Source organism: Mesorhizobium hawassense, assembly GCF_003289945.1.
GTDB lineage: Bacteria > Pseudomonadota > Alphaproteobacteria > Rhizobiales > Rhizobiaceae > Mesorhizobium > Mesorhizobium hawassense.
The window spans coordinates 110885-166009 of record NZ_QMBP01000006.1 but is presented as its reverse complement, the minus strand read 5'-3'; the positions used below and the strand labels follow the sequence as shown (position 1 = coordinate 166009).

General features: G+C 64.3%; 55 protein-coding genes and 1 pseudogene (1 of these 56 running past the window's edge). 33 read left to right on the top strand and 23 right to left on the bottom strand.

Annotated features, from left to right (window positions below; genetic code table 11):
* Nucleotides 1-1659 carry the 5' portion of an RNA-directed DNA polymerase gene (locus DPM33_RS14960; protein ID WP_146770252.1) on the bottom strand. 12 nt of this gene lie to the left of the window's left edge, so only the first 1659 of its 1671 coding nucleotides appear in the window; the start codon lies at nt 1657-1659; its stop codon lies beyond the left edge, outside the window.
* Nucleotides 1660-2156: 497 nt separating this feature from the next.
* On the bottom strand, nt 2157-3962 hold the full coding sequence (lepA, locus tag DPM33_RS14955; protein ID WP_112098205.1) for a translation elongation factor 4: 1806 nt from the start codon (nt 3960-3962) through the stop codon (nt 2157-2159).
* 355 nt (nt 3963-4317) lie between these two features.
* Between lepA and DPM33_RS14950 the strand changes: the two genes are divergently transcribed.
* The 7 genes from DPM33_RS14950 (at nt 4318) to DPM33_RS14915 (ending at nt 11898) form a co-directional block, all read left to right on the top strand.
* Nucleotides 4318-5421, top strand: a complete 1104-nt coding sequence (locus tag DPM33_RS14950) for a TadE/TadG family type IV pilus assembly protein (RefSeq protein WP_245442153.1) — start codon at nt 4318-4320, stop codon at nt 5419-5421.
* A 311-nt stretch (nt 5422-5732) separates the two neighbouring features.
* Nucleotides 5733-6434, top strand: a complete 702-nt coding sequence (locus DPM33_RS14945) for a DUF1223 domain-containing protein (protein WP_112098204.1) — start codon at nt 5733-5735, stop codon at nt 6432-6434.
* A gap of 87 nt (nt 6435-6521) precedes the next feature.
* Nucleotides 6522-6812, top strand: a complete 291-nt coding sequence (locus DPM33_RS14940) for a hypothetical protein (RefSeq protein ID WP_112098203.1) — start codon at nt 6522-6524, stop codon at nt 6810-6812.
* A gap of 304 nt (nt 6813-7116) precedes the next feature.
* Complete coding sequence (gene msrA / locus DPM33_RS14930; protein WP_112098201.1) at nt 7117-7854, top strand: peptide-methionine (S)-S-oxide reductase MsrA; 738 nt, start codon at nt 7117-7119, stop codon at nt 7852-7854.
* 294 nt (nt 7855-8148) lie between these two features.
* Nucleotides 8149-9852, top strand: a complete 1704-nt coding sequence (locus tag DPM33_RS14925) for a phospholipase D-like domain-containing protein (protein ID WP_167449073.1) — start codon at nt 8149-8151, stop codon at nt 9850-9852.
* A 343-nt stretch (nt 9853-10195) separates the two neighbouring features.
* Nucleotides 10196-11122: an ABC transporter ATP-binding protein gene (locus tag DPM33_RS14920; protein ID WP_112098364.1), complete on the top strand. Its 927-nt coding sequence runs from the start codon at nt 10196-10198 to the stop codon at nt 11120-11122.
* Nucleotides 11119-11898 carry an ABC transporter permease gene (locus DPM33_RS14915; protein ID WP_112098199.1) on the top strand — a complete coding sequence of 260 codons (780 nt, stop codon included), beginning with the start codon at nt 11119-11121 and terminating at the stop codon, nt 11896-11898. The genes DPM33_RS14920 and DPM33_RS14915 overlap by 4 nt, the downstream gene beginning before the upstream one ends.
* 361 nt (nt 11899-12259) lie before the next feature.
* On the opposite strand, the gene DPM33_RS14910 is transcribed toward DPM33_RS14915, so the two are convergent.
* The gene (locus DPM33_RS14910; protein ID WP_112098198.1) at nt 12260-13297 is read right to left on the bottom strand and encodes a phosphatidylglycerol lysyltransferase domain-containing protein; all 1038 of its coding nucleotides are present in this window, start codon (nt 13295-13297) and stop codon (nt 12260-12262) included.
* Nucleotides 13298-13476: 179 nt separating this feature from the next.
* On the opposite strand from DPM33_RS14910, the pseudogene DPM33_RS14905 reads away from it, so the two are divergent.
* Nucleotides 13477-13611: pseudogene (locus tag DPM33_RS14905) on the top strand (GNAT family N-acetyltransferase); the annotation flags it as partial.
* 60 nt (nt 13612-13671) lie between these two features.
* On the opposite strand, the gene DPM33_RS14900 reads toward DPM33_RS14905, so the two are convergent.
* A complete protein-coding gene (locus DPM33_RS14900; protein ID WP_112098196.1) occupies nt 13672-15669 on the bottom strand; it encodes a PhoX family protein in 1998 nt (665 codons plus the stop codon).
* Nucleotides 15670-15920: 251 nt separating this feature from the next.
* Between DPM33_RS14900 and DPM33_RS14895 the strand changes: the two genes are divergently transcribed.
* From DPM33_RS14895 to DPM33_RS14885, 3 genes are all read left to right on the top strand, one after another.
* Nucleotides 15921-16259 (top strand): hypothetical protein, encoded by a 339-nt coding sequence (locus DPM33_RS14895; RefSeq protein WP_112098363.1) that lies wholly within the window; start codon nt 15921-15923, stop codon nt 16257-16259.
* 14 nt (nt 16260-16273) lie between these two features.
* A complete protein-coding gene (locus DPM33_RS14890) occupies nt 16274-16975 on the top strand; it encodes a phosphatase PAP2 family protein (RefSeq protein WP_112098195.1) in 702 nt (233 codons plus the stop codon).
* 89 nt (nt 16976-17064) lie between these two features.
* Entirely contained in the window at nt 17065-17334 is a 270-nt protein-coding gene (locus DPM33_RS14885) for a helix-turn-helix domain-containing protein (RefSeq protein ID WP_112098194.1), read from the top strand.
* 24 nt (nt 17335-17358) lie between these two features.
* Here the strand turns inward: DPM33_RS14885 and DPM33_RS14880 are convergent, their stop codons facing one another.
* The gene (locus tag DPM33_RS14880; protein WP_112098193.1) at nt 17359-18285 is read right to left on the bottom strand and encodes a DMT family transporter; all 927 of its coding nucleotides are present in this window, start codon (nt 18283-18285) and stop codon (nt 17359-17361) included.
* Between the two features lie 152 nt (nt 18286-18437).
* Between DPM33_RS14880 and DPM33_RS14875 the strand changes: the two genes are divergently transcribed.
* Together DPM33_RS14875 and sigJ are read left to right on the top strand one after the other, a co-directional pair.
* A complete protein-coding gene (locus DPM33_RS14875) occupies nt 18438-19385 on the top strand; it encodes a hypothetical protein (protein ID WP_112098192.1) in 948 nt (315 codons plus the stop codon).
* On the top strand, nt 19378-20274 hold the full coding sequence (gene sigJ / locus DPM33_RS14870) for an RNA polymerase sigma factor SigJ (protein WP_208648408.1): 897 nt from the start codon (nt 19378-19380) through the stop codon (nt 20272-20274). Before DPM33_RS14875 ends, sigJ begins: the two co-directional genes overlap by 8 nt.
* 148 nt (nt 20275-20422) lie before the next feature.
* On the opposite strand, the gene DPM33_RS14865 is transcribed toward sigJ, so the two are convergent.
* Nucleotides 20423-21277, bottom strand: coding sequence for an SMP-30/gluconolactonase/LRE family protein (locus DPM33_RS14865; protein WP_112098191.1), 855 nt, complete (start codon nt 21275-21277; stop codon nt 20423-20425).
* A gap of 113 nt (nt 21278-21390) precedes the next feature.
* Here DPM33_RS14865 and DPM33_RS14860 point away from each other — a divergent pair, with 113 nt between their 5' ends.
* On the top strand, nt 21391-22191 hold the full coding sequence (locus DPM33_RS14860; RefSeq protein ID WP_112098361.1) for a helix-turn-helix domain-containing protein: 801 nt from the start codon (nt 21391-21393) through the stop codon (nt 22189-22191).
* Nucleotides 22192-22354: 163 nt separating this feature from the next.
* Complete coding sequence (locus DPM33_RS14855) at nt 22355-23731, top strand: adenylate/guanylate cyclase domain-containing protein (protein WP_112098190.1); 1377 nt, start codon at nt 22355-22357, stop codon at nt 23729-23731.
* A gap of 93 nt (nt 23732-23824) precedes the next feature.
* On the opposite strand, the gene DPM33_RS14850 is transcribed toward DPM33_RS14855, so the two are convergent.
* Genes DPM33_RS14850 through DPM33_RS14840 form a run of 3 tightly spaced genes read right to left on the bottom strand, consistent with a single transcriptional unit; the run spans nt 23825 to nt 26093 of the window.
* Complete coding sequence (locus DPM33_RS14850; RefSeq protein WP_112098189.1) at nt 23825-24652, bottom strand: C40 family peptidase; 828 nt, start codon at nt 24650-24652, stop codon at nt 23825-23827.
* Between the two features lie 41 nt (nt 24653-24693).
* Nucleotides 24694-25623, bottom strand: a complete 930-nt coding sequence (locus DPM33_RS14845; RefSeq protein WP_112098188.1) for a CHAD domain-containing protein — start codon at nt 25621-25623, stop codon at nt 24694-24696.
* A complete protein-coding gene (locus tag DPM33_RS14840) occupies nt 25620-26093 on the bottom strand; it encodes a CYTH domain-containing protein (protein ID WP_112098187.1) in 474 nt (157 codons plus the stop codon). Before DPM33_RS14840 ends, DPM33_RS14845 begins: the two co-directional genes overlap by 4 nt.
* Before the next feature lie 91 nt (nt 26094-26184).
* Here DPM33_RS14840 and DPM33_RS14835 point away from each other — a divergent pair, with 91 nt between their 5' ends.
* From DPM33_RS14835 to DPM33_RS14820, 4 genes are read left to right on the top strand one after another with little or no spacing between them, the layout of a single operon-like run.
* The gene (locus tag DPM33_RS14835; protein WP_112098186.1) at nt 26185-26889 is read left to right on the top strand and encodes a DUF1956 domain-containing protein; all 705 of its coding nucleotides are present in this window, start codon (nt 26185-26187) and stop codon (nt 26887-26889) included.
* Nucleotides 26886-27839 (top strand): HlyD family secretion protein, encoded by a 954-nt coding sequence (locus DPM33_RS14830; protein ID WP_112098185.1) that lies wholly within the window; start codon nt 26886-26888, stop codon nt 27837-27839. Before DPM33_RS14835 ends, DPM33_RS14830 begins: the two co-directional genes overlap by 4 nt.
* On the top strand, nt 27836-28756 hold the full coding sequence (locus tag DPM33_RS14825; protein ID WP_112098184.1) for an ABC transporter ATP-binding protein: 921 nt from the start codon (nt 27836-27838) through the stop codon (nt 28754-28756). Before DPM33_RS14830 ends, DPM33_RS14825 begins: the two co-directional genes overlap by 4 nt.
* On the top strand, nt 28753-29889 hold the full coding sequence (locus DPM33_RS14820) for an ABC transporter permease (RefSeq protein ID WP_112098183.1): 1137 nt from the start codon (nt 28753-28755) through the stop codon (nt 29887-29889). The genes DPM33_RS14825 and DPM33_RS14820 overlap by 4 nt, the downstream gene beginning before the upstream one ends.
* 93 nt (nt 29890-29982) lie before the next feature.
* Here the strand turns inward: DPM33_RS14820 and DPM33_RS14815 are convergent, their stop codons facing one another.
* Together DPM33_RS14815 and DPM33_RS14810 are read right to left on the bottom strand one after the other, a co-directional pair.
* Nucleotides 29983-30960 carry a threonine/serine dehydratase family protein gene (locus tag DPM33_RS14815; RefSeq protein WP_112098182.1) on the bottom strand — a complete coding sequence of 326 codons (978 nt, stop codon included), beginning with the start codon at nt 30958-30960 and terminating at the stop codon, nt 29983-29985.
* Between the two features lie 115 nt (nt 30961-31075).
* The gene (locus tag DPM33_RS14810) at nt 31076-31399 is read right to left on the bottom strand and encodes a hypothetical protein (RefSeq protein WP_112098360.1); all 324 of its coding nucleotides are present in this window, start codon (nt 31397-31399) and stop codon (nt 31076-31078) included.
* Nucleotides 31400-31579: 180 nt separating this feature from the next.
* Here DPM33_RS14810 and mbfA point away from each other — a divergent pair, with 180 nt between their 5' ends.
* On the top strand, nt 31580-32563 hold the full coding sequence (gene mbfA, locus DPM33_RS14805) for an iron exporter MbfA (RefSeq protein WP_112098181.1): 984 nt from the start codon (nt 31580-31582) through the stop codon (nt 32561-32563).
* Between the two features lie 9 nt (nt 32564-32572).
* Here mbfA and DPM33_RS14800 read toward each other — a convergent pair whose 3' ends face one another.
* Both DPM33_RS14800 and DPM33_RS14795 read right to left on the bottom strand, forming a co-directional pair.
* The gene (locus tag DPM33_RS14800) at nt 32573-32917 is read right to left on the bottom strand and encodes an antibiotic biosynthesis monooxygenase family protein (RefSeq protein ID WP_112098180.1); all 345 of its coding nucleotides are present in this window, start codon (nt 32915-32917) and stop codon (nt 32573-32575) included.
* Between the two features lie 84 nt (nt 32918-33001).
* Complete coding sequence (locus DPM33_RS14795; protein ID WP_112098179.1) at nt 33002-33340, bottom strand: NIPSNAP family protein; 339 nt, start codon at nt 33338-33340, stop codon at nt 33002-33004.
* Between the two features lie 170 nt (nt 33341-33510).
* Here DPM33_RS14795 and DPM33_RS14790 point away from each other — a divergent pair, with 170 nt between their 5' ends.
* Nucleotides 33511-34185 carry an ArsR/SmtB family transcription factor gene (locus tag DPM33_RS14790; RefSeq protein WP_112098178.1) on the top strand — a complete coding sequence of 225 codons (675 nt, stop codon included), beginning with the start codon at nt 33511-33513 and terminating at the stop codon, nt 34183-34185.
* Nucleotides 34186-34202: 17 nt separating this feature from the next.
* Here DPM33_RS14790 and ligD read toward each other — a convergent pair whose 3' ends face one another.
* Nucleotides 34203-36704, bottom strand: a complete 2502-nt coding sequence (gene ligD / locus DPM33_RS14785) for a DNA ligase D (RefSeq protein WP_112098177.1) — start codon at nt 36702-36704, stop codon at nt 34203-34205.
* Nucleotides 36705-36716: 12 nt separating this feature from the next.
* Nucleotides 36717-37580, bottom strand: coding sequence for a non-homologous end joining protein Ku (gene ku / locus DPM33_RS14780; RefSeq protein WP_112098176.1), 864 nt, complete (start codon nt 37578-37580; stop codon nt 36717-36719).
* A gap of 366 nt (nt 37581-37946) precedes the next feature.
* Here ku and DPM33_RS14775 point away from each other — a divergent pair, with 366 nt between their 5' ends.
* The 5 genes from DPM33_RS14775 (at nt 37947) to DPM33_RS14755 (ending at nt 42212) form a co-directional block, all read left to right on the top strand.
* Nucleotides 37947-38093 carry a hypothetical protein gene (locus tag DPM33_RS14775; RefSeq protein WP_112098175.1) on the top strand — a complete coding sequence of 49 codons (147 nt, stop codon included), beginning with the start codon at nt 37947-37949 and terminating at the stop codon, nt 38091-38093.
* A 178-nt stretch (nt 38094-38271) separates the two neighbouring features.
* Entirely contained in the window at nt 38272-38724 is a 453-nt protein-coding gene (locus DPM33_RS14770) for a thiol-disulfide oxidoreductase DCC family protein (protein WP_112098174.1), read from the top strand.
* Between the two features lie 14 nt (nt 38725-38738).
* A complete protein-coding gene (locus DPM33_RS14765; protein WP_112098173.1) occupies nt 38739-40445 on the top strand; it encodes a saccharopine dehydrogenase family protein in 1707 nt (568 codons plus the stop codon).
* A 139-nt stretch (nt 40446-40584) separates the two neighbouring features.
* Nucleotides 40585-40953: a YciI family protein gene (locus DPM33_RS14760; RefSeq protein ID WP_112098172.1), complete on the top strand. Its 369-nt coding sequence runs from the start codon at nt 40585-40587 to the stop codon at nt 40951-40953.
* Between the two features lie 11 nt (nt 40954-40964).
* Nucleotides 40965-42212 (top strand): RNA polymerase sigma factor, encoded by a 1248-nt coding sequence (locus DPM33_RS14755; protein ID WP_112098359.1) that lies wholly within the window; start codon nt 40965-40967, stop codon nt 42210-42212.
* Between the two features lie 14 nt (nt 42213-42226).
* On the opposite strand, the gene DPM33_RS14750 is transcribed toward DPM33_RS14755, so the two are convergent.
* The 6 genes from DPM33_RS14750 to hrcA form a co-directional block, all read right to left on the bottom strand.
* Nucleotides 42227-42850 carry a glutathione S-transferase family protein gene (locus DPM33_RS14750; protein ID WP_112098171.1) on the bottom strand — a complete coding sequence of 208 codons (624 nt, stop codon included), beginning with the start codon at nt 42848-42850 and terminating at the stop codon, nt 42227-42229.
* A 348-nt stretch (nt 42851-43198) separates the two neighbouring features.
* Nucleotides 43199-44179: a cysteine synthase A gene (cysK, locus tag DPM33_RS14745; RefSeq protein WP_112098170.1), complete on the bottom strand. Its 981-nt coding sequence runs from the start codon at nt 44177-44179 to the stop codon at nt 43199-43201.
* Between the two features lie 188 nt (nt 44180-44367).
* Nucleotides 44368-44985, bottom strand: a complete 618-nt coding sequence (locus DPM33_RS14740; protein WP_112098169.1) for a LysE family translocator — start codon at nt 44983-44985, stop codon at nt 44368-44370.
* Nucleotides 44986-45481: 496 nt separating this feature from the next.
* Nucleotides 45482-46822 (bottom strand): PQQ-dependent sugar dehydrogenase, encoded by a 1341-nt coding sequence (locus DPM33_RS14735; protein WP_112098168.1) that lies wholly within the window; start codon nt 46820-46822, stop codon nt 45482-45484.
* Between the two features lie 119 nt (nt 46823-46941).
* Nucleotides 46942-47142, bottom strand: coding sequence for a hypothetical protein (locus tag DPM33_RS14730; RefSeq protein WP_112098167.1), 201 nt, complete (start codon nt 47140-47142; stop codon nt 46942-46944).
* An 80-nt stretch (nt 47143-47222) separates the two neighbouring features.
* On the bottom strand, nt 47223-48305 hold the full coding sequence (gene hrcA, locus DPM33_RS14725) for a heat-inducible transcriptional repressor HrcA (RefSeq protein WP_112098166.1): 1083 nt from the start codon (nt 48303-48305) through the stop codon (nt 47223-47225).
* A gap of 197 nt (nt 48306-48502) precedes the next feature.
* On the opposite strand from hrcA, the gene rph reads away from it, so the two are divergent.
* The 5 genes from rph to DPM33_RS14695 all read left to right on the top strand — a co-directional run bounded on the left by rph (nt 48503) and on the right by DPM33_RS14695 (nt 52043).
* On the top strand, nt 48503-49219 hold the full coding sequence (gene rph / locus DPM33_RS14720) for a ribonuclease PH (RefSeq protein WP_112098165.1): 717 nt from the start codon (nt 48503-48505) through the stop codon (nt 49217-49219).
* A gap of 226 nt (nt 49220-49445) precedes the next feature.
* Nucleotides 49446-49856, top strand: coding sequence for a VOC family protein (locus DPM33_RS14710; protein ID WP_112098163.1), 411 nt, complete (start codon nt 49446-49448; stop codon nt 49854-49856).
* Nucleotides 49856-50548, top strand: a complete 693-nt coding sequence (gene rdgB, locus DPM33_RS14705) for an RdgB/HAM1 family non-canonical purine NTP pyrophosphatase (RefSeq protein WP_112098162.1) — start codon at nt 49856-49858, stop codon at nt 50546-50548. Before DPM33_RS14710 ends, rdgB begins: the two co-directional genes overlap by 1 nt.
* Nucleotides 50545-51717, top strand: coding sequence for a radical SAM family heme chaperone HemW (gene hemW, locus DPM33_RS14700; RefSeq protein WP_167449072.1), 1173 nt, complete (start codon nt 50545-50547; stop codon nt 51715-51717). The genes rdgB and hemW overlap by 4 nt, the downstream gene beginning before the upstream one ends.
* Nucleotides 51718-51722: 5 nt before the next feature.
* Nucleotides 51723-52043: a low molecular weight protein tyrosine phosphatase family protein gene (locus tag DPM33_RS14695; protein WP_112098161.1), complete on the top strand. Its 321-nt coding sequence runs from the start codon at nt 51723-51725 to the stop codon at nt 52041-52043.
* A gap of 212 nt (nt 52044-52255) precedes the next feature.
* On the opposite strand, the gene DPM33_RS14690 is transcribed toward DPM33_RS14695, so the two are convergent.
* A complete protein-coding gene (locus tag DPM33_RS14690; RefSeq protein WP_112098160.1) occupies nt 52256-52444 on the bottom strand; it encodes a hypothetical protein in 189 nt (62 codons plus the stop codon).
* Nucleotides 52445-52600: 156 nt separating this feature from the next.
* On the opposite strand from DPM33_RS14690, the gene rsmI reads away from it, so the two are divergent.
* Together rsmI and DPM33_RS14680 are read left to right on the top strand one after the other, a co-directional pair.
* A complete protein-coding gene (gene rsmI / locus DPM33_RS14685; protein ID WP_112098159.1) occupies nt 52601-53491 on the top strand; it encodes a 16S rRNA (cytidine(1402)-2'-O)-methyltransferase in 891 nt (296 codons plus the stop codon).
* A gap of 51 nt (nt 53492-53542) precedes the next feature.
* The gene (locus DPM33_RS14680) at nt 53543-53920 is read left to right on the top strand and encodes a YraN family protein (RefSeq protein ID WP_112098158.1); all 378 of its coding nucleotides are present in this window, start codon (nt 53543-53545) and stop codon (nt 53918-53920) included.
* 226 nt (nt 53921-54146) lie between these two features.
* On the opposite strand, the gene DPM33_RS14675 is transcribed toward DPM33_RS14680, so the two are convergent.
* Nucleotides 54147-54953 (bottom strand): undecaprenyl-diphosphate phosphatase, encoded by an 807-nt coding sequence (locus DPM33_RS14675; protein ID WP_112098157.1) that lies wholly within the window; start codon nt 54951-54953, stop codon nt 54147-54149.
* Between the last annotated feature and the right edge of the window lie 172 nt (nt 54954-55125).

Genomic DNA, 55125 nt, shown 5'->3' with positions numbered 1-55125 from the left:
AACCGTGAAGTGAGGTTGATCTTTCAACCCCTTAAAAACCGATTTTATCTTTGCCTTCTTAGACTCCGGCAATCCCTCGTTCTGGAGAATGCTGTGCAGAACAAGCCACTTACCGAGCCGAATTCCGCAGGGAAAACTCTTATCCAACGACGAGACTTTCCCAATTATTGGAGACAAAAAGCTAACGTCCGTTCTAACTCGATAGTGAAAATCTTGAACCGACTTGGCTCCCCTGTTCATCGATTTCAACACGACATTGCTAAATTCGGTGTATTCCCCGTCGCGCCTTGCGATAGGAGCGAACCCACCCACGACGCGTCCGAGATGGTCGTCGTGGCGCCAAGAGTCTTCATGCTTCTTCAAAAATTGAATTATTTCTTTCGCTTTAGCAAAGCGGTATAGGATAATCAACGCAGCATATAGGCCATAAAATCCTTCCGTTTCAAATAACTCGATCGTCTTTAACATCATCTTGGTAAATTCGTTTCCTACCATTACCTTCCCCACGCAAATTGCCTTGGCATACTCCATTACAAAGCTGTCGTCACAAACGTGTCCACTCTTGATAATGTCATTTATGCGAACCAAATCCTTGACGCTGAAGCCCTCATGAGACAGGTATCGAAATGCGGACGTTCTAATGTTTGGCCTCAAACGAATTGCGTCGTAAATAAATTCTCGGTCAAGATTCGCACCACTCTTTATCGCGAACGTAATGACTCGCTTTAAAATCTTTTCTCCGTTTCCGTCGTCGAACGCCCTCCGCTTATGCCACTTCAGTACAAGGCTGGGCAAACGCTGTGCCGCAAGTTGTAAATCCTTCTCTATATACTTCTTCTGAAAGAGATCCAAAATGGCGTTCTCCAACACCTTAAAATGCTTCCAGGCTTCGCGGTATGTCAGAATGCGCGTTTTTCCAGCATTGAGCCGTAATTGACGGGTCTGAAGCGTTAGATCTATGGATTTAATAATCTTTTTCGCCTCAGCAATGTTGTCAACGCCGGCATCTATGTCATCCATGAAGCGCGCATAATTGGCGAACTGCATGTCCTCAACTACCGCGTCCAGCTCGAATAGGAAACAGTGTGCGAGCAACCGTGGGGCATCGATATCGATCTGAGGCATGCCCACATCACGCGTCGGCATATAGTCCGGCTTCCAACACATGCCCGAAAGCATGTACATGAGAAAATCTATTACCGGTTCTCGAATTGTTACAGTTGAAACAATCACATTTCGGAGATGTGAAAAGTCTATGAAGTCATAGTAATTTGCTATGTCCGCGATGACGATGAAATCATTCTTTTTCGAAAACCCTATAATCTTCTTCTGAAAATCTAGCCACGCTTTTATTGATCCGTACTCAGGTATATCATCAAGAGTCTTGGAAAATGTGTGGTCCTTGGGTTCAAAAAAGGCGTTCTTGGATGGACTTTTGGATTTGATCTCATTCCAAAATGCGTCGGCGAGGCACTGAAGCGTCAACGCGTCCTCGATAGATGGAAGTGTCATCTGCCTGCAAAGGCCTTTGGATTTCTCCACAAGATACCTTTTCGTTCCAGAGACCGAGTACTCGCCTGACTTAATCTTGCTGACAATTCTCTTGCAGATGTCATCAATCTGGATATTGACGTCCAGGTGATCGATGGGGTCCGGCAAGAAGAAGTTTCGGAAGTCCGTGTGAGTTTTTTTCTTCCAGGTTTTTCTAAGGCTTTCGTAGTTGACGATCTGCGCGATAACCTTTTCACGCAGAAAAAATTTCGGCGATTTTTGACTCACAGCAAAAGGCTCATCGGCTAGATTGGAATGATTCGTACTCCAATCGTATTCGACAGACTTAGGTTCAGCTACGGAAGAGGTGCGCCGTAGGCTTGGGGTTCCGAGTAAACACCCATACCGATTTGCCTCGAGCGCACCAAAGCGGCGCCTATCTTAAAAGTATCGCAGATAGTGCCGATCTGAAAGTTCCTCGCGCTCGGCGTAGAATGTCGCCATCGATTTAGTGGATCGATTGCTTGGCTCGCTGCGCGCGCCAATAGGGTCACCGCACTGCCGCCCCCCCCGGGGCGGGACCCGCTGCCTGCGGCAGCTCCCACCCGGACTTGCGCTCGCATCGACCCACCGGGTCGATGCGCCCGGCCAAAAGGCCGGACCGCTTAGTCCCCCATCTTCAGCGCCTGGATAAACGCCTCCTGCGGAATATCCACCTTGCCGAACTGGCGCATCCGCTTCTTGCCCTCTTTCTGCTTGTCGAGCAGCTTGCGCTTGCGGGTCACGTCGCCGCCGTAACATTTGGCGGTGACGTCTTTCCGCAGCGCCGAGATGGTTTCGCGGGCGATGACCTTGCCGCCGATGGCGGCCTGGATCGGGATCTTGAACAGGTGGTGCGGGATCAGCTCCTTCAGCTTCTCGCACATGGCGCGGCCGCGCTTTTCGGCGGCGGTGCGGTGCACCAGCATGGACAAAGCGTCGACCGGCTCCTCATTGACCAGGATCGACATCTTGACCAGGTCGCCCTCGCGGTAGTCGGTCAAATGATAGTCGAAGGAGGCGTAGCCCTTGGAGATCGACTTCAGCCGGTCGTAGAAATCGAACACGACCTCGTTGAGCGGCAGGTCGTAGGTGAGCATGGCGCGCTTGCCGACATAGGAGAGATCGGCCTGGATGCCGCGCCTGTCCTGGCAGAGTTTTAGAATACCGCCGAGATAGTCGTCGGGTGTCAGGATGGTGGCGCGGATCCACGGCTCCTCGATGGCGGAGATCTTGACCACGTCGGGCATGTCGGCCGGGTTGTGCAGCTCCTTCACCGTGCCGTCATTCAACAGCAGCCGGTAGACGACGGAGGGCGCCGTGGCGATGAGGTCGAGGTTGAACTCGCGCTCCAGCCGCTCCTGGATGATCTCCAAATGAAGCAAGCCGAGGAAGCCGCAGCGATAGCCGAAGCCGAGCGCGGCGGAGGTTTCCATTTCATAGGAGAAGGACGCGTCGTTGAGGCGCAGCTTGCCGACGGCGGCGCGCAGATCCTCGAAATCGGCGGCGTCGACCGGGAACAGGCCGCAGAACACCACCGGCTGCGCCGGCTTGAAGCCGGGCAGCGCCTTGGCCGTCTGGCGGCGGTCCTCGGTGATGGTGTCGCCGACGCGGGTGTCGGCCACTTCCTTGATCGAGCCGGTGAAGAAGCCGAACTCGCCGGGGCCGAGCTCGTCGACATTGACGCGGGCTGGCTTGAACACGCCGGTGCGCTCGACGAGATATTTCGCGCCGGTGCCCATCATGCGGATGGTCTGGCCCTTCTTCAGCACGCCGTCGATGATGCGCACCAGCACGATGACGCCGAGATAGGCGTCGTACCAGCTGTCGACCAGCATGGCCTTCAGCGGAGCAGTAATGTCGCCCTCGCGCGGCGGCGGCAGCTGGTGGACGATCGCCTCCAGCACGTCCGGCACGCCCTGCCCGGTCTTGGCCGAGATCATCACCGCGTTGGAGGCGTCGAGGCCGATCACCTCCTCGACCTGCTCGCGGATGCGCTCGGGCTCGGCCGCCGGCAGGTCGACCTTGTTCAGCACCACGACGATCTCGTGGTTGTTGTCGATGGCCTGGTAGACATTGGCCAGCGTCTGCGCCTCGACGCCCTGGGAGGCGTCGACCACCAGCAGCGAGCCTTCGCAGGCGGCCAGCGAGCGCGACACTTCATAGGCGAAGTCGACATGGCCGGGGGTGTCGATGAGGTTCAGCACATAATCCTCGCCGTTTCTGGCGCGGTAGTTCAGCCTCACGGTCTGGGCCTTGATGGTGATGCCGCGCTCGCGCTCGATATCCATCGAGTCCAGCACCTGCTCCTTCATGTCGCGCTCCTCCAGCGCGCCGGTGAGCTGGATCAGCCGGTCGGCAAGCGTGGATTTGCCATGGTCGATATGGGCGACGATGGAGAAATTGCGGATGTGGTCGAGGGGCGTCGTCATGCGGCGCGCTTTAGCAGGGGCAAGGGGTGCGGGCAAGCCGGGCGCCTTTTTCCTTCGCCCCGTTCACGGGGAGAAGGTGCCCGAAGGGCGGATGAGGGGCGACGCCGACGCGGATAGGTAGATGGCTGCCCGCCTCGATGGATGATCGTTGTCGAGCTGACTTACCCCTCATCCGTCTCGGCGCTGTCGCGCCGATCCACCTTCTCCCCGTGAACGGGGAGAAGGCAAAAGACCCCCATCACGCGTCCCTCACGAAATATTCAAATGCGCTTAAACATTAATGCACCGCTTTAGCGGATGCTTCGCCTCCGGATGGTAGACCGGCTCAGTGCCCGAGACGACGAAGGCCCCGAAAATGTCCAGTTTCGCCCGAAAATTCAGCCCGGCCGCTTTGGCCGGCGCGGCCAGGCAATTCCTCGCGCGCCGCGACGGTTCGATGATGCCGATGATGGTGCTGCTGACGCTCCCGATCGTGGCGGCAATCGGCTTTTCTATCGACTACACTTCGGCGGTGACGACGCGCAGCGACATGCAGAACGCGCTAGACGCCGCAATCATCTCGGTCACCACGATGCCGACCACGACAGCGCTGTCCGACCGCCAGACGGCGCTGCAGCAGGCCTATGCGGCCAATAGCGGCCAGGGCACGGCGACGCTGACCGGCGTCACCGTCGCCGCCGACGGCACGGCGACCTTCACCGCCACGGCAAGCTACCCGATGCCGACCAGCTTCATGCAGGTCGCCCGCATCGACAACGTGCAGGTCGGCGTCGGCTCCTCGGTGCGCAAGACCCCGGCGCTGGTGCAGTCCACCTTCAGAGTGACGAAGGTGTCCGGCTACTGGAACAAAACCATGACGCTCTACGGCACCAAGTTCGGCGACACGGTGGCAAAGCCGCTGATGACGATCAGCTATGCCTATAACGGCTACGGCGATCCGAAGGGCTACGGCACGACCACGGTGAGCACCATCAACGGCTCTACCAGCACGGTGGTCCAGCAACAGGACTGCACGACCAAGACGGTGAAGAACTTCAACAGCCTGCCCACCGGGGCGATCACCCAAACCGACAGCAACGGCAAGAGATATGTGACGACCTGCGCCGACACCTTCTACCCCGCCAATGGCGCCGGCGCGGTGATCGACGTCAGCCAGATGGACAAGCTCTATCTGGAGATGAAGGTGCCTTCGGGCAGTCCGACGACGCTGCGGTCGGACGATCCCGCCACCTCGAACCGGCTCTATATCGGCGCCAGCGCCGGCAACATGCCGGAGGTGGCGACCGGCCAGACCGTCAACATCTTCACCGCGGTGCCCTGCGGCCAGGCCGGCTACCAGGCCTGGGAAGACGGCGGCAACCCGGTGCCCGCCGATGTCAGCAACGCCGACTTCTTCTATACCACCACCGGCAAATGCGATTACAACCAGCGCCCGTCGACGACGGTGCTGACGCAGTGACAGCCGATCTCCCCCCTCGTGGGGGAGATGGCCGGCAGGCCAGAGGGGGGCGCTGTCCCGCCGACTTGGCCAGGTAGCGGACCACAGAAAGACGGCAGGCCATCCGCGTACTGATTGCACCGTGGCCTCTCCAAAGGCTGGCGCTCCACGGCACCCCCCCTCTGTCCTGCCGGACATCTCCCCCACAAGGGGGGAGATTGGACGTCGCCTCGGCCTTCGCCAATCTCCGCAATCACAAACCGGTGAGCTTGTAACGAAGCCCTTCGCCCCAGCGAAATGGGAGCATGACCCCGCTACGGAGACTGCTTCCCATGACTGGATTGATGAAAAGCCTGCTGGCCGGCGCGATGCTTGCCGCAATGATGGGCGCTGCGACGGCACAGCCGCTCACCGTGGTCGAGCTGTTCACCAGCCAGGGCTGCTCCTCCTGCCCGCCGGCCAATGCCAACCTGATCAAGGTCAAGGACCAGCCGGGCGTGCTGGCGCTGTCGTTCAACGTCACCTACTGGGACTATCTCGGCTGGAAGGACACTTTTGGGCGCAAGGAGTTCACCGACCGCCAGGTGACCTACGAGCCGCCGCTCGGCCATGACGGGCCGTTCACGCCGCAGGTGGTGGTGAACGGCCGCGCGGATACCGTCGGTGCCAGGCCAGGCGAGATCCAGGGCCTGATCGCCCAGAGTCAGATCGCCAAGGGTGGCGTGACGCAAGGCCCGGAGCTTTCGCTCGGCAACGGCAAGCTCAGCATCGGCGCCGGCAAGGCGCCGGGCGGCGGCGCCGATATCTGGCTGGTGCGCTACGCACGAGGCGTCGTCGAGGTGCCGGTGGCGCGCGGCGAGAACACCGGACGCACGCTGCCGCATGCCAATGTCGTGCATGCGCTGGAAAAGCTGGGCAGCTGGAACGGCCAGGCGACGACGCTGCCGCTGCCGGCGACCGGCGGCGGCTTGAGCACCGCGGTGCTGGTGCAGACGCCGGGCGGCGGGCCGATCCTGGCCGCGGCCACCAACTGATTTTTCTTCCGTTTCGCGCGGGGCCGCAGGACGCGGCAACGCATCATCCGGCTCGCTTCCGCGCGCCATAACCCAAGGAGACTACCCATGACCAAGTTCCTCACGCTGCCGGCGCTCGCCTTCGCGCTTTCCGCTTCGGTGTTCGTCGCCGGCGCCCGCGCCGACGACACGACCAACGCCATGAAGCCGGCCAACGCGATGGCCACCGACGCCATGAAACCGGCGACGGACGCGATGAAGCCGGCAGACGCCATGAAGCCCGATGCGATGAGCACCCAGGCGATGAAGCCGGCGACGGACGCGATGAAACCGGCGGACGCCATGAAGCCTGCAACGGATGCCATGAAGCCTGCGGATGCAATGGCTCCGGCTCAATAACCAGCGGTCCGGGCCATTCGGTGAGCAATCGCATATGTCAGCGCTGGCCCCCACTCCGTCTCGGCGCTGCGCGCCGATCCACCTCTCCCCCGCTTTGCGGGGGCGAGGAAACGCCAACCGCCAAGGGCACGGCCCTCGAAAGCCTGGGTTCCTCGCCCCGCCGAACGGCGGGGAGAGGTGGCTCGGCGAAGCCGAGACGGAGAGGGGGCAGCGCCGGCGTCGGCGATGAGCCGCCGCACGGCAAAGTGAAAACCCCGTGGCGGCTTGGTTCGTATATAGTGAAACGACAACAAGGAGACCCAACATGAACGGCATTGAAAAGAAAGCCGCGCGGCGGCCATTCCTTGCCAAAGGGGCGCTGGCGGCGCTGGTGCTCAGCGCGGCGGCGGCCGTCTTCTGGCAGAGCCCGGCCCGCTCGGCCGAGGACGCGGTGGTGATCCCGCCGCCGGCTTTTGACGAAAAGGCGGCGAGCGGCACCGAGAAGGCTATCTTCGCCGGCGGCTGCTTCTGGGGCGTGCAGGGCGTATTCCAGCACGTCAAGGGCGTCAGCAAGGCGGTTTCAGGCTACACCGGCGGCAGCGCCGAGAACGCCGTCTACGAAGTCGTCGGCACGGGCAGCACCGGGCACGCGGAATCCGTCGAGATCACCTACGACCCGTCGAAAATCACCTACGGCCAGCTCCTGCAGGTCTATTTCTCGGTCGCGCACAATCCGACGCAGCTCAACTATCAGGGGCCGGATTCGGGCACGCAATACCGCTCGACGATCTTCGCCGAGAATGACGAGCAGAAGAAGGTGGCGGAAAGCTACATCGCCCAGCTCGACAAGGCCAAGGTGTTTGGCAAGCCGATCGTCACCACGCTGGAGACCGGCAAGACCTTCTACCCGGCCGAGGACTACCACCAGGACTTCCTGACGCTGAACCCGACCTATCCCTATATCGTCTACAACGACCTGCCCAAGATCGAGAATTTGAAGTCGCTGTTCCCGCAGCTCTACAGCGAGAAGCCGGTGCTCGTGCTGGCCTCCAGCAAGAGCTGAGAGACGCCGGCCAGGCTGGATCAAAGGTTAGGGCGGATGGTTCACGTAACCATCCGCCCTTTGTTTTGCTGGCAAACAGACCGTAGTGTGAAGCAGTTCATAGAATTATACTTGACGCTGCAAAACATTGACATCCGATCTTCTGCCACCACATAATCATCGCCGACACCTTTCTAAAATTCTGTTTCGGCTGATCCGCAAGCCTGCTTCCGGCGCGGATTTTGTCGGCTGCATCGTTTCTCGTTGGCTGCATTCGTGGAGCCGGGCATGCCGGCGCCGTATAGGGAGGTACAGATGGCCGTCAGCATCAAGGTTTCCGTCTACACCAATGGCGACGACGCCTTCGTCGCCTGGGCGCCCAGCGACTTCATTCCGGGATGCCGCGGCTTCCTGCTGGAGCGCGGCCGCAAGGTCGGCGCGACCGAGAAGATCGATCCGGTGGAGAACCGGGTCGGCTTCACCAAGGACAAGCCGAAATCGGGCGACCACAAGCCGTCGGACGTCTGGCCGTTCCAGCGCTTCAACTGGACCGACCATGCCGCCGATGTCGGCAACGTCGTGCGCTACCGGGTGACGGCGATGATGAGCGCCGGCCCGGGCAAGCCGCTGACCAAGGGCGTTTCCAGCGACTGGACGGACTGGGCGACGTTAGCCACCGACGCCGGCGGCGGCTTTTCCTGCTACTTCAACCGCGGGCTGGTGCTGTCGCAATTCGTCGCCCGCTACATGGCCAAGAACAAGCTCACGCCGGCGGCCTTCAAGAAGAGCCTGCAGACCAATGGCGACGCAAAATTCCGCGCTTTCCTCGAAGGCGATCTCGGCCTGCGCATGGTCGGGCTGACGCAGGTTGCCGGTGACGAGCTGCATGCCGCGCTCTACGAACTCGGCGACGCGAGGCTGGAGACGGCGCTGATCGGGCTTGGGCCGCGCCTGCATCTGATCCTCGCCAACGGCTCCGACAAGAGCGGCGACGGCAACAAGGACGCGCGCAAGAACCTCAACGACCACGGCATCGCGACCATCGACCGGATGCTGAAATCGAAGGGCCTCGGCCACAACAAGTTCGTCGTGGTTTCGGAGGGCGGAAAGCCGGCGAAGGTGTGGACGGGCAGCACCAACTGGAGCACCACGGGCCTGTGCACCCAGGTCAACAACGGGCTGCTGATCGAGGACGTGGCGGTCGCGCAGCATTACCGCAACCATTGGGACCTGTTGAAGGACGCCTCGCCGCCGACCACCGACCCGGCCAATTTCACGCCGGCGCTGATGGCCGACAACGACGCGCCGAAGACGTTCTCGGTCGGAGCCGCCAAGGCGACGGTCTGGTTCACCCGCACCTCGGACGGCGCCGACATGGAGGCGCTGCGCGACGTCATCAGCTCGGCCAGGCAGTCGGTGCTGTTCTTGATGTTCACGCCGGGCAAGCAGGGGCTGCATACGCTGGCCGGGCAGCGCGCCAAGGAGAAAGGCATGTATGTGCGCGGCGTGGTCTCGACGCTGAGCGCGGACGAAGGCGGCACCGAGCAGAACTTCCTCGACATCGACCTGGTGAGCAGCGACCGGACGTTCACGCCGGATCGCTATGCGGTGGCGCAGCCGCAAGGCCTCGACACGCCGCTCGGACCGTGGATCGCCGAGGTCAACCGGCGCACCTTCCTGTCGCAGATCGGCCACGCCATCGTGCATTCGAAGATCCTGGTGACCGACCCGCATTCGGACGATTGCGTGGTGGTGACCGGCAGCCACAATTTCTCGGCGCCGGCGAGCAAGCAGAATGACGAGAACCTGGTGATCATCCGCGGCCACCGGAAGCTTGCCGCCGCCTATGCCACCTATGCGATGTCGGTCTACGGCCACTACCGCTACCGCTCCTACATCCGCGAGATGCGGGCGCAGGGCAAGACGCCGTGGAGCTATCTCGACGACGACGATCAATGGCTGAAGACCGAGCTCCGGACCAAGGCGCAGGAGATCGCGTTCTGGACGGCGCAGACCTGATTTCCTTCTCCCCGCCTGCGCCGCCTGCGGGGAGAAGGTGCCCGAAGGGCGGATGAGGGGCAGCGCCGGCGTTTGGAAGTGGGCAGTTGCGAGCCATCCGGTCGAAGGAGTGCGGCAGGGCTCCGCATGCCAGGTCAGCGCCACCCTTCATTGCCCTGCCGGGCATTTCTCCCCGTATAGTGACGGGGAGAAAGACGCCGTCATCGGCCGCTTCGCCAATCGTCGATGCCGCCGCCTGCCAGCTCACTGTCCAGAGATGTCAGGAGCGGCGGCGATTACCGGTTTGCATAAAACGGCGACCGACCTATATCAGGTCACAATTTCCAGCCGGCCGTTTTTCAGCATGTCATCCATCATCTCGATATCCGGTGTCACGAAGACCTATGCCACCGGCTTCAAGGCATTGAAGGAAATCAATCTCGACATCGAGCGCGGCGAGATCTTCGCGCTGCTGGGGCCGAACGGCGCCGGCAAGACGACGCTGATCTCGATCGTCTGCGGCATCGTCAACCGCTCGTCGGGCAGCGTCACGGTGGACGGCCACGACATCAGCCGCGATTACCGCGCCGCGCGCAGCCTGATCGGGCTGGTGCCGCAGGAGCTCACCATCGATGCCTTCGAGACGGTCTGGGCGACGGTGAATTACAGCCGCGGCCTGTTCGGCAAGGCGCCCAACAAGGCGTTCGTCGAGAAGGTGCTGCGCGACCTCTCGCTGTGGGAGAAGAAGGACTCGAAAGCGATCACGCTGTCGGGCGGCATGAAGCGGCGGCTGATGATCGCCAAGGCGCTGTCGCATGAGCCGCGCGTGCTGTTCCTCGACGAGCCGACGGCCGGTGTCGACGTCGAGCTGCGCCAGGACATGTGGGCGATGGTGCGGCGGCTGCGCGAGGACGGCGTCACCATCATCCTGACCACGCATTACATCGAGGAAGCCGAGGCGATGGCCGACCGCGTCGGCGTCATCAACAAGGGCGAGATCATCCTGGTCGAGGACAAGGCCGAGCTGATGCGCAAGCTCGGCCGCAAGCAGATGCGACTGGAGCTGCGCGCGCCGCTCGCCGCCATCCCCGACGGCCTGTCGCGCTACGCGCTGGAGCTGTCCGAGGACGGCAGCGAGCTCACCTACACCTACGACAACCAGAGCGACCGGCCGGGCGTCGCCTCGCTGATCCGCGACCTCGAGGCGGCCGGCATCCAGTTCCGCGATCTCGATACCAAGAACAGCTCGCTCGAAGAGATCTTCGTCAATCTTCTGAGGCAAGAGCCATGACCCTGCGCGCTGCCCCTAATTTTCGCGCTGTATGGGCGATCTACCGGGTGGAGATGGCGCGCGCCTTTCGCACGGTGTTGCAGAGCATCATCTCGCCGGTGATCTCGACGTCGCTCTATTTCGTCGTCTTCGGCTCGGCGATCGGCTCGCGCATCAACGAGATCGACGGCATCGCCTACGGCGCCTTCATCGTGCCCGGCCTGATGATGCTGTCGCTGCTGACGCAGTCGATCTCCAACGCCTCCTTCGCCATCTATTTCCCGAAATTCGTCGGCTCGATCTATGAGCTCCTGTCGGCGCCGGTGTCTTATCTCGAAATCATCATCGCCTATGTCGGCGGTGCGGCGACCAAATCGATCATACTCGGCCTGATCATCCTGGCCACGGCGGCGCTGTTCGTGCCGCTGAGGATCGAGCATCCGTTCTGGATGATCGCCTTCCTGGTGCTGACGGCGGTGACCTTCAGCCTGTTCGGCTTCATCATCGGCATCTGGGCAAAGACCTTCGAGCAGCTGCAGCTGGTGCCGCTGCTGATCGTCACGCCGCTCACCTTCCTCGGCGGCAGCTTCTATTCGATCCACATGCTGCCCGGCATCTGGAAGACGATCACGCTGTTCAACCCGGTCGTCTACCTGATCAGCGGGTTTCGCTGGAGTTTTTATGGCAAGGCCGACGTCTCGGTCGGCGTGAGCCTCGGCATGACGCTGGTGTTCCTGGCGATCTGCATCGCGATCGTGGCGTGGATATTCAGGACGGGTTATCGGTTGAGGAATTGAAGGAGTTCCTCGACCCACGCATGGGCTACGGCAAGGTACACATTTCCAAACGGCCGTGCATGGCAGCTTGGCGCATGCATTGTCTAACGTAGCGCTGGTCGACCCCCACTCCGTCTCGGCTTCGCCGAGCCACCTCTCCCCGATCGACGGGGTAGAGGAAAGCCGCGCCAAGCTTTTTGCCCCTCAATGCTCGCCCAGCAACGCTCCCTTCCTTTCCCTCCGGAGGGGGGAAAGGTGGCGCTGCGAAGCAGCGACGGATTGGGGGAACCACGTGGCAATCAAGCCGCAGCCTGATCAGTCACGCCGATCACAGAAAGTGTGCATAGCGTAGACGAAGTGGGGCGAGGAAACAGAGCCTGCTTCAGATCGCCTTCAACAGGCGCAGCAGGCCGAGCATCTCCACGAAAGTCCCCTTGCGGAAAGCGATATAGGTCGGCTCCTCGACACCGTGGAAGCGGCGCTTGAAGGCCGCCTGGCCCTGCAGGTTGAAGCGCGAGCGGTTGACCCAGGGCGAGTCGTAGCCGCGCTGGAAGGCGCCGCGCCAGAAATCCGATTCGGCAAAGCCGCTGGGCTCGATGTCGAGCAGCGGCGAAAGGCCGAGCGTCACCTGCGAAATGCCTTCCTCGCGGAAGCGGTCGACGGCGAATTTGGTCAGCCCGACCTCGGCATGCGGCGTGGCATCGACCTGCTTGCGCTTGAAGGAGGTGGTGTAGCCGATGACCTTGCCGTCGCGGAACAGCGGGTCGAAATCGAGGATGGCGAGAAGCCGGCCTTCCGGGCTGCGCAGGAGGAAGCGGCGCATGTCGGCGCCGATCTCCTCGGAAAAGCGACGGTTGAGGAAACTCATCTCCCAGCGCTTGATGATGCGCTCCTTGCGCCAGTCGGCGGAAAGCTGGATGATCTCGTCCTGCAGCCCGTCGCCCCGGTCCTCGGCAAGGGTGAAACCCTTCTTGGTCAGCCAGCGTTCGGAATAGCGCACGGTCTCGTTGCGCTTGCCGGAAAAATCATGGGCCGGCAGCAGTAGCCTGGTGTCGATGCCGAGGCGATTGACCTGGTAGCCGAGCCCAGCCAGCACCTTGGCGGTGTCGGCGCCGATCTGGACGAACCAGGGGCTGCCGGCGGCCTCGACGAAGCGCTTGATATAGGCCGGGCGGGCGGCCGGATCGGCCACGGGATCGCCCAGCGCGAAATGCCGGCTCATCTTGGTGCCGAAGGCGATATAGCCATCGCCATCGCTGAAATAGGACAGTTTCTGCTGCACGGCCGTCGAATAGGCGAGCGAGAAATCGCCGTGGCGGCGCACCAGCACCAGGCGCTCCTCATCCGTCAGTTCGCGCCGCGGAACCTTGGGTGCCACGGCGTCGAGAAGCCTGTCGAAGTAGATGCGCAGGGGCGCCATGAGTTCCGCGTGCCAAGAAGTGATGACCTGCCGCCCTCAGGTCGCGAATCGCTGGCGACCGATGCCGGCCGCGCGTGAGCGCGATATAGGATGCAATCGGTGGCGAATGAAGGGCAAATGTCCGAAAGCGCCCGCTATCGCTCGCCGCGGGCCAGAATGAACTCGCAAGTGTCGGGCTCAGGATCGCGGCACGTGGCGAGATTCCGTACCTTCATGCGTGTGAGAGCAACGCGGTGGCGATCAGGCTCTACGAGAGTATCGGCTTCTGCTTGAGAAACACCCTGAAGATGGCCGTGGTTCAGCGCACCGAATGACCGCAGAGCGGGGGAAGGGCTCCGGATCGCCGGAACCCCTCCTTTCCAGAACCTCGGTTATCAAACCGCGATCTTGCCGCCGCCCTGCTTGGTGATGGCGACCACGGACGGACGCACCGGCATGTCCGGCTTGAAGTCCGGCCAGCGGGTCGACGGATCCTCGTAATAGGACGGACGGCCAAAGCCCTCCCAATCCTCGCCGCCGTCGCCCGGATGCTGCACGGCGACGAAAGCGGTCTGGTCGTCCGGCGCGAACAGCGGGCCGCACATTTCGGCGCCGATCGGCACGCGGAAGAACAGCTTTGACGTCGCCCGCGCGGCGCCTTCGGTGTCGACGGCCCACAGGCCGTCGGTGCGGCCGGTAGCCTTCGGGCCCTGGCCGTCGGTCGCGACCCACAGGCGCCCGGCGGAATCGACGGCGCAATTGTCAGGCATACCGAACCAGCCATGGGCGGTGGTCGCCGTCGAGAAAGTGGCGCCGACATCGGCCACCGAGGGGTCACCGCATTTCAAGAGCACCTCCCACTTGCCCCCGGCGGCGGCGAAGTCGCCGCCATCCTCGACGATCTCGATGATGTGGCCGAAGGCGTTCGCCGCGCGCGGGTTGGCGGCGTCGACCTGCTCGGCCTTGCGCTTGGAATTGTTGGTCAGCATGACATAGGCCTTGCCGTTGCCGGCATTGGGCTGGATGTCTTCCGGCCGGTCCATCTTGGTGGCGCCGAGCAGGTCGGCGGCGCGGCGCGTCTCGATGAGCACGTCGGCCTGGGACGCAAAGCCGTTCTCGGCGGTCAGCGGGCCCTCTCCGAACACGATCGGCATCCACTCGACCGAACCGTCCTCGGTGAATCTGGCGACATGCAGCGTGCCGTCGTCGAGCAGGTTCATGTTGGCGGTGCGGTCGTTCGGGTTGAACTTCCCGGCGGTGACGAATTTGTAGACATAGTCGAAGCGCTCATCGTCGCCGAGATAGAAGACGACGCGGCCGTCCTTGGCGACGATCGATTCGGCGCCTTCATGCTTGAAGCGGCCCATGGCGGTGCGCTTCCTCGGGGTGGAGTTCGGGTCGTTGACGTCGACCTCGACGATCCAGCCAAAGCGATTGGGCTCGTTCGGCTCCCTGGCGAGGTCGAAGCGGTCGTAATGGGCGCCCCATTCATAGGCGCCTTCCGGAATGCCGAGGCGCTTGTAGTTGGCGGCTTCCCTATGGCCCTCCGGCAGCTCGCCCGAGAAATAGCCATGGATGTTTTCCTCGGCCATCACATAAGTGCCCCAGGGCGTGACGCCGCCGGCGCAATTGTTCATCGTGCCGATGACCTTGGTCCCGGACGGATCGGCATTGGTCTTGACACGGTCGTGGCCGGCGACCGGTCCGGACAGCGCCATTTCGGTGGTGGACATGATGCGGCGGTTGAGCTTGCCGTCGCGCACCACCCGCCATTTGCCGCCTTGCTTGCGTATCTCGACGATGGTGCCACCGTGGGCGGCCATCTCGACATCCACCTGCTCCTTCGAGAGCGGTGCCACCTCGGCGGCCCTCTTGCCGTCCTTCTCGACGATCGAGACGATGCCGGGGAACATCAGATGCGGGTTGGTGTATTCGTGGTTGACCACCAGCAGGCCATGCTCGGCCGAGCCATCGATCGGGATAAAGCCGACATAGTCGTTGTTGTAGCCGAACTGCCTGGCCTGGGCCGCGGCCGACTGTTTCAGCGGATCGAACTCCGGCGAATCGGCAAACAGTGGGTCGCCCCAGCGCAGCAGCACGTCGGCGTCATAGCCCGGCGCGACATGGTGCTTGTCGTCGATGCCGGCCTCCAGCTCGTCGAACTTGAAGGCCGAGCCTTCTTCGGCGCGCGCCTCGTCGGCAGCGATCAAAGCCAGCGGGCTGACGGTGGCGGCGATGGCCGAGACGGCGAGCGAACCCATGAGGAAGCCGCGGCGCGAGAAACGCGCGGCGATGATCTCGCCCATGGTGCGGTTGTCGGTCGGGTTGACGGGCGGGCCGTCATTTTCCTCGAGCTGACTGGTGCGGAAGCGGGTCTCAGGGGTCACGGTCATATGGGTCCTCTGGCTTCTTGAGGTGGCTGGGAATTTTGACCCTTCGACCCCTAAAGCGCGCCGATCACATTTTCGTGACATCCCCGTGATCAGACCGCAAGAGTTATTCGCCGGCTGATGAGCCCGGCAGGCCGGCTTCGGCTCCTTGCGAGCGCGCATGGTCCGCCGCGATCGGCTTGACGGCTCCACCCGCTTGCGAAACAAGGGCTGCGGCCGGCGTGGCGACGACGCTTAAAATGGGGGACGGCAAGGTGAGTTTCTGGGGGCTGGCGCAGCTCGGCGCCTCGACGGTGATGTTCCTGCTGGCGGCAGGGGCGGCCAAGCAATGGGGCATGGCGCCGAGCTTCGCCAAGATCGTTTTGACGCTGGCGCTCTACTCCGCCGGCAATCTGATCATGCTGCGGCTGGTACGCGAGTTCGGCATGTCGGTGTCATTCAGCCTGTCGGCGGTGATCCAACTGGTCGCGGTGAACGTCGTGGCGATCGCCTTCTACGGCGAACGACTCAATGCTTTCCAGGCAACAGGCTTGATGCTCGCGGTTGCCGCGGTCGCGCTGATCACGCTCGGGCCCTATATGCAGAAACTCTGACCCTTGAGACCTTGATGAAGTCATCCGTCGGCGCACTGCTTGGCAAGATCGAGTTCCCCCTGCTTCTGGCCGGGCTGGTGATGGCCGCCGGGCTGTGGGGTTTCGTGGAATTGGTGGAAGCCGCGCGCGCGACGACGCTGCATGCCTTCGACACCCAGATCCTGCTTGCTTTCCGCAATAGCGGACAGCCGGACAGCCCGATCGGGCCATCCTGGCTACCGGGTGCTGTTCGCGATATCACCGCCCTCGGCAGTTCGGCGGTGCTCATCCTACTCACGACGGCGATGATCCTGTACCTGCTGTTGATCCGCAGGCCGGGGACGGCGCTGTTCGTATTTGCCGCCATAGCCGGCGGACAAGTACTCTCCAGCCTGCTCAAGCTGGAAGTCGACCGACCGCGGCCCGACCTCGTCTCGCATCTCGTCACCGAGACGTCGCTGTCCTTTCCGAGCGGGCACGCCATGCTGTCGGCGATAACCTATCTGACGCTCGGCTCATTAGCCGCGCGCTTCCTGCCGGACCGCAGGACGAAGATCTTCGTGCTTTGCCTCGCCGTGCTGATCACCGTGATGGTCGGCGCCAGCCGCGTCTATCTCGGCGTGCACTGGCCGTCCGACGTGCTTGCCGGCTGGTGCGCGGGCTTTGCCTGGGCCATGCTATGCTGGCTGGCGGCGCGCCTGCTGCAGTGGCGCAAAGTGGTGGCCGGCAGCGATTGATCGATGTATGATGCATCTAAAATGATGCTTGAAACATTGTAACATTTATACTATGCATCGTTCATAGAATCAGAGACGGATTCCGGCCGATGATCACTGCCGCACAGATGCGCGCCGCGCGGGCGTTGACCGGCATCGACCAGAAGACGCTTGCCGAGCGGGCTGGGGTCTCGCTTCCGACGATCCAGCGCATGGAGGCAAGTGACGGCGTCGTCAGGGGCGTGGTCGACACGCTGATGAAGGTTATCCAGGCGCTCGACGCGGTCGGCGTGGAGCTGATCGGCGAGAACCAGACCAGCGAGCGCGGCGGCAGGGGCGTGCGCCTCAAGGCCGGCGCGGCTCAGAACCCGGAAGGCTGAGCCGCCGCGTCGGTCCGGAAGGGCTCAAACCGCCGCCTCGATCGGCTCGGCGAGTTTCGGGTTGGCGCGCGCGGCTATCAGGCAGCCGGCGACGATCAGGCCGGCACCCGCCAGCGTGGTCCAGGCCACAGCCTCGCCGAAGAAGAACCAGCCGAGCGCGAGCGCCCAGATGAAGGCCGAGTATTCGGTCGGGATCAGATATTGCGCTTCGGCGCGGGCGTAGGACCAGCTCATCAGGAATTGCCCGGCGAGCGACAGCATCGCCACGCCCACCAAGGGAAGCCAAAGATCGCTTGGCAGGGCGACGGCGAGCCAGGGCGCGGCGCAACCAAGGATGATCCCGACGAAGATGTTCTGGAACAGCATGATCTCGACCGGCTTGGCCAACAGCGCCTGTCGCCGGGCGAGAATCAGATTGTAGCCATAGAACACCGTCGATACGAGCACGGCGACCGTGCCCATAACGGCATCCTGCGAATGGCCCGCCTGCCCGAACTGTCCGGCCAAAATGATCGCGACGCCGGCGATGCCGGCCAGCGACGCCCACACGGCCTGGCGCCTTATGCGCTCGCCCAAGAGCAGCGCGGCGAGGAAAAGCGCGAACAGCGGCGCGACGAAGCTGAGCCCGATCGCCTCGGCGAGCGGCAATCTGGCGAGACCCCAGAAGAACGAGACCAGGACGATGCCGACGACGGCAGCGCGCAGCGCATGCAGGCCGAGCACCGCAAGGGTCGGTTTCGAGCGTGGCCCCGCCGACCAGGCCGCGCCCGCGACCACGGTCGCGACCATGCTACGCCACAGCACCGTGTTGTAGACACCGACAGCGCTGACCAGGGACTTCATTGCCGCGTCCATGCCGGACAAAAGGAAGATCGCCAGCGCGCAGACGAGCACCGGAACCATCGGGGAAACGGCGCCGTTCAGGCTGGATGTCTTCACGGCTTCGCTCATTGCGGCCGGATATCCCGGAGCGGGCGACAGAACCAGATGGCAGCACCGTCGATATGGCCGGTCCAATCCCGTTCCAGCGAGATGAAAAATTTCGCCTCCCGCCGTCACACCTGGGCTGGCTGTCCCGTCATGGCTGCAGGAGGTGCGAACCAATGCGTGTTCTTCTCGCGATCATCGGCATCTATCAGGCGGCCAACGGCATCGTCATGCTGATTGTCCCGGGCTTCTGGTATTCGGCCGTTCCCGGCGTCCCGGACACAGGACCGGCCAACATCCATTTCATCCGCGACATCGGCCTCGCCTTCCTGGCGGCCGGCGCCGCGCTGCTGATGGCAAGCCGGCGGCCGGATGATGGCCGGCTCATCGCCGCCGCCACGATCTTCCTTGGCGGGCACGCGATCTGCCACCTGATCGAGATGGCGCATGGCACCACCATGGGCGCGGCCGCGCGCGATATCCTGCTGATCGTCGTGCCCGGACTGCTGCCGCTTGCCGCCTTCCCCGCGCGCGACCAAGAAAGCGAGGTCATGATGTTCAAACGGCTCCTCAAGCAGCAGCTATGGAAATTCGAGAACCGCTACGGCTATGACACTGGCTACATGCGCGAACTGGTCGATACCGACGAATTCGGCGCCTTGAAACTGGCGCTGATCTCGCCCTTCACCAACGAGCGGTTCTCGTTGCCGGCCGCGGCCTACTTCACCGCCAGGATCACAGCGACGCGCCGCGCCGATTGCGGCTCCTGCATGAAGCTCGTCATCACCCTGGCGCGGGAGGCAGGCGTCGAACTCAAGGCGATCGAAGCCCTGCTCAACGGCGCCGCAGCTTTGCTGCCGGACGAGATGGTGCTCGCCGAGCGCTATGCGCGCGCCGTTCTCGACAACGATCCGGAACTGCCCGACATTATCGACGCCTGCGAGCAGCGCTGGGGCAAAGCGGGTGTCGCCGGGCTCTCGGCCGCGGTCGTGTCGGGCCAGCTCTATCCGACATTCAAACGCGGGCTCGGCCACGGCAACGCTTGCGAACCCGTGCTGGCATGGCTGAAGGCCGAGGCGGCGAAAGACCGCCCGCAACATCACGCGGAGGCGGAGTTTGCCTGAGCATCAGCCCGACGGCGATGAACGCCTGCAGGCCTATCTCGGCCAGCGCAAGCGGCTGATCAGGCTCGCCTACCGCTATCTCGGCTCGGTCGGCGAGGCCGAGGACATCGTGCAGGATGCCTGGCTGCGGTTTTCGGGCGCCGACACCGTCGAGGACGCGCCGCGCCTGTTGTCGCGCATCGTCACCAATCTCAGCCTCGACCGGCTACGCTCGGCGCAGAAGCGCCGCGAGACCTATGTCGGGCCCTGGCTGCCCGAGCCGATCGTGGAAAAGGCCGGCAGCGCCGATCCGGAAACCAGCGATGCGGCGCTCGACATCTCGTTCAGCGTCATGCGGGCTTTGGAGCGCCTGTCGCCGCTCGAACGGGCAGCGCTTTTCCTGCACGATCTCTACGACGTGCCGTTCGAGGAGGTGGCCGAGACGCTGAAGCGATCTCCCGCCGCCTGCCGGCAGATGGCGTCCAGGGCGCGCAAGATGCTGAGGCAGGACAACCGGCGCTTCCCGGCGCGCGAGACGGACATCGCCCGCTACGTCGCCAGCTTCGAGCAGGCCATGGCCAGCGGCGACATCGAGCCGCTGAAGCGGCTCTTGGCCGAGGACGTGGAATTCATCGCCGACGGCGGCGGCAAGGTGGCTGCGGCGCTCAACATTCTGGTGGGCCGCGACCGGGTTGCGAAATTCCTCGTCGGCGCGGCGCGCAAGAATCCGGACCCCGAACATACGGTAGTCTGGCCGGCCATCATCAATGGCGGGCCGGGACTGGTGGTGTCGGTTGCCGGCGCCGTCGTCCAGACTTTCAGCTTCGCCGTCGATGCCGAGGGCAACATCGCCGCGGTCTATACCGTGCGCAATCCGGACAAGCTCGCGGGGATCGACAGGGCGAGGTGAACTCAGAGTGCCGCTGCATGCATAAATCGGAAATGTCGGCGGGACAGCACCCCCTCTGTCCTGCCGGACATCTCCCCCGCAAGGGAGGAGATCAGATATCGCGCAGGCTTTCGCCAATCGTTCCGCGTCACAAATTACTTCCGCATGCTCAATCCAGTGACAGCGCCACGATCTCGCCTTCGCCCATCAGCGGCACGAAGATCTTTTGACCGTCGGTGCCGATATCGGCGCTGCCCGGCTTGAATTGCGCTACCACCGTCGGCGCGCCGCCTGTCTTGTAGCTGTAAAGCGTGCCGGTCATGTACGCGGTGGCGTAGATGGTGTCGCCAATGGCGATGACGCCGTCGAGATCGGCGAATTTCTGGGCTCCAGGCAGCGGCGTGACCTTCCTGGTGGCGAGGTCGACCGACAGCAGGCCGCCGGGCTCGGCGGTGCTGAAGTCTTTTCTGTTGATGCCCTTGCCCCATGAGGCGACGATCAGCCTGTCGCCATCGGCGAACACGCCATTGGGCGAGGCCAGCAGCGCATTCTTGACGAACACCTCCGGCCTATCCCCGTCGATGCGGTAGATCGTGTCGGCCAGCATGTCGCTGACATAGACCTTGCCGGCGCTGTCCTCAGTCATATCGTTGAGGAACACGGCGCCGGGCACGTCGATGGTCTCGACCAGCTTGCCGCTGGCGAGATCGACGACGCGCACCTTGGTGATGTCGGCGGCGTAGAGCTTGCCGCCGGCGATCGCCATGCCCTTGGGCGCGTCCATGCCGTCGACCCAGTGGCGGGCGACGACCTTGCCGTCCATCGACAGCAGCGACAGGTAGCCGTTGCCGTCCGCCGCGCCGGGATTGCCGACGATGTTGGAGACGACGATGCGGTTGTGGGCGGCATCGACAAGCGCGGATTCCGGCTGCTCGAACCCGGTGGCGCGCCAGAGCTCGCCGGCCTGCGCGGCAGACACAGCGGCGGCGACGGCGAATACGGTTGAAGCGATGAGATTTTTCATGGGTGCTCTCCTGTGATGTCGCGGGAGAGCTAGAGTTTTCGATACTTCTCCGGAAGCCGGAACAGCGCTAGTATCGCTTTTCGATACCAAATCGCATGAATGAGGCGCAGTCCATGAACGGTCCGATCTTCGAGGCGCTGAAACGGACACTGAAGGCCAAGGGCCTGACCTACCGGACGCTGGCGGAACGCATGGGCGTTTCCGAGCCGACGGTGAAGCGCATCTTCCATGAGCAGAATTGCAAGCTCGACCGGCTGATGGAGATCTGCGCCGCTGCCGAAGTCGAGCTGGAGAACGTGCTCGGCGCGATGAACCGGGGGCCGGGGCCGGCCAACCGGGTCGCGCCGGAGATCGAGCGCAGGCTGGCGGCGCGGCCGGCGCTGCTCTTCGTCTTCATCATGCTGTCGGAGAAATTCACGCCCGAGGGCATCATGCGCTCGCAGGGGCTGAGCGAGGCTTCGATGTTCCTTTACCTGCGTGATCTCGAGGAACTCGGCCTGGTGGCGCTGGGGCGAGGGCTGTCGGCAAGGCTGCTCGTCGACACGCCGATCCAGTGGGATTTCGAGGGACCGCTGAAGCCGCATTTCGAGACGACCAACAAGAACTTCATCGGCTGGGCGATCGGCCACATGGAACAGGCCGCGACCTTCATCAGCTTTTCCAGGCGGATGCGGCCGGAAACGGCGGAGATGCTGCGGCGCGAGGCCGAGGAGCTAGCCGAACGCGCCAGGCTGCTTGCCCATCACGACCAACACACCACGCCCGAGGACCAGCTCACCGGCTACAAATGGACCTTTGCCTTCGGCGCGACGCCATTTCCCGCGATCATGCCGATCGGCCCGCACCCGAGGGACGCGGGGGCGGCCGACCGGCGCGCCGCTCCTGCAAAGGGGCGTCGTCCTTTGCCGGCCTGACACGGCCAAATCATCCCGGGCAGGATTGCATCTGGCGGCTGAGCTTATCGCGCACCACTTGACGGGCGCTGAGTCGTGATAGAGTTCGCGCACTGATTTGTCAGATTGTAGAGGGCGGGTTTGCCGAATGCGTGACACGTCCCCGTCAAATCGAAGTGACCCCATGCCGACCGCGCCAACACTTGAACTTCGCCGCTATTCGCGCCTGAAGAAATTGCGGGAGCGCGCAGAACGCCATGGTGCTGGATTGCAGTTCTGGGCGCGCACCGCATCGCTTGCCGTGATCTTCTGCTTCTTTTCATTGATCAGTCGCTGGGATGCGGCGCTGCTCTTCGTGCTGGCGGGCCTCGTGCTGTTCCAGTTCCTCGGCCTGATCCAGTTTCTCTTTGCGCGCCGTCGCACGGCGCCATGGTGGACCGGCTACCTCGTCGGTACGCTGGACATCATTCTGTTGACCGTTCTGCTGGTGACGCCCAACCCGTTTTCCCAGGAGGTCGCGCCAGCCGCGATGCAACTGCGCGAGGGCAGCTTCAAATTCCTGCTGATCTTCGTATGCCTTGGCGCGCTGACCCTTTCGACGCGATTGGCGCTCTATCTCGGCGTGCTGGCGGCCTTGACGTGGTCGATCGGCGTAGGATGGGTGATCATTCGTGCGGGAACCGTCATCCCAGCGACGAACCTCTATTCGCTGCCGATGACAGAGCGGATGAACCTCTATCTCAACCCCAATTTCGTCGATACGTTCGCGCAGGCGACCAACGTGTTGGTCGTGCTGATTATCGGCGCGATCATGGCGTTGGTCGTCTCTCGTTCTCGACGTCTGTCGGAAGACTATGTCAAGGCGGAGCGCGCCCGCGCCAATCTCGCCCGGCATTTTTCGCCCAATGTGGTCGACCAGCTCGCCACGGATGACGAGCCCTTTGGCCCGGTACGCCGGCAGGATATCGCGGTGCTGTTCGCCGACATCGTCGGCTTCACACACTATTCCGAGGATCATCCCGCCGAAGCAGTGTTCGAACTTCTGCGCCAGTTCCACCGTCGCATGGAGCAGGTCGTTTTCGACCACCAGGGCACGGTGGACAATTATATCGGCGATTGCATCATGGCGACATTTGGCATTCCGCACGCCAGCCATGACGACGCGACTCGGGCCATCCAGTGCGCCGAAGCGATGGTCGCCGCTCTCGAAGACTGGAATATACAGCGGGTGTCCAGGGGATACCCGCCGCTGGACGTCCGGATCGGTGCACAATATGGCGCGGTCGTCGTCGGCTCGGTCGGCAGCGAGCGCAATCTGTCCTTCGCGGTGGTGGGCGACACGGTCAACGTCGCCAGCCGTCTGCAGTCGCTCTGCCGTGAGCTTCGGACGAATATTTGCTTTGGGTTGCGATTGATCGAGGTCGCGAAGGCGGAATCGCCCACGATACAGTTGAATGCGCGCGATCATGGACCGGTGAACATCCGCGGACGGGACGAACCGGTCCATGTCTGGGTCGAACAAAGAGCTGAAAGCCGGGGCGCTATTGCGGTTTCGGCGTGATGCAGGCCGGCATTAAGGCGCGTCGCGCTGAAACGGATTCAGGCGACGCGCTTTAAGCCGCATGGGACATATCCCGAGCCCGGCCGAAAGCCATCACGTGTCTGACGCGATTGCGCCTGCCTTTGCGGCTGCGGCGTCCGTGCTTGCCCTGTCCTCCCACGTCACCGCCCGATAGTCGAAGCCATATTCCAGCGTCGGCTTGACGATGCGGAAGAAGGGCGACAGGTCGAAGTCGCGCGGCGTGTAGAGCGAGTGGTGGCGGATGTGCAGGATTTCGCGCCGCATATAGCTCGACTGCGCCGAGGCGCGGCCTGGCGCCAGCGTGATCTCGGGCAGGATCGGATAGCGGATCTGGCCATAGGCCTCGGCAATCAGCGTCGAGCAGATGGCGCGCGTCGGATCGCCGGAGCCGAAGGCCAGCATGCGGCGGCGCCAGCGCACCGGCACCGGCGGGGTCGGCATGAAATAGCGCAGCATGTCGAAGATGTTCTTGAGGTCGTACCGGAGACCCAGCTTGCCGACCATGAAGGCGACGACCTTGTCGCGATCCTCCGGCGTCAGCCCGCTCGCCCGGCAGATGCGGGTGTTGTAAGTGCGATAGCGCGACAGAGGCACGGCGACACAGCCTTCGCCGAGCGTGACCTCGATCAGGCGGGGCCGCTCCGATCCATCCTCGGGCTCGGGCAAGGTGTCGCCAACATAGAAGGCCGCGTGCGACCAGGTCGACTGGGTGAGATATTTGATCGCCGCCGAGATTTTCTGGTTGCCTTCGACGAGCAGGACGTCGCCGGGCTGCAGCGTGCGGCGCAGGGTTTCGGCATCCGACGGCGTATAGGGCTCATATCCCGAGGATTCGTCCTGCAGCCGGCCGGCTAGCCAGCGGCCAATTCGATCCAGGAGGGTATCGGCCGGCGCACTCATGCCAGACGGCGATTAGCACAGGCCGACCGGTTAGGCCATGATCAGGCCGCTTTCGCTTCTTCCTGGGGACCGGCGAGATCGTCGCGCGCCTTGCGGGCTAGCCTCTTGGCCGAGCGTTTGGGGCTGTCGCCGAACAGCTCGGCGGCATCGGCAAGGCAGGCCTTGGTGAGGCTCTTTTCGGAGCGCTTCAAGAGCTTGCGCAGAAGCTTCGTGTCTTCGGCGGGGCCGAGCGGCTCGCCTTCGGCATCGAGCAGCGCGCGCATGACGAAGACGTCGTGCAATTCGCCGAGCTGTTCGCCAAGCTTGTCGACCGCCTTGCGACGCGCCTTGATCGGTGTCGGCCACAGACGGCCGAGCAAGGACAGATGCATCGAATGCGTCTTGGCCGCCTTGCGCAGGTCGTGAAAATCATCGGCCTCGCCGCGCGACTCCGCCTTGTCCAGCGCCTTCTTCGCCCGCCGCAAGGTGGCGCGGGCACCGTCGGCGAGGATGTCGGCCGCCTGCTCCGGCTGGTCCGGCAGCGCCAGCCTAGCGATGCGCTCCAGGCCTTCCTGGCAAGCGGCTACAGCCGCGTTGATGGCGGCGTCGAGACCGGGGCCGGCATGAAGCTCGTGCTGGCGCAGCACCAGCCGTTCGCGTACCGGGTCGAGGCCGCCGGCCGATTGCTCGGGAAAGGCATCGGCGAGGCGGTCGATGGTTTCGATGAGCGCGGTCGCCTCGCGCGGGCCGGCCAGCATGGCCGACACCTGCTTGTAACATTCATTCTCGGTCTGGCAGAACGGTTCGTCTCCGGAACGAACCAGGCGCAGCAAGGCGCGCACGCTTTTCAGCCGCTTGCGGCATTTGTGCAGGCCCTGCTCCGGCCTCTCGCGCGCCGTCTCGAGATGGCCGACGGCCTTGCCGATCTCGGCGGCCAACATGCGCCTGACCTCGCCGGTCAAGGGCAAGCGCGGATCGATGCGGAAGCTCATGCGGCGATCTCCGGAATCCCCCCGAGGGCCAGCGACGCGTTGTAAAACCTCGACTCGCCGGTGACCTCGCGACCAAGCCAGTCGGGCAGCATTTCGTCAGGTACGTCCTCCGGCGTCTCCAGCTCCGCGACCACCAAACCCGCGAGCTTGCCGCCGAACACATCGACTTCATAGAGATAGCCGCGGTGTCTAACATGGTGGCGTGTCTTCTCGATGACACGTCCGACGGCAAACGCCATTAGTTCCTCGGCCTCGGCGAGCGGGATCGAATATTCGAATTCGTCGCGCTCGCGCGCCCTGTCGCCGAACTTCAGCGTCAGCTTGGCGGAGCGCCCGTCGCTGATGCGCACGCGCACCGTGCGACCGGGCTGGGCCGCGACGTAAAACTGACGAATGCGGATCTCCGCCTCGACGCCATCGCGCCAGGCAGAGCTGGAGATCAGGAACTTACGCTCGACTTCCTTGCCCATGGCCGGGCACTAAAGCCCGTGAGGATCGAGAAGGCAAGCCGACTCGGCGGTCAAATTTGACTTTAATCAAACGATTGATTAAAGTTGAAGAATGAACAAGCAATCGAGCGTAAAAAAGCAGCCGCGCGAGGCCACCACCGCCGATCAAACGCGCGCGGCGCTGGTGCATGCGGCGCTCAAGCTGTTCGGTCGGCAAGGTTTCGACGGTACGTCGACGCGCGAGATCGCGGCGGAGGCCAGGGCCAATATCGGCTCGATCGCCTATCATTTCGGCGGCAAGGAAGGCCTGCGCGCCGCCGCCGCCGACCATATCGTCGAGACCATACAGGGGATCGCCGGACAGGCGCTGGGCGGTGTCCAGGCCTCCGCGCCCCTCACCCCGGAGGCGGCTCGAGTCCAGCTTTTCGCGGCGCTCGAGCGGATGGTGGGCTTCGTCGTCGTCAGTCCGCAGGCCGGCGAGATCGTACAATTCGTACTTCGGGAGCTCTCGCATCCGACCGCCGCGCTCGACCGCATCTATGCCGGCGTGTTCGAGCCGACGCACCGGCGGCTCTGCCAGATCTGGGAGCAGGCGACCGGCGAACCGGCCGAGAGCGAGGCAACCCGGCTCACGGTCTTCACGTTGATCGGTCAGGTCATCTATTTCCGCATCGGCCGCGAAGCGGTGATGCGCCGCATGGGCTGGCGCGAGATCGGCAATGCCGAAGCCGCCAAGGTGGTGGCGGCGACCACCGACAACCTCAGGGCAATGCTGGCGGCGCGCGATGCGCGCGCCGGCAAGAAGGGCAAATCATGAGCTTTCTCTGTTCGCTGCCGCTGGCGGCCCAGTTGTTCGGCGCCTGCGCGCCGGCGGCGCCTCTGGCCGTCGGCTATGTCGAGGGCGAATATGTGCTGATGGCGCCGATCGAAGTGGCCCAGGTGGCGACGGTGGCGGTTAGGCGCGGCGACCGCGTCGAGACCGGCGCGGCGGTGGCGACGCTCGAGGATGCCGACGCCGAGATCGAGGTGGCGCAGGCCGAGGCCGCGCTCGCCCAGGCACAGGCGCAGCTTGCCGACCTGCAGGTCGGCAAGCGTCCCGAAGAGATCGCCGTGCTCAAGGCCGAGGTCGATATGGCGAAGGCCCAGGCCGCCGATGCCAAGCGCAAATATGACCGCGCCAGCGACCTCTACAAGCGCGGCACCGGCACGCAGGCCGACTACGACACCGCCTCGGCTTCGCTGGAGACGGCGACCGCGCAGGTCGGGCAGGCGGAAGCCAATCTCGCCGTCGGCAATCTGCCGGCGCGGCCCGAGACCATCAAGGCCGCCGACAACCAGGTCAAGCAGGCGCAGTCGACTTTGGAGCAGGCCCAATGGCGGCTGTCGAAGCGCGTGCTGACGGCACCATCGCCGGGCCGCGTAAACGACGTCATCCGCAATCCCGGCGACACCGCCGGGCCGACCGCGCCGGTGATCTCGATGCTGCCGGACGGCGCCGTGAAGCTCAGCGTCTATGTGCCGGAAAACGCGTTTTCGTCGGTCAAGGTCGGCACCGAGCTCAACGTTCATTGCGACGGTTGCGGGATGGGGATCAAGGCACGCGTCAGCTATGTCTCGCCCGATCCTGAATTCACGCCGCCGGTGATCTATTCGCTCGAGAACCGGCAGAAGCTGGTCTATCTCGTCGAGGCGCGACCGGAGGACAAGAGCGGGCCGCTGCAGCCCGGCCAGATCGTCGATGTCGATCTCGCGGATATGGGGCAATGAACGCCATCGACGTTCGCGGCCTGGTCAAGCGCTTCGGCGGCAAGACCGTCGTCGACCATGTGACGATGACGGTCGCCGAAGGCGAGATCGTCGGCTTCCTCGGCCCGAACGGCTCGGGCAAGACGACGACCATCCGCATCATGTGCGGGCTGCTTACGCCGGACGAGGGCGACGGCACGGTGCTGGGCTTCGATATCCGCACCGACGCGCTCAAGATCAAGCGCGAAGTCGGCTACATGACGCAGAAATTCTCGTTCTACGAGGATTTGACGATCGGCGAGAATCTCGAATTCGTGGCGCGGCTCTACCAGCTGAAGCCGGTCGAGCAATACGTGGCGAGGACGCTGGAGGAGCTCGGCCTGGCGAGCCGCCGCAACCAGCTGGCCGGCACGCTTTCCGGCGGCTGGAAGCAGCGGCTGGCGCTGGCCGCCTGCATCATGCACAAGCCGAAGCTGCTTCTGCTCGACGAGCCGACGGCCGGCGTCGATCCCAAGGCGCGGCGCGAGTTCTGGGACGAGATACACAGGCTGGCCGACGGCGGGCTGACGGTGCTGGTCTCCACCCACTACATGGACGAGGCCGAGCGCTGCCACCGCATCAGCTACATCTCCTACGGCAAGATGCTCGCCACCGGCACGGTCGACGAGGTGGTGAAGAATGCCGGCCTCACCACTTTCGTGCTGCAGGGGCCGCGGCTTGATCAGGTCGCCACGGCGTTGCAGGGACGGCCTGGCGTCGACCAGGTGGCGCCGTTCGGCGCGACGCTGCATGTCGTCGGCTCCGACAGGGCGGCGCTGGAAAAGGTGCTCGCCGACGTCGAGAACGAGCACAAGGACGTGACGGTGACGCCGGGCAAGACCAGCCTCGAGGACGTGTTCATCCAGTTCATGTCCGGCTCGAAGGACAACATGGCATGAACGCGGTCTTCTCCTTCGCCAGGCTCGGCGCGCTGCTCATCAAGGAATTCATCCAGATGCGGCGCGACCGCATCACCTTCGCCATGATGCTCGGCGTGCCGCTGATGCAGCTCGTGCTGTTCGGCTTTGCGATCAACAACGACCCGAAGAGCCTGCCGGCGGCACTGGTTGCGACCAGCAGCGACCCTTACACGCGGGCGATGGTCTCGGCGCTGCAGACCACCGGCTACTACCGCTTCGACCATGTCGCGCAAAGTGCCGAGGAAGCCGAGTTCCTGATGGCGCGCGGCGATGTCTCCTTCGTCGTCACCATTCCCGCCGACTTCGCGCGGCGGGTGGAGCGCGGCGACAATCCGCAGATCCTGATCGAGGCCGACGCCACCGACCCGGCCGTTGCCAGCGGCGCCATCTCCACGCTCGGCACCGTTGCCGGCCAGGCGCTGCTGAGAGCCCAGGGCACCCAGGACGCGGCCAGGGAGGCAGCGCACGGCCAACTCGATGTCGTCGTGCACCGGCGCTACAATCCGGAAGGCGTCTCGCAATACAACATCGTGCCCGGCCTGCTCGGCGTCATCCTGCAGATGACCATGGTGATGATGACGGCGATGGCGTTGACCCGGGAAACCGAGCGCGGCACCATGGAGAACCTGCTTGCCATGCCGTCCAGCCCGGCCGAGATCATGCTGGGCAAGGTGCTGCCTTTCCTCGTCGTCGGCGCCGTGCAGGTGGTGGTGGTGCTGGTGGCTGCGAAGCTCTTGTTCGGCATCCCCTTCGTCGGCAGCCTGACGCTGCTGCTGTCCTCGGTGCTGGTCTTCGTGCTTTCGCTGGTGCTGCTCGGCTATACGATCTCGACCATGGCCCGCTCACAGATGCAGGCGATGCAGCTGACCTTCTTCTTCTTCCTGCCATCGCTGCTGCTCTCCGGCTTCATGTTCCCCTATCGCGGCATGCCGGGCTGGGCGCAGACTTTTGGCGAAATCTTTCCGCTGACGCATTTCTTGCGCATCACCCGCGCGGTCATGCTGAAGGGCGCGGAGCTTCCGGCGGTGGCGACGGAGATCGGCTGGCTCGTGGTGTTCGTGGCGCTGTTCGCCGGCGTGGCGCTGGTGCGGTTCCGGCGGACGCTGGACTGAAATCACGGAAGACCTTGCGCACAAAAGCCTAAGGCTGGCGGGACAGAGGGGGCGCGAAGGATCGCGGCGATTCCCGCATGGTTGGGCCGCAGCTCATGCCGCCGCCATGATCCCGGCATAGGTGCTGAAATCGACATTGCCTCCGGACAGCACCACGGCGACGCATTTGCCGGCGAGGTCGATCTCGCCGGAGGCGAGCGCGGCAAGCGCGACGCAGCCGCCCGGTTCGACCACCAGCTTGAGATGGGCCATGGCGTCGCGCATCGCCTGGGCAACCGCCTCGTCGGAGACGGCGATGGCGCCGGCGAGATTCCGGCGGTTGATCTCGAAGGTGATCAGGCCCGGCTCGGCGGTGAGGATCGCATCGCAGATCGAAGTATGGCCGGGTTCGTTCGCAACCCGTTCGCCCTTGGCCAGCGAGCGGCGCGTGTCGTCGAAGTGTTCGGGCTCCACCGCCCAGACGGCGGTCCGCGGCGAGGCGTCCTTGACGGCGACGGAGATGCCGCTCGACAGGCCACCGCCGCCGCAGGGGACGACGACCGCGTCGAGCGCCACGCCGAGGGCCTTCGCCTGCCGCATCAGCTCCAGGCCGATCGTGCCCTGGCCGGCAATGATGGCCGCATCGTCGAAGGGTGGCACCAGCGCCATGCCCTGTTCGATATAGGGGCGCACGACCATCATGCGGTCGTCCTTGAAGCGGTCGAAAGGCACGACCTCGGCGCCCATCTTGCGGACGTTGCCAACTTTCAGCACCGGCGCGTCGGCCGGCATGGCGATGACCGCCTTGACGCCGAAGATCGCGGCCGAGGCCGCCACCCCTTGCGCGTGGTTGCCGGACGAGAAGGCGACGACGCCACGGCTGCGCTCCTCCTCGCTTAGGCACGACAGCTTGTTGTAGGCGCCGCGGATCTTGAAGGAGCCGGTGCGCTGCAGCGTCTCCGGCTTGAACAGGATGCGGCCGCCATAGCGCTTGTTGAGCTCGGGCGATTCGATCAGCGGCGTTTCGACGACCAGGCCGGAAAGCCGCGCCGCGGCCGCGCGGATGTCGGAGATGCCGGGGAGCGTGGTCATGGGCGGGCCTCGTAGGGGATAGGGGCCGCCATGGTGCACGGAAATCATCCCGGCGCGCCAACGAAAAAATGTGATGGAGACAATGTTGATGATGATGGTGGCGGGCAGGCGCCCCTCACCCCAGCAGCGTCTTCGTCCTCTTGCTGCCGCCGAGCTTGCGCCAGGTGTTGAAGCGGTGGGTGGCGGCGGCGAAGGATATCTTCATCTGCTGGGAAACCGTGTAGCGCGACTTGCCTTCGTCGAACAGGCGGTAGCAGCACTCGGCGCCTTCTTCGGTCAGCTTGCCGTCCGGCGTCTTGTTGTGTGGGTTGGCGGGGTCGAACTTTTCGAGCTGTTCCTCGACAAGGCCCTTCAGGCGCTGCAGCTCGGCCTCGATGCTGGCGATGAGGTCGAGAACGGGTTTCGCATCGAATGCGTGCGGCGGCTTTTTCTCCGTCATGCGATTGGTCTCCTTCAATTTTGGCTGTTGCCATCTATATAGGCGAACATTCGGCAATAATGAAGGGTCGGCCCAGACGTGGTGGATCAACCATTTGCGAGCGCGTTTCCATCGCCGGCAATTGACGTCCGGCAGCCAAGATCCTAGTTTAGAACGATTCTAATCTAGAGTGATCCCATCATGCTTTCCCGTGTTTTCGGCTTCGGCCGCCGTTCGTTCGATTCGCTGTCGGAGCAGGAGATCCTGGCGCTGGCGATCTCTTCCGAGGAAGATGACGGGCGCATCTACCGCGCCTATGCCGATGGGCTGATGGAAGACTTTCCGCAATCGGCGAAAGTGTTCGAGGCGATGGCCGAGGAAGAAGACGGCCATCGCGATTCGCTCATCGAGCTCTACCGCAAGCGCTTCGGCGAGCGCATCCCGCTGATCCGCCGCGAGCATGTGAAAGGCTATTTCGAGCGCAAGCCGGACTGGCTGGTGAAACCGCTCGGCATCGAACATGTCAGGCGGCAGGCCGAAGCGATGGAGCAGCAGGCCTATCGCTTCTATGTCGAGGCGGCCAAGCGCACCACCGATGCATCGACCCGAAAGCTGCTCAACGATCTCGCCGTGGCCGAGCAGGGCCACGAAAGCTCGGCGCATCAGCTGGAGCAGGAGCATGTGCCGGGCGAGATCAAGATCGAGGAAGCGAGCGCCGAGCAGCGCCAGTTCATTCTCACCTATGTGCAGCCGGGGCTGGCCGGACTGATGGACGGATCGGTGTCGACGCTGGCGCCGATCTTCGCCGCCGCCTTCGCCACGCACGCGACCTTCCAGACTTTCCTCGTCGGCCTCGCCGCCTCGATCGGCGCCGGTATCTCGATGGGCTTCACCGAGGTGGCCTCGGACGATGGCAAGCTTTCGGGGCGCGGCTCGCCGATCAAGCGCGGGCTGACGGTCGGCGTTATGACGACGCTCGGTGGACTTGGGCATGCCATGCCCTACCTCATTCCCTATTTCTGGACGGCGACGATCGTCGCGGCGGTCGTGGTGTTCTTCGAGCTCTGGGCGATCGCCTTCATCCAAAACCGCTACATGCAGACGCCATTCTGGCGCGCCGCCTTCCAGGTGGTGCTGGGCGGCGCGCTGGTGTTCGGGGCCGGCGTGCTGATCGGGAATGCTTAGCGCCAGTGCCTACCCGTTCACCGCCCTGCTGTCCCGCGGCGCCTCGGCCCTTTCCGTCAGCCCGTAGTCGCGCACGACATGGGCGATGCGCAGACGGTAGCCGGCAAATATACCACCGCGCCCCGCCTTCTGCGCCTGGCGATGCTCCTCGGTGTTGCGCCAGGCCTTGACTGCTTCCTCGTCGCGCCAGAAGGACAGCGACAGCACCCGCTTTGGATCGACGAGGCTCTGGAAGCGCTCGATCGAGATGAAGCCGTCGATGCCGTCGAGCAGCGGCCTGAGCTCCGCGGCGATGCCGAGATAAGCGTCGCGCTTGCCATCCGCCGGCTCGACTTCGAAAATGACTGCGATCATGCCTCTATCCCTTCGCTCACCGTCGACTATTTGTTCTCCGCAATTCCGGACGGAAAACCGCTATGCAATTTTCCTGGGATTGCTTTAGGTCCTGAAAACCTGCTGCGGACCATGCGGCCCGGACACCAGCCTCAGGAAGACGCGGTCTTCCTTGAGAATGAACTTCTCGCGCCTCGCGAACTCGTAATTTGCCTTGCCCGCCGGGTCCGCCGCAAGCCGCGCGCGGTAGGCCTCATAGGCGGCAAGGCTCTCGATATTGTAGGCGGCGTAGGCCGTGGTGGCCGAGCCTTCATGCGGCGCATAGTAGCCGATCAGTTCGGCGCCGCAACGCGGAATGGCCTGACCCCAGGCCCGCGCATATTGCTCGAAGGCCGCCTTGCCGAACGGGTCGATCTCGTAGCGGATGAAGCAGGTGATGGTCATGTCGGTCTCCTCGTCGGTTGGCTTTCGGGCGGCGATGCTTCGACCGTGGTGGAAGCATCGCTTGCGCCGTTATGGTAGGCATTCTCCTGTCAGGAGTGTTTGCCTCGGCTGCTTGAGCTGACCGCAGAATAGTGCTTCCCTGACGGGAATGCTTCGATAAGGATCGAACCATGCGTGAAGGACCCGACATCGCCCGCATCGCCAGCCTGGTCGGCGACCCGGCGCGTGCCAACATGCTCAACGCGCTGATGGGCGGCACGGCGCTGACCGCGTCGGAACTGGCGCTCGAAGCCGGCGTGTCGCTGCCCACCGCTTCCTCGCATCTGTCGAAGCTGATGGAGGGCGGACTGCTGACCTTGGCCAGCCAGGGCCGGCACCGCTATTACGGCCTGGCCAGCGCGCAGGTGGCCGGCATGATCGAAGCGATCATCGGCGTCGCGGAGGCGGTCGGCCCGAAGCGGGTGCGGCCCGGCCCGCGCGACGCGGCGATGCGGGTGGCGCGGGTCTGCTACGACCACCTCGCCGGCGAACAGGCGGTGGCGATGCTCGACCGGCTCTTCGACAGGAAACTTTTGCTGCGCGACGACAACGAGATCAGGCTGGCGCCCTCCGGCGCCTTGCATTTCACCGCGCTCGGCATCGACATCCATGCGAAGGCACGGCGGCCGGTGTGCCGCGCCTGCCTCGACTGGAGCGTGCGGCGCTCGCATCTCGCCGGCACGCTGGGCGCGGCCATCCTCGACAAGATCATCGCCGAGAAATGGGCGCGCCGCGAAAAGGACAGCCGCGCCGTGGTGTTTTCGCCGGGGGGAAAGCGGGAGTTCGAGAAGGTGTTTCTGGCGTAGGGCTGCGCGCAAACGATTCACCCCCGCTTCAACACCTTCCCCAGCTTGAAGAAATCCTTCCACGGATCGGCCTTCTTCAACTGTGCCAGCGTGGAAGCATCGCCGAGCGGGAACGCATTCGGCCCAACACCTTTTTCGAGTTCCGGCCAGGTCACCGGCATCGACACCGTCGCGCCCTTCTTGGCGCGCGAGGAATAGGGCGCGACCGTGGTCGAGCCGCGGCCGTTGCGCAGATAGTCGACGAAGATTTTTCCGGTGCGCGCCTTCTTCGACAGCGTCGCGGTGTAGCGGTCGGGCGCGGCCTGCTCCAGCGCGCGGGCAAAGTCATGGGCGAAATCCTTGACCGCGTCCCAGTCGGCCGAGGGTTTCAGCGGCACCAGCACGTGATAGCCCTTGCCGCCGGAGGTCTTGACCAGGTTGGGCAGCGACAGTTCGTCGAGCTGCTTGCGGATGTCGAGCGCCGCCTCGCGCACTTTGGAGACATCGACACCTTCATCCGGATCGAGATCGAAAATGATCTGGTCCGGCTTTTCCAATGCGTCGAGGGTGCAGCCCCAGATATGCACCTCGACCACGCCGTACTGGACAAGTGCTGCGAGCCCATCGAAATCCTTGATGTACAGGATCTCCTCGCCGTCGGTCGGGTCCTTCATCCGCGCGATCTTGTCGCTCATGCCGGGCGAGGCATGCTTCTGGAAGAAGCGCTGGCCGTGGATGCCGTCCGGCGCGCGCACCAGGCTGAGCGGCCGGTTGACGACGAATTGCTCCATGCGCGGCCAGACCAGCGCGTAGTGATCGAGCAAGTCCTGCTTGGAGACTTTTTCGTCGGGCCAAAGCAGCTTGTCGGGATGCGAGAGCTTTACCGAGGTTTTTGCGGTTCCGGCCGAGGTTTTCGGCGCAGCCTTGCCACCCGGCTTTGCTTCGGTTTCGGCCTTCTTCGGCTGTTCCTGCACGACTTCCTCCGCCGGTTTGTCCTCGCGCAGCCCCTGGAACGAGGCATGGCGGATTATATGGTCGGACGTCCAGCTACGGAACTCCACCTCGCCGACAAGTTGCGGCTTGACGAAGGTGAGCCCCTTGCCCTTCGGCACGGCGGCCGAGAAGGGCGATTTATCGGCCGTAAGAGCGTCGAGCTTCTTCTTGAGGTCTGCCGCCACCTTGCCGGAGAAACCGGTGCCGACGCGGCCGGCGTAATGCAGCTTGCCGCCCTCGTTGAAGCCGACCAGCAGCGAGCGCACGCCGCGCCCGATCTTGTCCGAAGGCAGATAGCCGCCGATGACGAACTCCTGGCGCAGCGTGCATTTCGACTTGATCCAGGAGAGCCCCCGTCCGCTGCGATAGGGCGCGTCGGCGCGCTTCGACACCACGCCTTCCAGGCCCATGCGGCAGACATGCTGCAGCATGACCTTGCCCGGCTCGTGGAAATGATCGCTGAAGCGCAGCGCCGAATTCTCCGGCTGCTCGCCGAGCAGCTCGGCCAGGGCCTGCTTGCGCTCGACCAGCGGCTCGCGGCGCAAGTCCTTGCCGTCGAGCCGCATCAGGTCGAACGCATAATAGACGAAGCGATCGGCGCGACGCGCCGACAGATCCGCCTGCAGCAGCGGGAAGGACGAGACGCCGCTGTCGGCCAGCACGACGATCTCGCCGTCGATGATGGCGTCGCGGCATTTCAGCCCGGACAGCGCGGCCGTCACCGGACCGTCGAATTTTTCCGTCCAGTCGAGGCCGGCGCGGGTCAGCAGCCTGACGTCGCTGCCGGCGATCTGCGCCTGCATGCGGTAGCCGTCGAATTTCACCTCGTGCAGCCAATCCTCACCAGCGGGTGCATCCTTTTCCAGCGTCGCCAATTGCGGCTCGATGAAGTCGAGGCGCTTGGCGTGCCCGGCCTTGGCCTTGTCGGCGGCCGGCTTGTTCGATTGCCAGACCTTCGGTGTCTCGCCCTTCGCGGCCTTGCCTTCGCCGACCTCCTCGATGGTCAGGCCCGACTTCACCGATTTCGGTTCGTCCGCAAGCACATCCTCGCCTGGGCGCGCGGCGGCATCGTCCGACTTGATCAGCAGCCAATTGTCGCGCTTTTCGCCGGGACGCGGCCGCAGCCTGACCAGATGCCAGCGGCCGTTGAGCTTGTGGCCTTCCAGCTCGAAATCAATATGGCCCTTCTTCATGCCCCTGGCCGGATCGCCGTCAGGGGTCCATTTGCCTTCGTCCCAGACGATGACCGAGCCCCCGCCATACTGGCCCTTCGGAATGGTGCCTTCGAAGGCGGCGTAATCGATCGGGTGATCCTCGACATGCACGGCCAGCCGCTTCTCATGCGGATCGAGGCTCGGGCCGCGTGTCACCGCCCAGCTCCACAGCACCCCGTCATGCTCCAGCCGGAAATCATAGTGGAGCCGCGTCGCGGCGTGCTTCTGGACAACGAAGATGCCGCCGCCCTGCTTTTGTCCGCCGACCTTGCCGGCCGGCTCGGCGGTTTTCTTGAAATCGCGCTTGGCGTGATATTGTTCGAGGCCGGCCATGCCGCCATCCTCCTATGCGGATTTGCGCTTCGGCGCCGGCTTGCTCTTGCCTTTCCCGGCCGCCGCTTTCGATGTGGCCTTGCCGGCTTTGCCGCCGCCTTCGGCGTTGAGGCTCTTCTTCAGCGCGTCGAACAGGTTGACCACGTTGGACGGTTTGGGCGGCGCCTTGGCCTTCGGCGCCTTCTTGCCGGCCTTCTTGGCGCGGATCAGCTCCAGCAGCGCATCCTCGTAGCGGTCGTCGAATTTCGAGGGATCGAACTTCGTCTTCTTGCCGTCGATGATGTGCTGGGCGAGGTCGATCATCTCCTTGTCGGTCTTCGCCGCCGCGATGTCCTCGAACACCGTCGCCGGCCGGCGCACCGTGTCGTCATAGCGCAAAGTGGTCAGCACCATGCCCTTGCCGAGCGGCTCGATCACCACCGGACGCTCGCGCTGATAGAGCACGATGCGCGCGAGGCCGGCCATCTTCCTCGCCGCCATCGCGTCGCGGATGACGGCAAAGGCTTCTTCAGAGACCTTGTCGGCCGGCGAGACGTAATAGGGCGTGTCGAGATAGATCTGCTCGATCGAGGATTTGTCGACGAAGCCGTCGAGGCTCATCGTGTGCGAGGACTCGATCTGCACCGCCTCGATCTCGTCCTCCTCGATATGGACGAAATCGCCGTCGCTCACCTCATAGCCCTTGATCTCGTCACCGTCCTCCAGCGGCTTGCCGGTTTCGGCATCGACATAGATGCGTTTGACGGTGTTGCCGGTCTTGCGGTTGAGGATGCGGAACGAGACCCTTTCGGCATGGGTGACGACGTTGGTCAGCTCGATGGCGCAGGTGACCAGCGACAGTTTGAGATAGCCCTTCCAGGCCGGGCGTGGTGCCATGGTGAACTCCCGGGGTGAACCCCTGCGCGACGCGATCCTACCGCAACGGGCGGAGGCTTGCTCCGGTTCCGCCACGGATGCCATCCGTGGCCCCCACCTCACGCAACGAAATTTCCGGCGCCGCCCGGACGTGAAACAGAAGCGCGTCGAAGCGACATCGGAACGAAACATATGTGATGCAAAAGTCACACGCAGCGGAATGGCGACAAAGGGCACCGAAAGACCCCGAATCAGCCGCATTCCGGCCATGATGCAGCGAGTTTCGGACCAGAAATTAACATCACGTTCACCGACTATTCACGCCTCGACGCTATGCTCTCGAACAATTCGGACGGGACATCCGAAAGCGGGACAGGGACAGGTAAAATGAACTTCTGGAATCACATCGCCGGCTACGCCGCCGCCATTCGCGAATTCGTCGCGCCGACCTATCGGCCGGAGCGCTATTACATGCGCGGCCCCGGCCCGGCCTGTGCACGCCGCGCCAATTCGCTGGGCGTCAGCATCAACTGACATGACCCGCGAACGCGCCCACCACAGCCGCATTTGCAGGCCGGCCGCCGACCAGCGCGCCACGACCTACCGCGCTGAGCGCCTCATGCTCGCCGCCAACTGGCGTGCGACAACGCCGCGACTTTGACGCCGCCGCCGGCTGGCTTAGTGTCTAAGGGCACAAGCAGCCGGGGCCGCCATGACCGACCTGCCAGAACCGACCCGTCCCGCCTCTCCGAGCCAGGCCTATGACGCCCGATATCCGCTGATCGTCTTCGACGGCGTCTGCGTGTTCTGCTCAGGCTTCGTCCAGTTCGTCCTGAAACTCGACCGGAAAAGGTGCTTCCGCTTCGCCACGGCGCAGTCGCCGCTCGGCGAGGCGCTGTTTCGCCAGCACGGTCTGCCGACCGACGATTACGACAGCAACCTCGCCATCATCGACGGCGCGGCCTTCACCAAGCTCGACAGTTTCGTCGCCGTCATGGCCGCGCTCGGCTGGCCGTGGCGCGCGGCGAAAGTACTGCTCATCCTGCCCAGGCCGCTGCGCGACTGGCTCTACGACCGTGTCGCCAAGAACCGCTACGCGCTGTTCGGCCGCAAGGACAGCTGCGAGATCCCATCCGCCGAACTGCGGCAGCGGCTGGTCGATTGAGATCGGGGGTTCAAATGAAGCTTCTGGTCGTCGGCGGCTATGGCACCTTCGGCGGACGCATCGTGCAGTTGCTGGAGAATGAGCCGCGCCTCAAACTGCTCGTCGCCGGCCGCTCGCTCGGCAAGGCCGAGGCCTATTGCAGAGTGCGAGGCGGCACCAAGGCCAGGCTCGTACCAACACTGTTCGACCGCGATTGCGACCTTGCCGCGCAACTCGCCGACATGCGGCCCAACATCGTCATCGACGCCAGTGGTCCGTTCCAGGCCTATGGCGAGGGGCGCTACCGGCTGATCGAGGCCTGCATCGATGCGCGTATCCATTATCTCGATCTCGCCGACGGCTCGGAGTTCGTGGACGGCGTTGCCGCCTTCGATGCGGCGGCCAAAGCGGCCGGCGTGATGGTGCTCTCCGGCGTGTCGAGCTTCCCGGTGCTGACGGCGGCGGTGGTGCGGCGTCTTTCGGCAGGCCTGAAGCGTGTCGACAGCATTCGCGGCGGCATCGCCCCGTCGCCCTTCGCCGGCGTCGGCGAGAACGTCATCCGTGCCATTGCGAGCTATGCAGGTCGGCCGGTGGGGCTGCTGCGGAACGGCAAGCCGGCCGAAGGTTATCCGCTCACCGAGCAGATACGCACCACGATCGCGCCGCCCGGACGCATGCCGGTGCGCAACACTTTGTTTTCGCTGGTCGACGTGCCGGATTTGCGGGCGCTGCAGGCGCTGTGGCCGGAAGCGGGCACGATCTGGATGGGCGCCGGCCCGGTGCCGGAGCTGCTGCACCGGGCGTTGATCGGGCTGGCCTGGCTGGTCCGCGCCGGGCTCGTCGGTTCGCTGTCGCCGCTGGCGCCGCTGATGCACTGGGCGACGAACCGGCTGTGCTGGGGCGAGCATCGCGGCGGCATGTTCGTCGCGGTCGAAGGCGTTGACAAGGCCGGCAGGCCGGTCAAGCGCTCCTGGCATCTGTTGGCCGAGGGCGATGACGGGCCGCTGATCCCGTCCATGGCGGTCGAGGCGATCATCCGCAAGGCGCTCGACGGCCGCACGCCCCTGCCGGGCGCGCGGGCGGCGGTGCGCGACGTCGAACTCGAAGACTATGAGACGCTGTTCGGCAGCAAGACGATCCATACCGGCTTCCGGGACGACAGCGAGACCAGGGGTCTCTATCCAGACCTGCTCGGCGATGCCTGGAAAAGCCTTCCGACCGAGATCCGCGCCATGCATGGGGGAGCGGAACTGGCGCAGGGCCGCGCCAGCGTCGAGCGCGGCGGCGGCATGCTTAGCCGGCTTGCGGCGCGGCTGATCGGTTTTCCGACCGCCGGGACGGATGTCCCGGTCAAAGTCCGCTTCGATATCGGCAAGGACGGCGAGACCTGGACGCGGACCTTCGGAACCCACGGCTTTTCGAGCCGGCAATTTGCCGGACGCGGCCGTTCGGAGCGGCTGCTTTGCGAGGGCTTCGGGCCGCTCAGCTTCGCCATGGCGCTGGTCGTCGACGGCAATCGGCTCTCGCTCGTGCTGCGCCGCTGGAGCCTGCTCGGCGTGCCGCTGCCGATGTGGCTTTGCCCACGCTCGAACGCATACGAAACCGTCGAGGACGGCCGCTTCCGCTTCCATGTCGAAATATCGCACCCTGTCGCCGGGCTGATCGTGCGCTATCGCGGCTGGCTGGAGCCCGCTTCGCGCCTGGCGCCCAGGGAAATACGACAACCGGTTCCGGCGGAGTGAGAAGGACGGAGTGACCGGCCTGCCCGCACGGATTGCGGCAGGCAAAAAATACTTTCGGACGCCTGTCGAAATCGCTCGAAGCCACACGACATGGGTCGGCACGCAACGAAGCGGCCTTCAGAAAGAACGGGAGAAGACCATGCGATACATGCTTTTGATCTACAATGACGAGGCGGCGATGGCGAACGCTCCGAAGGAGCAGACCCAACAGGTGCTCGCGGCCTATGGCGCCTATACCGAGGCGCTGAAGAAATCCGGCGCGTATATCGCCGGCGAGCGGCTGCGCCCGACCCAGGCGGCCACCTCGGTGCGGCTGGCCAGCGGCAAGACCAATGTGCTCGACGGCCCCTATGCCGACACCAAGGAGCAACTGGCCGGTTTCTACATGATCGAGGCGGCCGACATCGACACCGCCATCGAATGGGGTGCGCGCTGCCCTGCGTCCAGCTCCGGCACGGTCGAGGTGCGGCCAATCTGGGAAATGGCCGAGTACATAGAAGCCGCGTAGCGAACCCTGTGATGGATGATCGCTTGGAGATCGCGCGGGCGGCGGCCGAAGCGGCCGCCCGGCGTAGCTACGGCAAGCTGGTCGCCTGGCTGGCGGCCCGCACGCGCGACGTCGCCGGCGCCGAGGACGCGCTGGCCGACGCCTTCGCGGCGGCGCTGGAACGCTGGCCGCGAACCGGCGTGCCGGCGCAGCCGGAAGCGTGGCTGCTCTCGGTGGCGCGCCGGCGCGACGTGGACGCGGTGCGGCGGCGGCTGACCGGCGAGGCGGCCCGCGATCATCTGCAGCTGATCGCCGAGGAGATGGAGGCGCGCATGAGCGGCGAGGAGCTGCCCGACGACCGGTTGCGACTGATGTTCGCCTGCGCCCATCCGGCGATCGAATCGAGCGTGCGCGCGCCGCTGATCCTGCAGACGATCCTCGGTTTCGACGCGGCGACGATCGCCTCGGCCTTTCTGGTTTCGCCGGCGACGATGGGGCAGCGGCTGGTGCGGGCCAAGGCTCGCATCCGCGAGACCGGGATCCCGTTCCGCGTGCCGGAGCAGGCGGAGCTCGGCGATCGGCTTGGCGCGGTGCTGGAAGCGATCTACGCCACCTTCGCCGAAGGCTGGTCGGATGCGACCGGCACCGATACCAGGCGGCGCAACCTCGCCACCGAAGGCATCTGGCTCGGCCGTCTGGTCGCCTCGCTGATGCCGGACGAGCCGGAGGCGCTCGGACTGCTGGCGCTGATGCTTTTCGCCGAGGCGCGCCGCTCGGCGAGGCGCGGCCCTGAAGGGGACTTCGTGCCGCTTGCCGAGCAGGATGTCGCGCTCTGGGACGACGGCCTGATCGACGAGGCGGAGGCCTTGCTGGTGCGCGCCGCGCAACGAAAAATCATCGGCCGCTACCAGTTGGAGGCCGCCGTGCAGTCCGCCCACACGGCGCGCCGGCGCGGCAGCGGCACCGACTGGGCGGCGATCCGCCAGCTTTACGACGCGCTGCTCGCCGTCGCCGGCTCGCCGGTGGTGGCGATCAACCGCGCGGTGGCGATCGCCGAAACCGAGGGTGCCCCGGCGGGATTGGCGGCGCTTTACGTGTTGGGCGAGGACAAACGGCTGCAGGACTACCAGCCCTATTGGGCCGCCCGCGCCGGACTGCTCGCCAGGCTCGGCAACAGAAAGCAGGCGGCAGAATCCTACGACCAGGCGATCGGCCTCGAGCGCGACCCGGCGCTGCGGCGTTTCCTGCAGGGCGAGAAGGCCAAGCTCGTCAAGAATTAGGTGACGCCGAGCTTCTAAGCCCACATCTCGTGCGATGCGTTCAGCTTGCGCATCAGCTCATGCTTTCGCAGCCGCGCCCACAGGCGTTCGATGTTTGGCCAGGCGCCGCGCGCTTTCTCCACCTCGGGATGCCAGGCCACCAGCATGACGAGGTAGATGTCGGCGAGCGAGAGTGTGTCGCCGGCCAGCCAGTCGCGCCCGGCCAGCGCCTGGTCGAGGATGGCAAAGCCGCGGTCCATCTCGGCGACCGCCGCCTGCTTCACCGGCTGCAAGCCTTCGCCGTCGGCGGTATAGCGGTGCGCGTAATAGAGCCTCAGGATCGCGGGGTAGAGCACCGACGACATGAAGGCCATCCAGCGCAGGAAATCGGCCCGGCCCGGCGAGCCCGCTTCCGGCGCCAGGCCGGCTCCCGGATGGCGTTCGGCCAGCAGGATGCAGATTGCCGCCGATTCGGTCAGCGAATGACCGTCCGGCAGCGTCAGCACCGGCACCTGGTTCAGCGGGCTGATAGCGAGGAAGGCCGGATCGGGCGGATCCTTCTTGGGCACGTCGATCTGCTCGAAGGGCACATCGGCCATGGCAAGCGCCGCCTCGACGACGAAGCCGCCGCTGCCGGGGCGCGTATAGAGCTTGTACATGCGAATCCTCCCGCCGGCCGATTTGGGGCCGGCGGTGATATCAGCCGGAAGCGACGCCCGCCTCAAGCCGGGCACCGCCTGCCACGGATGCTTTTTGAACAGTCCAGTTCGACGCTGCCATGCTGCTATATAAAGGTCGGCTAGGTCGGCGGGACAGCGCCCCCCTCTGTCCTGCCGGACATCTCCCCAACAAGGGGGGAGATTGGCCGTCGCGTCGGCTTTCGCCAATCTTCGACGTCGCAAAAATCGGGCTAGGCGCCGAAGCTGCTAATCTCCCCCCAAGTGGGGGAGATGCCCGGCAGGGCAGAGGGGGGCGCGAAGGATCTCGGCGCTGGGGTTTTCAGGCACCTACGCGCCCAGGCCGTCGAACAGGATGGTCGAGAGATAGCGCTCGGCGAAGGAAGGGATGACGACGACGAGGTTCTTGCCCTTGTTCTCGGGCCGCGAGCCGACCACGATGGCCGCCTGGAGCGCGGCGCCCGACGAGATGCCGACCGGTACGCCTTCGAGGCGGGCGACGAGGCGGGCATTGGCGACCGAATCCTCGTTCGAAACCCTCACCACCTCGTCATAGATCGAGGTGTCGAGGATCTTTGGCGCGAAGCCTGCGCCGATGCCCTGGATCTTGTGCGGACCGGGCTGGCCGCCCGACAGCACCGGCGAGGCTTCCGGCTCGACCGCCACGACATGCAGCGAAGGCTTGCGCTTCTTCAGCACCTGGCCGACGCCGGTAATGGTACCACCGGTGCCGATGCCGGCAACGAAGATGTCGACCTCGCCATTGGTGTCGTTCCAGATCTCCTCGGCCGTGGTGCGGCGGTGGATTTCCGGATTGGCCGGGTTCTCGAACTGCTGCGGGATGATGGCGTTTGGCAGCGTGGCGGCAAGCTCGTCGGCCTTGGCGATGGCGCCCTTCATGCCTTTCGGGCCTTCCGTCAGCACCAGCTCGGCGCCGAGCAGCGCCAGCATCTTGCGGCGCTCGACCGACATCGTCTCCGGCATGGTGAGGATCAGCTTGTAGCCCTTGGCGGCGGCGGCGAAAGCGAGCGCGATGCCGGTGTTGCCGGAGGTCGGCTCGATCAGTGTCGTCTTGCCGGGCGCAATCTTGCCGGCCTCCTCCAGCGCCTCGATCATGGCGACGCCGATGCGGTCCTTGACCGAAGCGATCGGATTGAAGAATTCGAGCTTGGCCATGAGGTTGGCGACGATGCCCTTCTCCTTGGCGAACTTGTCCAGCCTGACCAGCGGCGTGTCGCCAATCGTCTCCGTGATCGAGTTGAAGACGCGGCCGCGGCCGGGCACGCGCGCGGAGGTGACGGGCTTGTTCATTGGTTCGCTCCCAAGGCAATGGCACAGGCAGACAGAATAGGGCTTTCAGCCGCGCAAGATAGGCCGGCGGCCGAAAATATCCGAGTGGAACGATTGCTCAAAACCGCGCCGCACCGGAAATGCATTTTCCGCCGCAAGCGGTTTCTGGAATGGTTTGGCTGAAATCCAGGACGGGTTGAGATTGGAGCCTATTGGCGCGCCGCAATCGCCGCCGCCGCGCCCATCATGAAGCCGGCGGCGGTGCGGTTCAGCAGCTTGAGCGCGCGCGGCGATTTCAGGAACCAGCGCGCCTTGGCGGCCAAAGCCAGATAAGGCACCAGCACGACGAACAGCACCAGCACGGTGAGCACCGCGAGGATGGCGTAGTCGGCAAAGGTGATCGTCTTCAGATCGACGATGGTCGGCGTGATGGCGAGATAGAAGATCATCGTCTTCGGGTTGCCGAGCGTGACCGTCAGCCCGGCGATGAAGCTCGACACCAGACCGCCCTTGGCCTTCCGCGCCTCGATGTTTTCCGGCGTGACGCCGCTGGTCCAGAAGCGCCAGGCGAGGAAGGCGAGATAAGCGACGCCGGCCCATTTGATGGCGAGGAAGACCATGCCGAAGGTCTGCGCGACGAAGGCGAGCCCGAGCACGACGGCGGTGAGATAGGTGAGGTCGCCAAACATAAGGCCGAACGACATGGCGAGCGACGAGCGGAAGCCGGAGCCGAGCGCGCGGGCGACAAGCGCCGTGACGCCGGGGCCTGGAATGGCGGCGGCGATCGCGAGGGTGGCGCTGTAAGCGACGAATCCGGCGAGTGTCATGGTTTTTGGCCTAGCCGAAGGGACCAGTGGGGAGCGCGGCTTCTACCATAATGCGGGGCTGCTGGTAATTCCCTCGCGGCGGGATGCGTTACGCCAGCGGTGTCAGGAGTTGGTTTCCGCAGCAGAAGAATTTTGACCAGCCGGCTATGTCTGCGTTGGTGGGGTGGCATGCCTTGGAGATTGGCTGAAACGACCACCCAGTCGTCATCCACGGGCGGAGCAAGGAGCGAAGCGACGCGCGCAGACCCGAGGATCCATGCCGTGACTTCGACGCGCCGCAATGGTGCGGAATTCTGCGCCGTTTGCATCCTTCGGCCAAGGTAACGGCATGGATTCTAGGGTCTGCGCGCGTCGCATCGCTCCTTGCTCCGCCCTAGAATGACGAGGTTGGGAGGCCTCAGCAAATCGCCAGCGTTTTCACTGACTTCATGGAGGTGAGCGGTGAACGCCTTGTCCATCGACAAACGGCACCTTCTAAAATCCCTCAGTCGAACAGCTACCCACCATATGTAACGCGCCAGATGGTGCCGTTGCCGTCCTCGGTCAGGATCAGCGCGCCGTCCTTGGCCACGGCGACGCCGACCGGCCGGCCCCACAGCGCGTCGTCGGCAATGACGAAGCCGGTGGCGAAGTCGTCATACTCGCCGGTCGGCTTGCCGTCCTTGAATCTCAGCCGCACCACCTTGTAGCCGGTGCGGACATCGCGGTTCCACGAGCCGTGCAGGGTAACGAAGGCATCGCCCTTGTAGTCGGCCGGGAAGTTGGCGCCGTCATAGAAGGCGATGTTGAGCGGCGCCGAATGCGCCTGGATCAGCACGTCGGGCAGCTTGACCTTGCCGGCGAGGTCGGTGCGAGCGCCCTTGTAGCGGGGATCCTCATTGTCGCCGATATAATACCAAGGCCAGCCGTAGAAAGCGCCTTCCTTCACGGCGGTGGCGTATTCGAAGGGGACGTTGTCGCCAAGCTCGTCGCGTTCGTTGACGACGCACCAGAGCGCGCCCGTCGCCGGCTGCACGGTCATGCCGGAACAGTTGCGCAGGCCGGTGGCGACGGTCCTGCGGTTGTTGCCGTCGGGATCGAAGGCGAGCACATCGGCGCGACCCTCCTCCGAGCCCCAGGCGGCGCCCAGGGGCTGCGATTTCGCCCAGTCCTCGACCCCGCCTTTTGGCTCGTCGCTCATATCTTCGGCGATGTTCGAACCCGAGCCCACCGACAAATAGAGCGTCTTGCCGTCCGGGGAGAAGGCGATGTCGCGCGTCCAGTGGTGGTTGGCAGGTATTTTGGCGACGATGGTCTGCGGCTTGCCGGACGCTTCGAGGTCGCCGTCGCGATAGGGCAAGCGGACGACGCTGTCGCTGTTGGCGACATAGACCCATTGCGGCTTGTCGCCCGGCGGATAGAAGGCGATGCCATAGGGCCGGGTCAGGCCCTCGGCGAAGACCGACGTCTCGGCGGGCTTGGCGCTGCCCTCGGCCAGACGATAGACGCGGATCTGATTGGCCTTGCTGTCGGCCACGAAGAGGTCGCCATTCGGCGCCACGCGCACGACGCGCGGGTTGTCGATGCCGGAGGCGACGAGCTCGACGGAGAAGCCCGGCGGAAGCTTGGGCCTGGCGTTCTCGGGCCGATCGGTGAGGCCACCGCCATTGGAAGCGGACTCGGTCAAATAGGGTTTCGGCAGATCGTCAGGCTTGAGCAACCGGCGCACGCCCGGACGGTCGGCCTTCCAGTCGCCGAAGGCCTTTTCGCCGCTGAGCAGGGGCTGATCTGCCTGCTGCGCAAAGGCGCCGGTGGCGAGAACCAGCGCAAGGCCCGCGAGGCCGACGATCCGCATCATGCTGTTCCTCCGTCGTCCGCCAACGCGCCCGATCGATCAGCGCCTGCAGAGAGCATATCGGGCACATGGTTCCTAAGAGAAGCGGGCGCACGCTGATTTGACGACGGAGCGCCAGGAACTCAGGTCTCCTCTTCGACGTCCAGATCGTCGTCGAGGCGCTGTTCCAGTTCGACGAGGTCGGCCGGCAAGGGCAGGCCCATGGCGCGCAGCTCCCGCAATTTCTCACGCAATTGTTCCTGGATCTCGTGCTCGTCCTCGGGCTGGTTGATCATCTCCTCGAGCAGCAGGCTGATCTGGGCCTTCAACGATTCCAGCGCCATGTTTTCTCCCTCCGCGGCTCCCCGACCTTAGGTGTGTCGAGATTTCAGGTCAGGCCGGCATCACCTGAATATCGATACACCTAACGGAGCATGCGCGAAATCAGCTGTGCGGTGTAATCGACCATCGGCACGATGCGGGCGTAGTTCAGCCTTGTCGGGCCGATGACGCCCAGCGCGCCGATGACGCGGGCATCCTTGTCGCGATAGGGCGCGACGACCAGCGACGAGCCGGACAGCGAGAACAGCTTGTTCTCCGAGCCGATGAAGATGCGCACGCCCGGTCCCTCTTCGGCGAGGTCGAGCAGTTGCAGCAGCCCATCCTGCGTTTCCAGGTCCTCGAACAGATGGCGAAGCAGCTCGATGTCTGCCTGGGCAGTGACGTTTTCCAGAAGGTTGGCTCGGCCGCGCACGATGAGGCGCGCCGGCAGGCCGCTTTCGGCGCCCGCCCAGACCGCGAGGCCCTTCTCGACCAGATCCTGCGACAGCGTGTCGAGCGCCGCCCTGGTCTCGTCCTTGATGCGGGCGATCTCCACCCGCGCCTCGGCCAGCGTGCGGCCGCGGATATGGGCGTTGAGGAAATTCGACGCCTCATGCAGCTGCGACACGGTGGTGCCGGCGGGCAGGTCGACGACACGGTTCTCGACATCGCCGTTCTGCGACACCAGCACGGCCAGCGCCTTGGTCGGCTCAAGCTGGATGAATTCGATGTGCTTGAGGGCCACCTCGTTCTTGGAGGCGAGCACCAGGCCGGCGCCGCGCGACATGCCGGACAGCATCTGGCTGGCCTCGGTCAGCATGTGCTCCAGCGTCGCGCCCGAGCCGGAGGCGCGCACCTGCGCCTCGATGATGCGGCGCTCGTCGTCGGAAAGGTCGCCGAGTTCCATGAATGCGTCGACGAAGAAGCGCAGGCCGGTCTGCGTCGGCAGGCGGCCAGCGGAAATATGCGGCGCGTAGATGAGGCCGAGATGTTCGAGATCGCTCATCACGTTGCGGATGGTGGCCGGCGAAAGCGAAGAGGGCAGGATTCGCGACAGGCTGCGCGAGCCGACCGGCTCGCCGTCACGCAGATAAGAATCGACGATCCGCCGGAAAATATCGCGCGAGCGCATGTCGAGTGACTGAAGCACCGGCGACTGCGACGTCGGATCGACTGACTTGTTCATTCCGGCGAGAAACCTCCTGCAGAAAAGATATAGACTTAAGCCACCCCCGCGCAACCCGGCGCCGCGTTTGCGGTCACCCAGGTGCCGCGTTGCGGTCACCCCGACGTTTTCCTTTGCGCCCCCTTTTCCTTTGCGACTTGCGCCACATGCGTCTACAAGCCGGCCACGATTCCGAAAACGAGAAGAAAGCAGGCCGAATGCGCCCCTCCAAACGCCAAGCCGATGAAATGCGCGCCATCTCCTTCGAGCGCGGCGTCTCCAAGCACGCCGAAGGCTCCTGCCTGGTGAAGTTCGGCGACACGCATGTCCTGTGCACGGCGAGCCTGGAGGAAAAGGTGCCGGCCTGGATGCGCAATTCCGGCAAGGGCTGGGTGACGGCCGAATACGGCATGCTGCCGCGCTCGACCGGCGAGCGCATGCGGCGCGAGGCCTCCGCCGGCAAGCAGGGCGGCCGTACGCTGGAGATCCAGCGGCTGATCGGCCGGAGCTTGCGCGCCGTGGTCGACTTGCAGGCGCTGGGCGAGCAGCAGATCACCGTCGACTGCGACGTCATCCAGGCCGATGGCGGCACCCGCACCGCCTCGATCACAGGCGGCTGGGTGGCGCTCTACGATTGCCTGCGCTGGATGGAAGCGCGCCAGATGGTGAGCGTTTCCAAGGTGCTGAAGGACCATGTCGCGGCGATTTCCTGCGGCATCCATGACGGCCAGCCGGTCATCGACCTCGACTATCTGGAAGATTCCTCGGCCGGAACCGACGCCAATTTCGTCATGACCGGCAAGGGCGGCATCGTCGAGATCCAGGGCACGGCGGAAGGCGAGCCGTTTTCCGAGGAACAGTTCGCGGCGCTGATGGGCCTGGCCAAGAAGGGTATCTCGCGGCTGGTGAGCCTGCAGCAGATGGCGGTGGCGTAGGTTTTCGAATGCCGAGCCTGGGCCCCCCTCTCTGGCCTGCCGGCCATCTCCCCCTCAAGGGGGGAGATTGGGTGTCACCACGGCTTTCGCCAATCTCCAGCGTTGCAGGACGCGCAGCGGCGTCGAAGCTGCCAATCTCCCCCCTTGAGTGGGAGATGCCCGATTTACCCTCCGTAGCTGCAGCGCAGCTGCTGCGAAGGACGGGCAGGGCAGAGAGGGGGGCCTATTGATACCCTCCGCAATCCTGGAATCAGCCCTCTACGTCACAGACTTGCACGCCGCTGAAGCCTTCTACCGCGACATCATCGGCCTCGAAGCGCTGGGCAAGGTCGAAGGCCGCCACGTCTTCTTCCGCTGCGGCGATGGCGTGTTGCTCCTCTTCAACGCCGAGGCGACAAGAATCCCGCCGGCCCCCGACGCCAGGCTGAAGGTGCCGCCGCATGGCACGGCCGGCGAGGGACATCTCTGCTTTGCCGCCAGCGCCGATGAAATCGCCGAGTGGCGCGGACACCTGACGGCCAACAACATCGCCATCGAAAGCGATTTCGAGTGGCCGCAGGGCGGACATTCGATCTATATCCGCGACCCTTCGGGCAATTCGATCGAGTTCGCCGAACCACGGATCTGGGGTTTTTGATGCATTCTCATCCTGTTCATTCCCTTGGGGGCCAGAAAATCGTCGTCGCCAGCCACAATGCAGGCAAGCTGCGCGAATTCGCCGACCTGATGGCGCCGTTCGGCTTCGAGGCGAAGTCGGCCAAGGAATACGGCCTGCCGGAGCCGGACGAAACCGGCACCACCTTCGAGGAGAACGCCTATATCAAGGCTTTCGCCGCGGCCAAGGCCACCGGGCTGCCGGCGCTGTCCGACGATTCCGGGCTCTGCGTCGACGCGCTCGACGGCGCGCCGGGCGTCTACACCGCCAACTGGGCCGAGAAGCCAGACGGCAGCAGGGATTTCGGCATGGCGATGCAGAAGACCGAAACGGCGCTGCAGGAGGCACGCGCGACCGAGCCTTCGCAGCGCACCGGCCGCTTCGTCGCGGTCATTTGCCTCGCCTTTCCGGACGGCGAGGCAGAGTATTACCGGGGCGAGGCGGAAGGCACGCTGGTGTGGCCGCCGCGCGGCACGCTCGGCTTCGGCTACGATCCGGCGTTTTTGCCCAATGGCTTCGACAAGACTTTTGGCGAGATGAGCGCGCAAGAAAAGCATGGCTGGAAGCCCGGCCAGGCGACGGCGCTTTCGCACCGCGCGCGCGCCTTCCAGAAATTCGCGCAAGCGCGATTGGATTTGGCCAGATTGGATCTGGCGCGATCAGGATCCGCATGAGCTCGGTGACCATACCGCTCGACCGCAGCCCCGGCTTCGGCGTCTATATCCACTGGCCGTTCTGCGCGGCCAAGTGCCCTTATTGCGACTTCAACAGCCATGTCCGCCACCAGCCGGTCGACCAGGAACGTTTCGCCCGCGCCTTCGAAACCGAGCTTGCGACGATGCGCGCTCGCACCGGCCCGCGCGAGGTGACCAGCATTTTTCTCGGCGGCGGCACGCCGTCGCTGATGAAGCCGGAAACGGTGGGCGCGGTGCTGGAGGCGGTGGCGAAGAACTGGACAGTGCCTGAAGGCATCGAGGTGACGCTGGAGGCCAACCCGTCCTCGGTCGAGGCCGAGCGTTTCCGTGGCTATCGGGCCGCCGGCGTCAACCGCGTGTCGCTCGGCGTGCAGGCGCTGAACGACAAGGATCTGCGCTTCCTCGGCCGGCTGCACAATGTCGAGGAGGCGCTGCACGCCATCGGTCTCGCGCGCGAGATTTTTCCACGCCTGTCCTTCGACCTGATCTATGCGCGGCCCGGCCAGACGCCGGAGGAATGGGGCGCGGAACTCGAACAGGCGATCGGCTATGCCGTGGACCACCTTTCGCTCTACCAGCTCACCATCGAGGAAGGCACGCCCTTCCACGCGCTCTACGCGGCACGCAAATTCACGCTGCCCGACAACGACCATGCCGCCGACCTCTACGCGCTGACACAGGAGGTGACGGCGGCGCATGGCCTGCCGGCCTATGAGATTTCCAACCATGCCCAGCCGGGCGCCGAAAGCCGCCACAATCTGACCTATTGGCGCTACGGCGAATATGTCGGCGTCGGACCGGGCGCGCATGGCCGTTTCGTCGAGAACGGTCGCCGCACCGTGACAATAGCCGAGCGGATGCCGGAGACTTGGGCCAATCTGGTCGAGGCCAAGGGCCACGGCGTCACCGGCGGCGAAATCCTGACCCGCCCCGAGGAAGCCGACGAATTCCTGCTGATGGGCTTGAGGCTCGCCGAAGGTATCGACCTTCAGCGCTACGAGGCGCTGTCGGGCCGCGGACTTTCCAGCGCGCGGCTTTCGGTACTGCAGGAGGAAGGACTGGTGGCGCCGGTCGGCAATGCCAGGCTGCGCGCCACGACCGCCGGCATGATCGTGCTCGACGCCGTGGTGGCGGATCTGGCCAGGTAACCTTTTTGAAAAACGTCCTGTTCGTCTGCAGCCAGAACCGGTTGCGTAGCCCCACTGCCGAGCAGGTGTTTTCCAAGCGCCACGACATCGAGGTTGAATCGGCCGGCACCAATCACGACGCCGACAACCCGCTGACGCATGAGCTGGTGGCCTGGGCCGATATCATCTTCGTCATGGAAAAAGCGCACCGCAACAAGCTGCAGAAGAAGTTCCGGTCGAGCCTGAAGGGCGCCAGGGTGATCTGCCTGGACATTCCGGACGACTACGAATTCATGGATCCGGAACTGGTGCGGCTATTGCAGGTGAGGGTCGGCAGGTATCTCTGAGGATGTAGCGATTTCCGCGCGTTCGTCATTCTCGGGCTTGACGCTAGACTCCATGCCGTGACCCATGCGAAGGGCGCGGCGGTGCAGAATTCCGCACCGTTTGGTGGCGCTTCACTGTAACGGCATGGATTCCAGGGTCTGCGCGCGTCGCTTCGCTCCTTGCTCCGCCCTGGAATGACTAGGCGCGAGATCGTGAAGGTCGAGGACGGTCTTTAAGCGTCGTGCTTCTGGCGATGCTTGCCGCGGGTCTTCTCGCCATGCGCCTCGCCGTGGCGAACCTGCTTCTGGTCGGCCTTGTCGCGGCGGGCGCCTTGCTGCTCGGTGATCGGATGTGTGGGAATGCCCTCGCGGGCGGTTTTGCTTTCAAGTCGGCTGATGAAGATGTCGAAGCGATTGGGCATCGTCCGGTCCTGCCTCCTCCCAGGGAATCAGGGGTTAAATTCGCCGTTGCCGGTTTCGTTCCTCACTGTGGCAAAGGCATGGCGATTTCCTTGCGGCGACTTCACGTTTTGCAACCGGCCGTGAGCCATGCCAAACAGGGTGAATGGAGGGTTATCTTGACCGGCGACAAACGCAGCTACCTGATCGGACAGACCGAGATCGCGGCACGGCCGCTCGCGCCAGCGCTCTATCTGGTGGCGACGCCGATCGGCAACCTGGCCGACATCACGCTGCGCGCGCTGGAGACGCTGGCCGCCGCCAATATCGTCGCCTGTGAGGACACGCGCGTCTCGCGCGTGCTGCTCGAACGCTACGGCATCCGGCGGCGCACCACCGCCTATCACGAGCACAACGCAAGTGAGGCCGGACCGAAGCTGATCGAGGCGCTGGCGACCGGGCAGAGCGTGGCGCTGATCTCCGACGCCGGCACGCCGCTGGTCTCCGATCCCGGCTACCGGCTGGTCGGCGAGGCGCTGGAACGCGGCATTCGCGTCGTGCCGATCCCGGGACCTTCGGCGGCACTTGCTGCGCTGACGGCGTCGGGCCTGCCGTCCGACGCCTTCCTGTTCGCCGGGTTCCTGCCGGTGAAAGGCGGGCAAAGGCTGACAAAGCTTGAAACCTTCAAGGCTGTGCCGGCGACACTGATCTTCTTCGAGTCGCCGCGGCGGCTGGCCGAGACGCTCGGCGCCATGGTCGAGGCGCTGGGCGGCGCACGCCAGGCCGCCATCGGGCGTGAGCTGACCAAGACCTTCGAGGAGATGCGGACCGGAACGCTGGCCGAGCTTGCCGACCACTACGCGGCGGTCGACACGCCGAAGGGCGAGATCGTCATCTGCGTCGGCCCGCCGGAGGCGGCGGAGGGCCAGCCGGCCGACATCGACCGGCTGCTCCTGTCGCTTGCGGCGGAGATGCCGGCCTCCAAGGCGGCGGCGGAAGCGGCGAAAATGACCGGCGGCCAGAAGCAAGCGCTTTACCGGCGGCTCCTGGAGCTGAAGGACGGACCATGATCCCAAAAAGTGGAACCCGGTTTTTGGAAAAGATCGTGGCCGAACAAAAAGATGGCTGAGCGCACGGCCGGCCATCGCCGCAAAGCCTATCGGCGCGGCCATCGCGGCGAGTGGCTGGCGGCGCTGGCGCTGATGCTGAAAGGCTACCGCATCCTTGCCCGTCGCCACCGCACCAGGCTCGGCGAGATCGACCTGATCGCCCGGCGCGGCGACCTCGTGCTGTTCGTCGAGGTCAAGGCAAGGCGCACGCTGATCGAGGCGATGGAAGCGATCGGCCGTGAATCGGAGCGCCGCATCGAGGGCGCCGCGGATTTGTGGCTGTCGCGCCAGCCCGATTACGGGAAGCTTTCAATGCGTTTCGACATGGTGGCCGTGCTGCCCTGGCGCTGGCCGGTGCATGTCGAGAACGCGTTTTATGGACGGAATTGAGGTCTGCTCAACGGCGTAGGCTGGCGGGACAGCGCCCCCCTCTGGCCTGCCGGCCATCTCCCCCACTTGGGGGGAGATCAGATGTCGTCGTCGCCTTCGCCAATCATCAACGTTGCAGGAAGAGAGCCGCGGGCGAAGCTGCCAATCTCCCCCCTCGTGGGGGAGATGCCCGGCAGGGCAGAGGGGGGCGCGACGGAACTCGACGAATGGTGCGGGCGAAGCCCGCTTACCCCCAGATGAATAGCGCCACCAGCCCGGCAATGCCCACCACCAGCCGCCACCAGCCGAACAGCGAATAGCCGTTCTTCGAGACGTAATCGAGCAGGAAGCGCACCACGATCAGCGCGGTGACGAAGGCGGCGATGAAACCGACGGAAATGATCGGCAGGTCGGCCGAGGTCAGCACGTTGCGGTTCTTGTAGAGGTCGAAAACGAAGGCGCCGACCATGGTGGGCATGGCGAGGAAGAAGGAGAATTCCGCCGCCGCGCGCTTGTCGACGCCCATCAGCAGCGCGCCGACGATGGTCGAGCCCGAGCGTGAGGTGCCGGGGATCAGCGACAGGCACTGGAACAGGCCGATCTTCAAATAAACGCTCAACGGGAAACGCTCGACATCGTGATGCACCGGCTTGAAGTTGATACGGTCGACGACGAGCAGCACCACGCCGCCAATGATCAGCATGATGCAGATCAGCCTGGGCGATTCGAACAGGATGGTCTTGATGAAATCATGCGCCAGCGCGCCGATGACCGCGGCCGGCAGGAAGGCGATGAGGATGCCGATGACGAAATGCCGGGTCTGCGGGTCGCTGGGGAACTTCAACAGCATCTGCCAAAGCTTGCTGAAATAGACACTCAAAATGGCCAGGATCGCTCCGAGCTGGATCAGGATTTCGAAGGCCTTGCCGGTCGAGTGGAAGCCGAGGAAATGGCCGGCAAGCAGGATGTGGCCGGTCGAAGAGACAGGGATGAACTCGGTCAGGCCCTCCAGCAGCCCAAGCAGCAGCGCTTCGACGATGGTCTGGCTTTCCATGGCAACCTCAGGATTTCGGGGACAGCTGGGGACAACGGTTTGCTTGTCACGGCGCGGAAGTCCCCCTATAGGTCGCAACACCGTGACGGCCGCATGACGGGCCGCCAAGACTTACCGGCGCGGGTACCGATTCGCCAGTGTGGCAATCCGGAATTCGCCGCACCTCGGAGCA

Coding starts and splice junctions, on each gene's coding strand:
- lepA (WP_112098205.1), bottom strand. CDS start 3,962: ATGACGACGCCCCTCGACCACATCCGCAATTTCTCCATCGTCGCCCAT.
- DPM33_RS14950 (WP_245442153.1), top strand. CDS start 4,318: ATGTCCAGTTTCGCCCGAAAATTCAGCCCGGCCGCTTTGGCCGGCGCG.
- DPM33_RS14945 (WP_112098204.1), top strand. CDS start 5,733: ATGACTGGATTGATGAAAAGCCTGCTGGCCGGCGCGATGCTTGCCGCA.
- DPM33_RS14940 (WP_112098203.1), top strand. CDS start 6,522: ATGACCAAGTTCCTCACGCTGCCGGCGCTCGCCTTCGCGCTTTCCGCT.
- msrA (WP_112098201.1), top strand. CDS start 7,117: ATGAACGGCATTGAAAAGAAAGCCGCGCGGCGGCCATTCCTTGCCAAA.
- DPM33_RS14925 (WP_167449073.1), top strand. CDS start 8,149: ATGGCCGTCAGCATCAAGGTTTCCGTCTACACCAATGGCGACGACGCC.
- DPM33_RS14920 (WP_112098364.1), top strand. CDS start 10,196: ATGTCATCCATCATCTCGATATCCGGTGTCACGAAGACCTATGCCACC.
- DPM33_RS14915 (WP_112098199.1), top strand. CDS start 11,119: ATGACCCTGCGCGCTGCCCCTAATTTTCGCGCTGTATGGGCGATCTAC.
- DPM33_RS14910 (WP_112098198.1), bottom strand. CDS start 13,297: ATGGCGCCCCTGCGCATCTACTTCGACAGGCTTCTCGACGCCGTGGCA.
- DPM33_RS14900 (WP_112098196.1), bottom strand. CDS start 15,669: ATGACCGTGACCCCTGAGACCCGCTTCCGCACCAGTCAGCTCGAGGAA.
- DPM33_RS14890 (WP_112098195.1), top strand. CDS start 16,274: ATGAAGTCATCCGTCGGCGCACTGCTTGGCAAGATCGAGTTCCCCCTG.
- DPM33_RS14885 (WP_112098194.1), top strand. CDS start 17,065: ATGATCACTGCCGCACAGATGCGCGCCGCGCGGGCGTTGACCGGCATC.
- DPM33_RS14880 (WP_112098193.1), bottom strand. CDS start 18,285: ATGAGCGAAGCCGTGAAGACATCCAGCCTGAACGGCGCCGTTTCCCCG.
- DPM33_RS14875 (WP_112098192.1), top strand. CDS start 18,438: ATGCGTGTTCTTCTCGCGATCATCGGCATCTATCAGGCGGCCAACGGC.
- DPM33_RS14865 (WP_112098191.1), bottom strand. CDS start 21,277: ATGAAAAATCTCATCGCTTCAACCGTATTCGCCGTCGCCGCCGCTGTG.
- DPM33_RS14860 (WP_112098361.1), top strand. CDS start 21,391: ATGAACGGTCCGATCTTCGAGGCGCTGAAACGGACACTGAAGGCCAAG.
- DPM33_RS14855 (WP_112098190.1), top strand. CDS start 22,355: ATGCCGACCGCGCCAACACTTGAACTTCGCCGCTATTCGCGCCTGAAG.
- DPM33_RS14850 (WP_112098189.1), bottom strand. CDS start 24,652: ATGAGTGCGCCGGCCGATACCCTCCTGGATCGAATTGGCCGCTGGCTA.
- DPM33_RS14845 (WP_112098188.1), bottom strand. CDS start 25,623: ATGAGCTTCCGCATCGATCCGCGCTTGCCCTTGACCGGCGAGGTCAGG.
- DPM33_RS14840 (WP_112098187.1), bottom strand. CDS start 26,093: ATGGGCAAGGAAGTCGAGCGTAAGTTCCTGATCTCCAGCTCTGCCTGG.
- DPM33_RS14835 (WP_112098186.1), top strand. CDS start 26,185: ATGAACAAGCAATCGAGCGTAAAAAAGCAGCCGCGCGAGGCCACCACC.
- DPM33_RS14830 (WP_112098185.1), top strand. CDS start 26,886: ATGAGCTTTCTCTGTTCGCTGCCGCTGGCGGCCCAGTTGTTCGGCGCC.
- DPM33_RS14825 (WP_112098184.1), top strand. CDS start 27,836: ATGAACGCCATCGACGTTCGCGGCCTGGTCAAGCGCTTCGGCGGCAAG.
- DPM33_RS14820 (WP_112098183.1), top strand. CDS start 28,753: ATGAACGCGGTCTTCTCCTTCGCCAGGCTCGGCGCGCTGCTCATCAAG.
- DPM33_RS14815 (WP_112098182.1), bottom strand. CDS start 30,960: ATGACCACGCTCCCCGGCATCTCCGACATCCGCGCGGCCGCGGCGCGG.
- DPM33_RS14810 (WP_112098360.1), bottom strand. CDS start 31,399: ATGACGGAGAAAAAGCCGCCGCACGCATTCGATGCGAAACCCGTTCTC.
- mbfA (WP_112098181.1), top strand. CDS start 31,580: ATGCTTTCCCGTGTTTTCGGCTTCGGCCGCCGTTCGTTCGATTCGCTG.
- DPM33_RS14800 (WP_112098180.1), bottom strand. CDS start 32,917: ATGATCGCAGTCATTTTCGAAGTCGAGCCGGCGGATGGCAAGCGCGAC.
- DPM33_RS14795 (WP_112098179.1), bottom strand. CDS start 33,340: ATGACCATCACCTGCTTCATCCGCTACGAGATCGACCCGTTCGGCAAG.
- DPM33_RS14790 (WP_112098178.1), top strand. CDS start 33,511: ATGCGTGAAGGACCCGACATCGCCCGCATCGCCAGCCTGGTCGGCGAC.
- ligD (WP_112098177.1), bottom strand. CDS start 36,704: ATGGCCGGCCTCGAACAATATCACGCCAAGCGCGATTTCAAGAAAACC.
- ku (WP_112098176.1), bottom strand. CDS start 37,580: ATGGCACCACGCCCGGCCTGGAAGGGCTATCTCAAACTGTCGCTGGTC.
- DPM33_RS14775 (WP_112098175.1), top strand. CDS start 37,947: ATGAACTTCTGGAATCACATCGCCGGCTACGCCGCCGCCATTCGCGAA.
- DPM33_RS14770 (WP_112098174.1), top strand. CDS start 38,272: ATGACCGACCTGCCAGAACCGACCCGTCCCGCCTCTCCGAGCCAGGCC.
- DPM33_RS14765 (WP_112098173.1), top strand. CDS start 38,739: ATGAAGCTTCTGGTCGTCGGCGGCTATGGCACCTTCGGCGGACGCATC.
- DPM33_RS14760 (WP_112098172.1), top strand. CDS start 40,585: ATGCGATACATGCTTTTGATCTACAATGACGAGGCGGCGATGGCGAAC.
- DPM33_RS14755 (WP_112098359.1), top strand. CDS start 40,965: ATGGATGATCGCTTGGAGATCGCGCGGGCGGCGGCCGAAGCGGCCGCC.
- DPM33_RS14750 (WP_112098171.1), bottom strand. CDS start 42,850: ATGTACAAGCTCTATACGCGCCCCGGCAGCGGCGGCTTCGTCGTCGAG.
- cysK (WP_112098170.1), bottom strand. CDS start 44,179: ATGAACAAGCCCGTCACCTCCGCGCGCGTGCCCGGCCGCGGCCGCGTC.
- DPM33_RS14740 (WP_112098169.1), bottom strand. CDS start 44,985: ATGACACTCGCCGGATTCGTCGCTTACAGCGCCACCCTCGCGATCGCC.
- DPM33_RS14735 (WP_112098168.1), bottom strand. CDS start 46,822: ATGATGCGGATCGTCGGCCTCGCGGGCCTTGCGCTGGTTCTCGCCACC.
- DPM33_RS14730 (WP_112098167.1), bottom strand. CDS start 47,142: ATGGCGCTGGAATCGTTGAAGGCCCAGATCAGCCTGCTGCTCGAGGAG.
- hrcA (WP_112098166.1), bottom strand. CDS start 48,305: ATGAACAAGTCAGTCGATCCGACGTCGCAGTCGCCGGTGCTTCAGTCA.
- rph (WP_112098165.1), top strand. CDS start 48,503: ATGCGCCCCTCCAAACGCCAAGCCGATGAAATGCGCGCCATCTCCTTC.
- rdgB (WP_112098162.1), top strand. CDS start 49,856: ATGCATTCTCATCCTGTTCATTCCCTTGGGGGCCAGAAAATCGTCGTC.
- hemW (WP_167449072.1), top strand. CDS start 50,545: ATGAGCTCGGTGACCATACCGCTCGACCGCAGCCCCGGCTTCGGCGTC.
- DPM33_RS14690 (WP_112098160.1), bottom strand. CDS start 52,444: ATGCCCAATCGCTTCGACATCTTCATCAGCCGACTTGAAAGCAAAACC.
- DPM33_RS14680 (WP_112098158.1), top strand. CDS start 53,543: ATGGCTGAGCGCACGGCCGGCCATCGCCGCAAAGCCTATCGGCGCGGC.
- DPM33_RS14675 (WP_112098157.1), bottom strand. CDS start 54,953: ATGGAAAGCCAGACCATCGTCGAAGCGCTGCTGCTTGGGCTGCTGGAG.